General features: G+C 71.7%; 50 protein-coding genes and 2 pseudogenes (2 of these 52 cut by a window edge). 28 read left to right on the top strand and 24 right to left on the bottom strand.

From position 1 onward, the window contains the following. The 7 genes from IE244_RS27275 to IE244_RS27245 form a co-directional block, all read left to right on the top strand. Positions 1-339: the 3' portion of a Gfo/Idh/MocA family protein gene (locus IE244_RS27275; RefSeq protein WP_191876221.1), read on the top strand. It extends 735 nt beyond the left edge of the window; 339 of the gene's 1,074 nt are visible here — the last part of the coding sequence; its start codon lies off the left edge, out of view; the stop codon is at positions 337-339. 24 nt (positions 340-363) lie between these two features. Then, positions 364-1,344, top strand: coding sequence for an SDR family NAD(P)-dependent oxidoreductase (locus IE244_RS27270; protein ID WP_229854353.1), 981 nt, complete (start codon positions 364-366; stop codon positions 1,342-1,344). Further along, positions 1,341-2,480 (top strand): DegT/DnrJ/EryC1/StrS family aminotransferase, encoded by a 1,140-nt coding sequence (locus IE244_RS27265; protein WP_229854352.1) that lies wholly within the window; start codon positions 1,341-1,343, stop codon positions 2,478-2,480. The genes IE244_RS27270 and IE244_RS27265 overlap by 4 nt, the downstream gene beginning before the upstream one ends. Continuing rightward, on the top strand, positions 2,477-3,166 hold the full coding sequence (locus tag IE244_RS27260) for an acetyltransferase (RefSeq protein WP_191876219.1): 690 nt from the start codon (positions 2,477-2,479) through the stop codon (positions 3,164-3,166). The genes IE244_RS27265 and IE244_RS27260 overlap by 4 nt, the downstream gene beginning before the upstream one ends. After that, on the top strand, positions 3,163-4,281 hold the full coding sequence (locus IE244_RS27255) for a DegT/DnrJ/EryC1/StrS family aminotransferase (RefSeq protein ID WP_191876218.1): 1,119 nt from the start codon (positions 3,163-3,165) through the stop codon (positions 4,279-4,281). Before IE244_RS27260 ends, IE244_RS27255 begins: the two co-directional genes overlap by 4 nt. Positions 4,282-4,351: 70 nt before the next feature. Next, positions 4,352-7,957, top strand: coding sequence for a DUF4082 domain-containing protein (locus tag IE244_RS27250; protein ID WP_191876217.1), 3,606 nt, complete (start codon positions 4,352-4,354; stop codon positions 7,955-7,957). Between the two features lie 77 nt (positions 7,958-8,034). Continuing rightward, positions 8,035-9,081, top strand: coding sequence for a glycosyltransferase family 2 protein (locus IE244_RS27245; protein WP_191876216.1), 1,047 nt, complete (start codon positions 8,035-8,037; stop codon positions 9,079-9,081). A 17-nt stretch (positions 9,082-9,098) separates the two neighbouring features. Here IE244_RS27245 and IE244_RS27240 read toward each other — a convergent pair whose 3' ends face one another. Beyond that, complete coding sequence (locus IE244_RS27240; RefSeq protein ID WP_191876215.1) at positions 9,099-9,764, bottom strand: hypothetical protein; 666 nt, start codon at positions 9,762-9,764, stop codon at positions 9,099-9,101. A gap of 119 nt (positions 9,765-9,883) precedes the next feature. Between IE244_RS27240 and IE244_RS27235 the strand changes: the two genes are divergently transcribed. Beyond that, entirely contained in the window at positions 9,884-11,851 is a 1,968-nt protein-coding gene (locus IE244_RS27235; RefSeq protein ID WP_229854351.1) for an O-antigen ligase family protein, read from the top strand. After that, positions 11,848-12,747 (top strand): glycosyltransferase family 2 protein, encoded by a 900-nt coding sequence (locus IE244_RS27230; RefSeq protein WP_191876213.1) that lies wholly within the window; start codon positions 11,848-11,850, stop codon positions 12,745-12,747. Before IE244_RS27235 ends, IE244_RS27230 begins: the two co-directional genes overlap by 4 nt. Before the next feature lie 9 nt (positions 12,748-12,756). Here IE244_RS27230 and IE244_RS27225 read toward each other — a convergent pair whose 3' ends face one another. From IE244_RS27225 to IE244_RS27170, 12 genes are all read right to left on the bottom strand, one after another. Beyond that, positions 12,757-13,548 (bottom strand): glycosyltransferase family 2 protein, encoded by a 792-nt coding sequence (locus IE244_RS27225; protein WP_191876212.1) that lies wholly within the window; start codon positions 13,546-13,548, stop codon positions 12,757-12,759. Between the two features lie 11 nt (positions 13,549-13,559). Beyond that, on the bottom strand, positions 13,560-14,519 hold the full coding sequence (locus tag IE244_RS27220; RefSeq protein WP_191876211.1) for a hypothetical protein: 960 nt from the start codon (positions 14,517-14,519) through the stop codon (positions 13,560-13,562). Further along, positions 14,516-16,003 (bottom strand): oligosaccharide flippase family protein, encoded by a 1,488-nt coding sequence (locus IE244_RS27215; RefSeq protein ID WP_191876210.1) that lies wholly within the window; start codon positions 16,001-16,003, stop codon positions 14,516-14,518. The genes IE244_RS27220 and IE244_RS27215 overlap by 4 nt, the downstream gene beginning before the upstream one ends. Further along, positions 15,966-16,811: a Wzz/FepE/Etk N-terminal domain-containing protein gene (locus IE244_RS27210; protein ID WP_191876209.1), complete on the bottom strand. Its 846-nt coding sequence runs from the start codon at positions 16,809-16,811 to the stop codon at positions 15,966-15,968. Before IE244_RS27210 ends, IE244_RS27215 begins: the two co-directional genes overlap by 38 nt. Positions 16,812-16,862: 51 nt before the next feature. Next, positions 16,863-17,984 (bottom strand): non-hydrolyzing UDP-N-acetylglucosamine 2-epimerase, encoded by a 1,122-nt coding sequence (gene wecB / locus IE244_RS27205; RefSeq protein WP_191876208.1) that lies wholly within the window; start codon positions 17,982-17,984, stop codon positions 16,863-16,865. 3 nt (positions 17,985-17,987) lie between these two features. Beyond that, complete coding sequence (locus tag IE244_RS27200; protein WP_191876207.1) at positions 17,988-19,247, bottom strand: nucleotide sugar dehydrogenase; 1,260 nt, start codon at positions 19,245-19,247, stop codon at positions 17,988-17,990. Beyond that, positions 19,247-20,017, bottom strand: a complete 771-nt coding sequence (locus IE244_RS27195; RefSeq protein ID WP_191876206.1) for a WecB/TagA/CpsF family glycosyltransferase — start codon at positions 20,015-20,017, stop codon at positions 19,247-19,249. Before IE244_RS27195 ends, IE244_RS27200 begins: the two co-directional genes overlap by 1 nt. Continuing rightward, complete coding sequence (locus IE244_RS27190) at positions 20,014-21,186, bottom strand: hypothetical protein (protein ID WP_191876205.1); 1,173 nt, start codon at positions 21,184-21,186, stop codon at positions 20,014-20,016. Before IE244_RS27190 ends, IE244_RS27195 begins: the two co-directional genes overlap by 4 nt. 261 nt (positions 21,187-21,447) lie before the next feature. Beyond that, positions 21,448-22,047 carry an acyltransferase gene (locus IE244_RS27185; RefSeq protein ID WP_191876204.1) on the bottom strand — a complete coding sequence of 200 codons (600 nt, stop codon included), beginning with the start codon at positions 22,045-22,047 and terminating at the stop codon, positions 21,448-21,450. Then, positions 22,044-22,937, bottom strand: a complete 894-nt coding sequence (gene rfbD, locus IE244_RS27180; protein WP_191876203.1) for a dTDP-4-dehydrorhamnose reductase — start codon at positions 22,935-22,937, stop codon at positions 22,044-22,046. Before rfbD ends, IE244_RS27185 begins: the two co-directional genes overlap by 4 nt. Before the next feature lie 84 nt (positions 22,938-23,021). Next, positions 23,022-24,035 (bottom strand): dTDP-glucose 4,6-dehydratase, encoded by a 1,014-nt coding sequence (gene rfbB, locus IE244_RS27175; protein WP_191876202.1) that lies wholly within the window; start codon positions 24,033-24,035, stop codon positions 23,022-23,024. After that, positions 24,032-25,099, bottom strand: a complete 1,068-nt coding sequence (locus IE244_RS27170; RefSeq protein WP_191876201.1) for a glucose-1-phosphate thymidylyltransferase — start codon at positions 25,097-25,099, stop codon at positions 24,032-24,034. Before IE244_RS27170 ends, rfbB begins: the two co-directional genes overlap by 4 nt. A gap of 617 nt (positions 25,100-25,716) precedes the next feature. Between IE244_RS27170 and IE244_RS27165 the strand changes: the two genes are divergently transcribed. Together IE244_RS27165 and IE244_RS27160 are read left to right on the top strand one after the other, a co-directional pair. Then, positions 25,717-26,142: a hypothetical protein gene (locus tag IE244_RS27165; RefSeq protein WP_191876200.1), complete on the top strand. Its 426-nt coding sequence runs from the start codon at positions 25,717-25,719 to the stop codon at positions 26,140-26,142. A gap of 84 nt (positions 26,143-26,226) precedes the next feature. After that, positions 26,227-27,414, top strand: coding sequence for a T6SS phospholipase effector Tle1-like catalytic domain-containing protein (locus IE244_RS27160; protein WP_191876199.1), 1,188 nt, complete (start codon positions 26,227-26,229; stop codon positions 27,412-27,414). Between the two features lie 186 nt (positions 27,415-27,600). On the opposite strand, the gene IE244_RS27155 is transcribed toward IE244_RS27160, so the two are convergent. Further along, positions 27,601-28,266, bottom strand: a complete 666-nt coding sequence (locus IE244_RS27155) for a GntR family transcriptional regulator (RefSeq protein WP_191876198.1) — start codon at positions 28,264-28,266, stop codon at positions 27,601-27,603. Between the two features lie 95 nt (positions 28,267-28,361). On the opposite strand from IE244_RS27155, the gene glyA reads away from it, so the two are divergent. The 6 genes from glyA to IE244_RS27125 all read left to right on the top strand — a co-directional run bounded on the left by glyA (position 28,362) and on the right by IE244_RS27125 (position 35,185). Beyond that, positions 28,362-29,666, top strand: coding sequence for a serine hydroxymethyltransferase (glyA, locus tag IE244_RS27150; RefSeq protein WP_308436292.1), 1,305 nt, complete (start codon positions 28,362-28,364; stop codon positions 29,664-29,666). Further along, the gene (locus IE244_RS27145) at positions 29,663-30,883 is read left to right on the top strand and encodes a sarcosine oxidase subunit beta family protein (protein WP_191876197.1); all 1,221 of its coding nucleotides are present in this window, start codon (positions 29,663-29,665) and stop codon (positions 30,881-30,883) included. Before glyA ends, IE244_RS27145 begins: the two co-directional genes overlap by 4 nt. A 10-nt stretch (positions 30,884-30,893) precedes the next feature. Next, positions 30,894-31,190, top strand: coding sequence for a sarcosine oxidase subunit delta (locus IE244_RS27140; RefSeq protein ID WP_191876196.1), 297 nt, complete (start codon positions 30,894-30,896; stop codon positions 31,188-31,190). Beyond that, on the top strand, positions 31,187-34,069 hold the full coding sequence (locus IE244_RS27135) for a sarcosine oxidase subunit alpha family protein (RefSeq protein ID WP_191876195.1): 2,883 nt from the start codon (positions 31,187-31,189) through the stop codon (positions 34,067-34,069). The genes IE244_RS27140 and IE244_RS27135 overlap by 4 nt, the downstream gene beginning before the upstream one ends. Beyond that, positions 34,062-34,670: a sarcosine oxidase subunit gamma gene (locus IE244_RS27130; RefSeq protein ID WP_229854350.1), complete on the top strand. Its 609-nt coding sequence runs from the start codon at positions 34,062-34,064 to the stop codon at positions 34,668-34,670. Before IE244_RS27135 ends, IE244_RS27130 begins: the two co-directional genes overlap by 8 nt. 140 nt (positions 34,671-34,810) lie before the next feature. Continuing rightward, positions 34,811-35,185 carry a VOC family protein gene (locus IE244_RS27125; protein ID WP_191876194.1) on the top strand — a complete coding sequence of 125 codons (375 nt, stop codon included), beginning with the start codon at positions 34,811-34,813 and terminating at the stop codon, positions 35,183-35,185. 18 nt (positions 35,186-35,203) lie between these two features. Here the strand turns inward: IE244_RS27125 and IE244_RS27120 are convergent, their stop codons facing one another. The 3 genes from IE244_RS27120 to IE244_RS27110 all read right to left on the bottom strand — a co-directional run bounded on the left by IE244_RS27120 (position 35,204) and on the right by IE244_RS27110 (position 40,418). Then, positions 35,204-36,412 (bottom strand): bifunctional class I SAM-dependent methyltransferase/NUDIX hydrolase, encoded by a 1,209-nt coding sequence (locus tag IE244_RS27120; protein ID WP_191876193.1) that lies wholly within the window; start codon positions 36,410-36,412, stop codon positions 35,204-35,206. A gap of 39 nt (positions 36,413-36,451) precedes the next feature. Continuing rightward, on the bottom strand, positions 36,452-38,434 hold the full coding sequence (locus IE244_RS27115; RefSeq protein WP_191876192.1) for an ATP-binding cassette domain-containing protein: 1,983 nt from the start codon (positions 38,432-38,434) through the stop codon (positions 36,452-36,454). Positions 38,435-38,837: 403 nt separating this feature from the next. Continuing rightward, positions 38,838-40,418 (bottom strand): FAD-dependent monooxygenase, encoded by a 1,581-nt coding sequence (locus tag IE244_RS27110; protein ID WP_373305778.1) that lies wholly within the window; start codon positions 40,416-40,418, stop codon positions 38,838-38,840. A gap of 80 nt (positions 40,419-40,498) precedes the next feature. Between IE244_RS27110 and IE244_RS27105 the strand changes: the two genes are divergently transcribed. Then, positions 40,499-41,230, top strand: coding sequence for a TetR/AcrR family transcriptional regulator (locus IE244_RS27105; protein ID WP_191876191.1), 732 nt, complete (start codon positions 40,499-40,501; stop codon positions 41,228-41,230). 23 nt (positions 41,231-41,253) lie between these two features. Here the strand turns inward: IE244_RS27105 and IE244_RS27100 are convergent, their stop codons facing one another. The 4 genes from IE244_RS27100 to IE244_RS27085 form a co-directional block, all read right to left on the bottom strand. Next, entirely contained in the window at positions 41,254-42,438 is a 1,185-nt protein-coding gene (locus IE244_RS27100) for a cytochrome P450 (protein ID WP_191876190.1), read from the bottom strand. 44 nt (positions 42,439-42,482) lie between these two features. After that, complete coding sequence (locus IE244_RS27095) at positions 42,483-43,838, bottom strand: NAD(P)/FAD-dependent oxidoreductase (protein ID WP_191876189.1); 1,356 nt, start codon at positions 43,836-43,838, stop codon at positions 42,483-42,485. After that, positions 43,828-44,037, bottom strand: coding sequence for a ferredoxin (locus tag IE244_RS27090; protein ID WP_191876188.1), 210 nt, complete (start codon positions 44,035-44,037; stop codon positions 43,828-43,830). Before IE244_RS27090 ends, IE244_RS27095 begins: the two co-directional genes overlap by 11 nt. Before the next feature lie 263 nt (positions 44,038-44,300). Next, positions 44,301-45,263: an AraC family transcriptional regulator gene (locus IE244_RS27085; RefSeq protein ID WP_191876187.1), complete on the bottom strand. Its 963-nt coding sequence runs from the start codon at positions 45,261-45,263 to the stop codon at positions 44,301-44,303. Positions 45,264-45,345: 82 nt separating this feature from the next. Here IE244_RS27085 and IE244_RS27080 point away from each other — a divergent pair, with 82 nt between their 5' ends. Then, complete coding sequence (locus tag IE244_RS27080) at positions 45,346-46,176, top strand: NAD(P)H-binding protein (RefSeq protein WP_191876186.1); 831 nt, start codon at positions 45,346-45,348, stop codon at positions 46,174-46,176. A 76-nt stretch (positions 46,177-46,252) separates the two neighbouring features. Here the strand turns inward: IE244_RS27080 and IE244_RS27075 are convergent. Continuing rightward, a pseudogene (locus IE244_RS27075) lies at positions 46,253-46,702 on the bottom strand (SRPBCC family protein); the annotation flags it as partial. Positions 46,703-46,748: 46 nt separating this feature from the next. Between IE244_RS27075 and IE244_RS27070 the strand changes: the two are divergent. From IE244_RS27070 to IE244_RS27060, 3 genes are all read left to right on the top strand, one after another. Continuing rightward, positions 46,749-47,357, top strand: a complete 609-nt coding sequence (locus tag IE244_RS27070) for a TetR/AcrR family transcriptional regulator (RefSeq protein ID WP_229854349.1) — start codon at positions 46,749-46,751, stop codon at positions 47,355-47,357. Positions 47,358-47,542: 185 nt separating this feature from the next. Then, positions 47,543-50,365 (top strand): SpoIIE family protein phosphatase, encoded by a 2,823-nt coding sequence (locus IE244_RS27065; protein WP_191876183.1) that lies wholly within the window; start codon positions 47,543-47,545, stop codon positions 50,363-50,365. 209 nt (positions 50,366-50,574) lie between these two features. Further along, the gene (locus tag IE244_RS27060) at positions 50,575-51,714 is read left to right on the top strand and encodes an ABC transporter substrate-binding protein (RefSeq protein WP_373305777.1); all 1,140 of its coding nucleotides are present in this window, start codon (positions 50,575-50,577) and stop codon (positions 51,712-51,714) included. A gap of 36 nt (positions 51,715-51,750) precedes the next feature. On the opposite strand, the gene IE244_RS27055 is transcribed toward IE244_RS27060, so the two are convergent. Further along, positions 51,751-52,572 (bottom strand): NAD(P)H-binding protein, encoded by an 822-nt coding sequence (locus tag IE244_RS27055; protein WP_191876182.1) that lies wholly within the window; start codon positions 52,570-52,572, stop codon positions 51,751-51,753. A gap of 88 nt (positions 52,573-52,660) precedes the next feature. Between IE244_RS27055 and IE244_RS27050 the strand changes: the two genes are divergently transcribed. The 6 genes and pseudogenes from IE244_RS27050 to IE244_RS27025 all read left to right on the top strand — a co-directional run bounded on the left by IE244_RS27050 (position 52,661) and on the right by IE244_RS27025 (position 57,039). Continuing rightward, positions 52,661-53,083 (top strand): winged helix-turn-helix transcriptional regulator, encoded by a 423-nt coding sequence (locus tag IE244_RS27050; RefSeq protein WP_191876181.1) that lies wholly within the window; start codon positions 52,661-52,663, stop codon positions 53,081-53,083. A gap of 232 nt (positions 53,084-53,315) precedes the next feature. Continuing rightward, positions 53,316-54,314, top strand: a complete 999-nt coding sequence (locus IE244_RS27045; RefSeq protein WP_191876180.1) for a L,D-transpeptidase — start codon at positions 53,316-53,318, stop codon at positions 54,312-54,314. Between the two features lie 58 nt (positions 54,315-54,372). Then, positions 54,373-54,879: a SigE family RNA polymerase sigma factor gene (locus IE244_RS27040; protein WP_191876179.1), complete on the top strand. Its 507-nt coding sequence runs from the start codon at positions 54,373-54,375 to the stop codon at positions 54,877-54,879. Next, a complete protein-coding gene (locus IE244_RS27035) occupies positions 54,872-55,579 on the top strand; it encodes a L,D-transpeptidase (RefSeq protein ID WP_191876178.1) in 708 nt (235 codons plus the stop codon). Before IE244_RS27040 ends, IE244_RS27035 begins: the two co-directional genes overlap by 8 nt. Before the next feature lie 24 nt (positions 55,580-55,603). Beyond that, positions 55,604-55,816, top strand: a pseudogene (locus IE244_RS27030) (nuclear transport factor 2 family protein); the annotation flags it as partial. Between the two features lie 56 nt (positions 55,817-55,872). Then, a complete protein-coding gene (locus IE244_RS27025; RefSeq protein ID WP_191876177.1) occupies positions 55,873-57,039 on the top strand; it encodes a WD40 repeat domain-containing protein in 1,167 nt (388 codons plus the stop codon). 18 nt (positions 57,040-57,057) lie between these two features. Here IE244_RS27025 and IE244_RS27020 read toward each other — a convergent pair whose 3' ends face one another. Continuing rightward, positions 57,058-57,531: the 3' portion of a helix-turn-helix domain-containing protein gene (locus IE244_RS27020; RefSeq protein ID WP_191876176.1), read on the bottom strand. It continues 2,163 nt past the right edge of the window; the window shows 474 of its 2,637 coding nt (coding positions 2,164-2,637); its start codon lies beyond the right edge, outside the window; it ends in the stop codon at positions 57,058-57,060.

Here is a 57,531-nt window from a genome sequence, read left to right as displayed (position 1 = left end):
GGCGGCGCCAAACGCACCCTGGTCTGGGACGACCTCAACCCCCTGCAGCGTGTGGCGATCTACGACCGGGGCGTGGACCTGGCCTCCCCCCAGGAGATCGGCGCGGACGAACGCCGGGACATGCTCGTCTCGTACCGCTCCGGAGACATGGTCGCGCCCGCCATCGGCGAGAAGGAGGCGCTGCGCAGCATGGTCGACGAGTTCGCCGACGCGATCAGGGGACGCCGGGCGCCGCTGACCGACGGCCGGGCGGGCCTGCGCGTGCTGGACGTGCTTGAGGCGGCCTCCCGGAGCCTTGAGTTCCGGGGCGCGGTCGTCGGCCTGCGGGCCGGGCGTTGACAGCCGTAATCCATGGAGAGGGAAGTGCAGTTGAGCAGCGTACGAGGCAAGAAGATCCTGGTCACCGGGGGAGCGGGCACCATCGGCTCCCACCTGGTCGACCTCCTGGCCGAGGGCGGCGCCCGCGAGATCGTCGTACTCGACAACCTCGTGCGCGGACGGCGCGCCAACCTCGCCCAGGCCCTGTCCGGCGGTGCCGTGGAGATCGTCGAGGGTGACGTCCGCGACGCCGGCACGGTACGGAAGGCCACCGAGGGCGCCGACCTGGTGTTCCATCTCGCCGCGATCCGTATCACCCAGTGCGCGGAGGAGCCGCGGCTCGCCAACGAGGTCCTGGTCGACGGCACCTTCAACGTCCTGGAGGCGGCGGCCGAGGAGGGCGTGGCCAAGGTGATCGCCTCGTCCTCGGCGTCCGTGTACGGCATGGCGGAGGACTTCCCGACGACCGAGCGCCACCACCCCTACAACAACGACACGTTCTACGGCGCCGCGAAGGCCTTCAACGAGGGCATGCTGCGCAGCTTCCACGCCATGTACGGCCTGGACTACGTGGCGCTGCGCTACTTCAACGTCTACGGCCCGCGGATGGACATCCACGGCCTCTACACCGAGGTGCTCATCCGCTGGATGGAGCGCGTCGAGGCGGGCGAGCCGCCGCTCATCCTCGGCGACGGCACGCAGACCATGGACTTCGTCGACGTACGCGACATCGCCAGGGCCAACGTCCTGGCCGCCGAGTCGGACGTCACCGACGAGGTGTTCAACATCGCCAGCGGCACCGAGACCTCGCTGAAGGAGCTCGCCGAGGGCCTGCTGGAGGCGATGGGGGCCTCCGGCCTGGAACCGGTGCACGGGCCCGCCCGCGCGGTGAACGGGGTGACCCGCCGCCTCGCGGACACCTCGCGGGCCGCCGAACGGCTCGGGTTCACGGCGGACATAGACCTGCGCACGGGGCTGCGCGACCTGGTGCGGTGGTGGCGCGCGGAGCGGGAGGCGGCCAAGTGAGCACCGACCGCGTCCCGGTGATGATCCCCTGGCTCGGCGAGGAGGAGGCTCGGGCCGCCTCCGAGGCGGTGCTGTCCGGGTGGGTCGCCCAGGGTCCCCGAGTCGCCGCGTTCGAGCGGGCCTTCGCGGAGCGGGTGGGCGCCGAGCACGGCATAGCCGTCAGCTCCTGCACCACCGCCCTGCACCTGTCGCTCGTCGCGCTCGGCCTCGGGCCCGGCGACGAGGTCGTGGCGCCCTCACTGTCGTTCATCGCCACCGCCAACGCCGTCCGGTACGTCGGCGCGGAGCCGGTGTTCGCCGACGTCGACCTCGCCACCGGCAACCTGACCGCCGCCACCGTGGACGCGGTCCGCACCCCGCGCACCCGGGCCGTCCTGGCCGTCCACCAGGGCGGCGTACCGGCCGACGTACCGGCCCTGCGCGCCGCCTGCGCCGACTGGGACCTGCCCCTGGTCGAGGACGCGGCCTGCGCCGTCGGCTCGACCGTCGGTGGCAAGCCGGTGGGGCACGGCGCGTTGCTCGCCACCTGGTCCTTCCATCCCCGCAAGCTCGTCACCACGGGCGAGGGCGGCATGATCACCACGGACGACGCCGCGTGGGCGGCCCGCCTGCGCCGGCTGCGCGAGCACGGCATGAACGCCTCGGCGGCGGACCGTCACGCGAGCAACAAGCCGTTCCTGGAAAGCTACCTGGAGGTCGGCTTCAACTACCGGATGACCGACATCCAGGCCGCGGTCGGCCTGGTCCAGCTCGGCCGACTCGACGCGATGATCGCGCGCCGCCGCGAACTGGCCGCCCGCTACGACGCGTTGCTGCACGACATCCCCGGCCTCACCCCCGTACGCGACCCCGCGCACGGGCAGAGCAACTTCCAGTCCTACTGGGTGCTGCTGGACGAGGGCTTCCCCGCCGGCCGGGACGACCTGCTCGCCGCGCTCGCCGAGGCCGGCGTCTCCGCCCGCCGCGGGATCATGGCCGCGCACCTCGAACCCGCCTACGCCGGCCACCCCCGGGCGCCGCTGCCGGCCACCGAACGGATCACCCGCGACTCGCTGATCCTGCCGCTGTTCCACACGATGACCGAGGCCCAGCAGGACCGTGTCGTCGCGGCGCTGCGCGAACAGGTCCGAAGATGAGCGGGCTGCTGATCGTCGGCGCGGGCGGCTTCGCCCGGGAGACCGCACAGGCCGTACGGGCCGCGGCCGACCTGGAGCTGCTCGGGCACCTGGACGACAACCCCGCGCTGCACGGTACCGAGGTGGACGGCGTGCCCGTGCTCGGCGGTGGTGACCTGGTCCACGACCTGCCCGACGCCCGGGTCGTGATCTGCGTGGGCAATCCCGCGGACTACGCGGCCCGGGCCCGTCTGGTCCGCCGGTTCGGCCTGCCCACGGACCGCTACGCCACGGTGATCCACCCGACGGCGGCCATGTCGGCGACCTCGCGGGTCGGGCCCGGCTCGGTCCTGCTCGCCCAGTGCGTCCTGAGCGCCGCCGTCCGGGTCGGCGCACACGTCGCCGTGATGCCACAGGCCGTCCTCACCCACGACGACGTGGTGGAGGACTACGTCACGATCGCGGCCGGCGTTCGCCTGGGCGGGGGAGTACGGCTGGAGCGGGGCGCCTATGTGGGCTCCGGGGCCCTGGTCCGGGAGGGTACGACGGTCGGCGCCTGGTCGCTGACCGGTATGGGGAGCACCGTGCTCGGCGACGTTCCGCCCGGTGAGGTCTGGGTGGGCAGCCCGGCCCGGCGACTGCGCGAGGCGGCCGCTCCCGCGCTTGCCGAGCTCGCGACGCGAACAATGGGGGGACCCGTCCGATGAACCAGATTCCGCTTGTCGACCTCAAGGCGGCCCACGCGGAGGTCGCCGAGGAGGTACGCGCCGGATTCGACCGCGTCCTGGCCGACACCGCGTTCATCGGAGGTGACGAGGTCCGTCACTTCGAGCGGGCGTACGCGGACTTCGGTGGCGTCGCGCACTGCGTGGGCGTCGCCAACGGCACCGACGCCGTCGAACTCGCCCTGCGCGCGACCGGGATCGGGCCCGGCGACGAGGTCGTGGTGCCCGCCAACACCTTCATCGCCACCGTGGGCGCGGTCGCCAGGACCGGAGCGCGACCGGTCCTGGCGGACTGTCTGCCCGACAGCGGTCTGCTCGACCCCCGGGCCGCGCTGGACATGGTCGGTCCGGCGACCCGCGCTGTCGTACCCGTGCACCTGTACGGGCAGATGGCCGACGTGACGGCACTGGCCGGCCAACTGCCCGACCGCGTACGGATCGTCGAGGACGCCGCGCAGTGCCAGGGCGCGACCCGCGACGGCCGGGCGCCGGGCAGCGGCGGGATCGCGGCGACCAGCTTCTACCCGGGCAAGAACCTCGGCGCCTACGGCGACGCGGGCGCGGTGCTGACCGACGACGGGGAACTGGCCGGTATGGTGCGGGCGATCGCCAACCACGGCGGCGTCGCCAAGTACCGCCACGACGTCCCCGGGTTCAACAGCCGTCTCGACGGGCTGCAGGCCGTCGTCCTGCGGGCCAAGCTGGCGCGGCTCGCGGACGGCAACGCCGCCCGGCGGTCGGCCGCGGCGCGCTATCACGCCCTGCTCGCCGACCTGGCGGCCACCGGCCGCGTCGCGCTCCCGACGACGACGCCCGGCAACGTCCACGTCTGGCACCTGTACGTCGTCCAGGTCACCGGCGCGGACCGTGACGACATCGTCGGCAAGCTCAACGCCGAGGGCATCGGCGCGGGGGTGCACTATCCCACCCCGGTCCACCTCACGCCGGCCTACCGCCACCTCGGCCACCGCCGGGGCGACTTCCCGAACGCGGAGAAGGCGGCGGAGCGGATCCTCTCCCTTCCGCTGTTCCCGCAGATCACCCCCGACCAGCAGCAACGGGTCGTGGACGCGCTCACCGACGCGCTCCGAGGCTGACCGGTCCCCGCTTCACCGCTCCACCACGACCTCACGGGTCGATCCCGCACAGCACCGCTGAGAGGTACACATGAACACATGGAGGAGACGGATCCGGGGCATCCGCCTCGCCGTCGTGGCGGCATTGATATGGGCGGTGCTCCCCCAGGCTCTGCCCGCCCAGGCGGCATCCGATCCGTGCGGAGCGGGCTCGAACCCGATCGTCTGCGAGAACTCCAAGCCGGGCAGCCCGAAGTCCGACTGGTTCTCGGCCAACGCCTACGGAGACATCAAGGGCTTCACCACCAAGGAGAGCGTCCAGGCCGGCGACACCGTCCAGTTCAAGATCCAGTCGAAGGTCCCGTACCACGTCGAGATCTACCGCCTGGGCTGGTACGGCGGCGACGGCGCCCGTGAGATGTCCAGCGCGGCCCAGGCAGCGGTGACCTACCCCGCCAACTACCTGACCAAGCCGGCCGGCTGCACCACCAAGAGCGGCACCGGCCTGGTGGACTGCGGTAACTGGCCCGTCACCGCCACCTGGACGGTGCCCGGCGACGCCGTGTCCGGCCTGTACATCGCGAACCTCACGCAGACCGACGGCGACGGCCTGATGCCGTACCCGTTCGTCGTCCGCAACGACTCCAGCACCTCCGACATCGTCGTACAGACCAGCGACCAGACCTGGCAGGCCTACAACGACTACGGCGGCCAGGACCTCTACGGCGGCACCGGACCCGCGCCGGACGGCCGCGCCTACGAGGTCAGCTACAACCGGCCCCTGGACATCGGCGGCGACAACGGCATCTACGGCTCCGAGTACATGATGCTGTCCTGGCTGGAACGCAACGGGTACGACGTCAGCTACACGTCCGGCGTGGACGTGTCCTCGGCGGGCGGCGCCACCCTGCTGAAGAAGCACAAGGTCTACATGTCCTCCGGCCACGACGAGTACTGGACCCAGAGCCAGTACTCCAACGTCCTGGCGGCCCGCAAGGCCGGGGTGCGGGAGGCCTTCTTCAGCGGCAACGAGGTCTTCTGGAAGACGCGGCTCGCGCCGAGCATCGACGGCACCAGCACGGCGAACCGCACCCTGGTCTGCTACAAGATGACCAAGATGGCCCAGAACAACGGCATCGCCGACCCCAGCGGCACCTGGACCGGCACCTGGATGGACCCGGCCAGCACCGACTACGGGCAGGCCTACCAGCCGCCGAACATCCTCACCGGATCCATGTTCCAGGTGAACGGCTACCGCAGCGACGCGATCACCGTCCCCGGCACGTACGGCAGGAACCGGCTGTGGCGCAACACCTCCGTCGCGAACCTCACCTCGGGCCAGACCGCCACCTTCCCGACGGGCACACTCGGCTACGAGTGGGACAGCGACATCGACAACAGCACCAGACCCGCCGGGGCGATCGACCTGTCGTCCACGACGGTGGACATCGCCGACGGCAAGCTCCGCATGGACTGGGGCAACGTGTACGGCAACGGCACGGCGACCCACAACCTCGTCGAGTTCCGCGACCAGGACTCCGGGGCGCTGGTGTTCGGTTCGGGAACCGTGCAGTGGTCGTGGGGCCTGACCGACATCCCGACGTACAACCCCGAGGACACGGTGGTCACCGAGGACGCCCGCATGCAGCAGGCGACCGTGAACATCCTCGCCGACATGGGCGTCAAGCCGCTGACCCTGCAGAGCAACCTCGTCACCGCGACGGCCTCCACCGACACCACCGGTCCGGCGGTCACCGTGCGGAGCCCGGAGTCCGGGATCACCGTCCCGGCGCTCAAGCCGGTCACCGTCACCGGCACCGCCACCGACTCCGGCGGGGGCGTGGTGGCCCGTGTGGAGGTCTCCACGGACGGCGGAACCACCTGGAAGGCCGCCAAGGGCCTGGCGTCCTGGAGCTACAGCTGGACCCCCACCAACCCGGGCCCGGCGTCCATCAAGGTCCGCGCGGTCGACGACAGCGTCAACATCGGCGCCGTCACCACCGTCCCGGTGACCGTCGGCCCGCAGTCCTGCCCCTGCACCATCTGGCCGGCCTCGGCCGTCCCCGGCACCGTCAACGCGGGCGACGGCAGCGCGGTGGAACTCGGCGTCAAGTTCCGTACCACGGTGGCCGGTTCGATCACCGCCGTCCGCTTCTACAAGTCGCCCGCGAACACCGGAACCCACACCGGCAGCCTGTGGACCGCCTCCGGCACCCGCCTGGCCACCGGCACCTTCAGCGGCGAGACCGCCTCCGGCTGGCAGCAGCTGAACTTCGCCACCCCGGTGAGCGTCAAGGCCAACACCACCTACGTCGCCTCCTACTTCGCCCCCAACGGCGGGTACTCCTACGACGGCGGGGCCTTCTCCGGCAGCGACGCCGGACTGGCACCGCTCACGGCACTGAAGTCCGGCACCGACGGCGGCAACGGCGTCTACCACTACGGCTCGACCAGCGCCTTCCCGTCCTCGCAGTCCTCGGGCAGCAACTACTGGGTCGACGTGGTACTGGACACCTCCACGGCCAGCACGACCCCGCCCACCGTCACCTCGACCTCCCCGACGTCCGGGGCGACCGGTGTGGCGATCACGGCACCGGTGTCGACGGTCTTCAGCTCGGCCGTCGACACCGACAGCCTGACGTACACCCTGAAGGGCCCGGACGGTACCACCGTGCCGGGCAGCACCACGCTCCCCGCGTCGAACAAGGTCACCTTCACCCCGTCGACGGAGCTGGAGCTGCACACCACGTACACCGCCTCCGTCCAGGCCTCCGACCTGTGGGGCAACGCCATGGCGGACCCGGTGACCTGGTCCTTCACCACCAGCGCCACCCCACCCGCGGTCACCTGCCCCTGCACGCTCTGGAACGCCTCCGCCGTGCCGGCCAGCACCGACATGAGCGGCGACACCAACTCCGTGGAGCTGGGCACCCGGTTCACCTCCTCGGCGAACGGCTGGGTCACCGGCGTCACCTTCTACAAGGGCACCGGCAACACCGGAACCCACACCGGCAGCCTGTGGGCCGACAACGGCACGCTGCTCGCCACCGGGACGTTCAGCGGTGAGACGGCCTCCGGCTGGCAGACGCTGACCTTCGCCACTCCGGTGGCCGTCACCGCGGGCACCCCGTACGTCGTCTCCTACCACGCGCCGCACGGCAACTACGCGGTGGACGGCGGCTACTTCGCGGCAGCCCACCAGTCCTATCCGCTCACCGCGACCGCCGACACCACCGCGCACCACAACGGGCTCTACCGGTACGGCGCCGACCCGGCCTTCCCCAACGGCTCCTACGGCTCCGCGAACTACTGGGTCGGCCCCGTCTTCACCGCCGACAACCCCAGCGCCTCGCCGGCGTCGGCCACCGCCGCCTCGGAGGTCACCCCGGCGTCGGTGACACACACCGCCGACGCGGCCGGCGCCCTGGTCATGGCCGTACAGGACAAGGCAGCGGTGTCGTCCGTCGACGCGAGCACGACCATCCTGCGCGGTTCCCAGGCCGCCCGGAAGCGCCACGTCACCGCCGTCACCTCCTACGACCGGGCCACCCACCAGGTGTCCGTCCACCTGTCGGCCCCGTTGCCGGACGGCACCCGCTTCAAGATCACGCTCACGGCCCGGGACGACCACCGGCACCCGGTGACCACCCGCAGCTGGACCCTGACCAGCAAGACCGTCCGCAAGAAGAAGAACTGACCGACCGGAACCCACCGGTGGTGGCCTTCCGCCGAGCCCGGCGCAGGGCCACCACCGGGGATTGGCCTCCTGCATCGATGAGCACCGTCAGCGTTGTGATCCCCTGCTACAAGTACGGCCACTTCCTCGCCGACTGCGTCAGCAGCGTCCTGGACGAGCAGGACGGCGTCGACGTCCGGGTACTCGTCATCGACGACGCCTCCCCCGACGACTCGGCGGAGATCGCGCACAAACTGGCCGCCTCCGACCCGCGGATCGAAGTCCGTGTCCATCAAACCAACAAGGGCCACATCGCCACCTACAACGAGGGCCTGCTGGAATGGGCCGACGGTGACTACGTCGCCCTGCTGTCCGCCGACGACCGGCTGGTCCCGGGCGCGCTGGTCCGCGCCGCCGCGCTGCTGGACGCCCATCCCGAGGCCGGCTTCGCCTACGGGCGCCCGCTGCGTTTCCGGCACGGCGGCCCGCTGCCGAAGGCCCGCACACAGAGCACCGGCTCGGTCGTCTACCCCGGGCAGTGGTGGCTGGAGCGCCGCTTTCGCGAGGGCACCGGCTGCATCACCTCGCCGGAAGTCGTCGTCCGCACCAGCCTGCAGCGCACCGTCGGGGGCTACGACCCGGCCCTTCCCCACGCCGGTGACATCGAGATGTGGATGCGGCTCGCCGCACACGCCGACGTCGGCTACCTGCGCGGTGCCGACCAGGCCTACTACCGGGTCCACGGCAAGAACATGTCCACGACCGACTTCGGCGGCCAGCTGGACGACCTGCGCCAGCGCCTCGTGGCCTTCGACTCCGTGCTCGTCAAATGCGCCGACCGGCTGCCCCACGCCGACCGCCTGGCCGACGAGGTCCACACCCGCCTCGCCCGCTTCGCGCTGCGCCGGGCGTACCGGGCCTACGACCGGGGGCGCACCGCGGCCGTCCCGGTCGACGCATGCGTGGCGTTCGCCGAGGAGTGCCTGCCGGGATACCGGGCGCTGCCCGAGTACCGCGCGCTGCGCCTGCGCAGGCGGATCGGTCCGAAGGCCATGCCCTACCTGCAGCCACTGGTGTGGTCGGCCGTGGCCGAGCGCGGTCGGGAGTGGCTGTGGTGGGAGTCGTGGAAGCGCCGCGGCATCTGATGCGCGAGCAGTCCGGCTCAGTGGGCCGCGGGAAGCGGCCCGGAGGAGTGCCGACGGCGGCCCGGAGGGGTCTTCCCGCGGCGCATGGCGTACCGGTCGAGCCACAACGCGCCGAGCACGCCCCCGGCGGCGCCCAGCAGGGCCGTGCCCGCCAGGCCCCTGCTCCTGTCACCCCGCACCTCGGCGGCGCTCGGGGAGGTCAGGACGGAGGCGGTGATCCGCGCCCCGGCCGGGACCCCCTGCGCCGTCTGGAGCGCTTCGACGTGTCGGGTGTAGACGTCGATGACGCGGCGGACCGCCGTCACGGCGGCGTCGGCACCGGAGGCCTGCGACTGCACCTGCAGGGAGGGGATCAGATAGCGGGGCGTCGCGCTGGTGCCGCTGTTGCGCGGGACGAGGTGGTAGGTCCCCTGAACGCCCGCGGCACGCAGCTCCGCGGCTCCGGCGGGGGACTGCAGCTGCTGGACGACCGCGTAGGAGACCACGGCGAGCGGCGGCTGCAGATTGGTGAGCTGATTGGGCTGGTTCCGCGTCACCGGCGGCTTGAGGACGACCACCGCCGAGCCGACGTACCGGGCGGCCGGGCGCACCACGTGGTACGCCCCGGCGACCGTCAGCAGCAGTGCGACCACCACCACGTACCAGCGGCGGAGCAGCGCGTCGGCGACGTTCCCGGGCGACATGTGGGTTCCTTCCGTCGCCCCCGATACTGGCAGGGCGCGCGGCGGGACGCCACCGAATGGAGGGATGGTTCGTGAGTCTCGGTGAGATAGGGGCCATTCTGCGCAGACGTTGGTATTTCATGGTGCCCTTCACCCTGCTCAGCCTGCTCGGCGGCGCCTATCTGTACGTGACCGTCCCCGTCTCCTACCAGTCGCAGAGCTCGGTCGCGCTGCTGGACTCCTCGGCCGTCGCCCGGCTGGCCCCCACGTTCGGCAACCCCCTCTCGAACGCGGGTGGTTCGCTGATCGTCACGGCCGACGTGCTGATCAGGACGCTCGAATCGAGCGACGCGGCCAGGGAGTTGAGCGCCCGGGGCGTCACGGACCCGTACACGGCCGGCTTCGCGCCGGCGAGCGACAGCCCGCTGCTCGTGCTCAGCGTCACCGGAACGGACCGGGCGAAGGTGCTCAGGGAGACCAACGCCCTGACCACCTTCGCCGGCGAGCAGCTGACCGCCCTGCAGGAGGCCGCCAAGGTCCCGCCCGCGTACCTGGTGCAGACGGCGCCGATCGTGCTCCCGCAGACCCCGGTGGCGAAGTCGAAGAGCCGCTACCAGGACATCGCGGCCGTCGTCATCCTGGGCGTCGTCAGCGCGTTCCTGCTGTCGATCCTCATGGAGGGTGTCGCGGTGGTGCGCCGGCGGCGGCACGCCGCTCCCCGGCCGAAACAGGCCCACGCTCCCCAGCGGGTACGCGCGGGCCCGCTGAACCGCCGGGTCGACGCCACCGCGATCCTCACCGTCTACCTCGTCCTGGCGTTCTTCGTCCCGTCGAACCTGGCCCTGCCCGCGCTCGGCGGCGTCGGCACCCCGGCCAACGTCTTCGCCCTGCTCGGACTGCTGTGGTACCTCGCCACCTGGCTGGGCGGCCGTATCCTTCCCGCGCCGGGCACCAGGCCCACACGGGTCGTGATGTGTGTACTCGGACTGGCCGTCCTGGCGGCGTACACGGCGGACGCGAGCCGTGAGAGCTCGCACGAGGAGGTGCTCGGGGCCGACCGCGGGCTCATCGGCTTCCTGGTGTGGGTGTCCCTGGTCGTCCTGACGTCGGCGGGCGTGCAGGACCGCGGCCGGCTGGACGTGCTGATGCGCCGGGTGGTGGTCATGGGATCCGTCGTCGCCGCGATCGGCTTCTACGACTTCTTCGCGGCCACCAACATCGCCGACTCCCTCCACGTCCCCGGACTCCAGACCAGCGTGGCCCAGGTGAACGTGATGGACCGCGGCGCCTTCACCCGGCCCCGGGCCACCACGGCCCAGCCGCTGGAGTTCGCCGGCATGCTCGCGATCCTCCTGCCCTTCGCGATCCAGCAGGCCCTGGACCCGGTACGCCGCCACCTCCATGTGCTGCGCCGCTGGAGCCCGGTGCTGCTCATGGGCGGTGCGCTGCCCCTGACGGTGTCGCGGACCTCGATCATCGGCCTCCTGCTGGTGGCCCTGGTGATGGTGCCGCGCTGGAAGCCGGCCCGGCGCTGGGCCGCGATCGGCGTGATGACGGCGTCCGTGGCCGTCTTCAAGGTGCTCATCCCCGGGCTGATCGGCACGATCACCGGCCTGTTCGCGTCGTTCCTGTCCAACTCCGACAGCAGCACGCAGGCCCGCACGGTCAAGTACAGCGCGATCGTGCCCTATCTGAGGGAGCACCCGCTGTTCGGACGGGGCTTCGGCACCTTCACGCCGGACCTGTACTTCTTCACGGACAACCAGTACATGCTGGTCCTGGCCGAGATGGGTGTGCTCGGGCTCGTCGCCCTGCTGACCCTCTTCGTCACCGGCGTCCACCACGGCGGCGCCATCCGCCGGCTGGCCCGCACCGAGTCCGACCGCGAACTGGGGCAGGCGTTCTTCGCCTCGTCGGTCGTGGCCCTGGTCATCAGCGCCACCTTCGACTCGCTGAGCTTCCCGATGTTCGCCGGCATGTTCTTCCTGATGCTGGGGGCGGGGGGCAGCTATCTGGGCTTCCTCCGGCGCGAGGCCACGGCCGCCGCCGTCCCGGCCCCCCGCCGCGCCTCCGGCGCGCACCTTCCCCGACCAGTGGAGTCCCGTTGAACCGAGTCGCCGTCATCGTCGTCACCTGGAACAGTGCCTCGGTGCTGCCCGGGTTCCTCGCCGCGCTCCCGGTCGGCATGGCCGGCCTCGACTGGCGGCTCGTCGTCGCCGACAACGACTCCGCCGACGACACCGTCGAGGTCCTCGGGACCCTGGCCCCCGACGCCACGGTCGTCCAGACCGGCCGCAACGCCGGGTACGCCGCCGGGATCAACGCGGCGCTGACCGCCGCCGGCCCGTACGACGCCGTGGTGATCTGCAACCCCGACATCCGGATGCGGCGCGGCTGTGCCAGACGGCTCCTCGACAGCCTCGGCGACGGCGTCGGGATCGCCGTGCCCCTGCTGTACGAAGAGGGCCGGGCCACGCCCCATTACTCGCTGCGCCGCGAGTCGAGCGTGTCCCGCGCACTCGGCGAGGCCGTCATCGGCAACCGCAGGGCCGGGCGCTTCCCGCGCCTGAGTGAACTCGTCACCGACCCCGTCGCGTATCAACGCCCCACGCGCGCGGACTGGGCGACCGGCGCGCTCATGGCCGTCTCCGCGGACTGCCTGGCCGCCTGCGGTCCGTGGGACGAGTCCTTCTTCCTCTATTCGGAGGAGACCGAGTACTGCCTGCGGGCGCGGGATCTGGGCTATGCCACGCAACTGGAGCCGACGGCAGAGGCGGTGCACCTGGGCGGCGACTCCCAGGTCTCGCCCCGGCTCTGGACACTGCTGACACTCAACCGCGTGCGGCTGTACGGGCGGCGTCACGGCAGTGTCGCGACGGCGTGCTTCAGGGGAGCCGTGTTCCTGCGGGAGGCGTCGCGGGCCGCGCTCGGCAGGAGGGCCAGCCGCGCGGCGGCGGCGGCCCTGTCCAGGCCGGGCGCGCTGCGGGTCACGCCCGGGCCGTGAGGCGGGAGCTCAGCCGGACCAGGTCGTGTAGAAGCTGCCGGGGTTCACCAGGTACCGCACGGTGGCGTGCGGTACGTGGCGCACGCTGTGGCCGCGGCTGTACCGGTGGACCAGCTCCCAGTCCTCCCGCGGCAGCACGTCCGGCGTCCGCCGCAGACGGCTGAAGCGCAGTGCCCCGTCACGCCGTGCGACGAACGCGTTGGTGTCCAGGAAGGACTCCCGAGCGGCCCGGCGGCGGTCGAACGGCACGGACAGGATGTCCCGCTCGGTCCCGTCCGGCAGGACCCGGCGCAGCGCGGTGTAGACGGCGTCGGGTCCGTCCGGGGCCTCCAGGACGGCCAACGCCCGCTCCAGGTGGTCGGGTTCCCACAGGTTGTCGTCGTCCAGGAACGCCACGTAACGCGACCGGGTGAGGCGGATGCCCACATTGCGCACGACGCCGGCCACGCCCGTGTTGCGCGCCAGCGACACGGCGAACAGCCGTGGATCGTCCGGGAGTTCGGGGAGCCCGGCACCGTCGTCCACGACCATGACGACCTGGTCGTGAACGCGCTGGGCCAGGGCCGAACGTACGGCCGCCCGCAGCTGGTCGGGGCGGCGATGGGTGGCGATGACCGTGGCGACCAGGGCGTCGGGCACCGGGCCGGCGGCAGCCGCGAGGCGGCGGGTCTCGGCGGTCTCCAAGCGGCGCAGCCGCAGCGCGGAGGGCGCGAGCAGGACCTTGTTGCGCAGCTCGAAGAGGACGAGCCAGCCGAAGGTGCGCTTGAGGAGTTCCCAGGGGGCACGGGCGATGCGTCGCATGTTCCTCTTCCTCAGCCGGCCGGCTCGGGGGCGATCGGGGTGCCGTCGGAGAACCGGTTGCCGCGCCAGACGTTGCCGGAACCGCCGGAGTTCCAGGCGGTGACGGCCCCGTAGCCGCCGGAGTTGCGGTGGTACCGGGTGGAGAAGACGTTGTTCGTCACCCTGATCCCGGTGGCCCCGTCACCACCCCCGTAGAGGGCGTACGCGCCCCCGGCCAGCAGGTTGTCGTCGATGACGGTGTCCGAGACGTGCCCGGTGTCGGCGAACAGGCCGACGGCGGCGGACGCCCCACGGTCGACGGCCACGGAGTTGAGCAGGGTGTTGTGCCGGATGACCAGCTTCCCCTTGCCGCCGCCGCCACTGATGACCGCGTCGGTGTGCTGCCACTCGCCGCCGTTGTTGCGGAAGGGGACCAGGTCGTGGACGTAGTTGTCGTGGAGGTGGCCCTGGCCCATGGAGAGGGCGTTGCCGAAGACGGAGATGTCGCACCAGCCGACCTCGACGGAGCTGGTGCCCATGTTGGAGACGGCGTAGTCCACGCCGCCGTTGTCCGGGCCCTTGCCGGGGACGGCCGTGATGGTGGTGTGCAGGACCCGCAGGCCGCTGTGGCCGGGACGCAGGTTGACCCCCCACCAGTTGGCGGAGGTGATCCTGCTGTCGATGATGGTCACGTCGTTCGCGTAGATGTCGAGTGAACCGGTGATGTCCCAGCCCCTGATGACCGTGCCGTCGGTCCTGACGCTGATGTCGCCCGTGGAGTGCGGTGCGAGGGGGATGCGGGGGCCTGTGGTGCCGGCGTCGGGGAAACCGCCCTCCCCGGGACGCGCGGGGGAAGCGTGCGGCGTGCTGGGCGAGGGGACCGCAGTGCTGGGGGAGGGGCCCGGCGCGGCCGGGGAGGAGCCGGCGCCCCCGGTGCAGCCGGCGGTCAGCACGAGGGCCAGCGCGGCGAGCAGGCGGCAGGGCCTCGTCATACCGTCTCCGGTGTCCGGGAGCCGAGCAGGAAGCGGCGGCTGGGCAGGACGCACACCAGGTAGCAGGCCAGGGCCGCCGTGCCGGTGGCGAACAGGACCAGGGTGCCGTCGCCGAGGAGCCGCTTCGCGGCGAGGATCACCAGGGCCATCACGGCTCCCCCGAAGAAGGGCCAGGCGCATGCCCTGGCGATGGGGGAGAGGCCGATGCCGGCCCGGCCGAGGGCGTAGAGGAAGGCGGGGACGACGAGACCGGCGGCGATGAGGACATGGGCCTGGGAGACGCCGACGATGCCGCCCCCGCGCGCCCCGACGACGAGGGCGGGGACGAGGGCGACGACCCACAGTGCCTGGGTGAGGACGAGGGCGCGGCGCTGCTCGGTGGCGACGAGACAGTCGTAGGCGAGTTCGCAGCCGATGCGGATCAGGCCGAGGGCCATCAGCCACGGCAGCGCATCGGCGGCGGGCAGCCACTTGCTCCCGTACACGAGGTGCACGACCGGGGCGGCGAGGCCGCCGAGCAGCACGCACAGGGGCACGGTGCCGGTGACCAGCACCCCCAGGGCGCGGCTGAAGCCCTGGGCCAGGGCGCGCGGGGAGCCGGCGAGACGGGAGAAGCCGGCGAACGAGACGCGTCGGGCCGCCTCGGAGATGATGCGCACCGGCCAGCCGGACATGTTGAACGCCAGGACGTAGAAGCCCAGGGCGACCTGACCGAGGGAGGAGCCGACGACCATGGTGTCCACGTTGACGACGGCGAGGGCGAGCAGGCTCGCGCCGGCCAGCGGGAGTCCGAACCTCAGCAGCGCGCGGGCCTGTTCGGGGTCCCAGCCGAACCGCAGGGTGCCGGGGGCGAACAGGGCGCAGCCGATCAGGGCGGCGATGTTGCCCGCGACCGCGCCGCAGGCGAAGCTCATCGCGCCCCAGCCGGCGAAAGCCAGCACCAGGGTCACGGAGGTGCTCAGGACGAAGTTGAGCGCGTCGACGGCCATCCGCTTGCCCTGGGCGAAGTCCCGGGTCAGGAACCCGGCAGGCACCTGTGCCACCCCGTCTATCACCAGGCACAGGCACATCACCCGCAGTACGGCCGAGGCCTCGGGCGAGTCGAGCAGCCCGGCCACCGTCGGCGCCGCGACGAAGAGGGCGGCGTAGAGCAGGCCGCTGGACGCGGTGGCCAGCGTCAGCACGGTCGGCGCGAAGCGGCGGGGATCGCCGTCCCAGCGCACGATGGCCAGGCTGACGCCCAGTTCGTTCGCGGAGAGCAGGACCAGGAGCACGGTCTGGGCGATGCCGTAGACGCCCCACTCGGCGGGTCCGAGGGCGAAGCGCGCCAGCAGGATGCCGGTGGCGAAGTTGCCGAGGCGCATGACCATCGTGTTGATCAGGCTCCAGCGGGCCGCGTCGCGGACCTTCCGGCCGAGGGAGACGGGAGCGGGGGTGTCGCCCGGTTCAGCGGTCTCGCTGTCCGGTGTGCGAACGCTGTCCATGAGTCGACTCCTCGTCGAGCGGCTCGGCGGCGGGCGCCACGGCCATGGCGGGCCGTCCGGCGCGCGGCTCCGCGGCGGACCTGTTCTCGGCGGACCGCGACCAGGCGGGCGGCTGCCGGAGGGCGATCGTCTGGTCCGCGGCCGGTTCCCCGGCCGCCGCGTGGGGACCGGCGGCCGCCGAAGCGGTGTCCTTCGGTTGCGCCGGTGTGTGCGGGCGGCGGCGCGCCTCCACGTAGAAGGCGGCGACCAGGCTCAGGACCAGGCCCAGGCAGCCGGCCATGACCAGGTACTCGGTGCGGGTCTTGGTCTGTGCCGCCGGGGTCTGCGGGGCCACGATGGTCGTCATGCGGATCATGGCCTTCGGGGCGACCGACTGCTGTTTCTGGAACTGCCCCAGCCGTTGTTCGGCATACGCGGTCAGGATGCGGTCCGAGGTCAGCACGGCGGCCTTGTCGGTGCCGGTGACCGTGAGCCACATGAGCGGCCCCTGGGCGTTGTCGGCGAGCTTGGCCTCGAACGTCCCGCTCGCGCCACGGGACTTGAGCTCCCGGACGGAGACGTCGGAGTTGAGGTTGCGGGCCAGGCTGTCGGCCATCCCGGTGAGCGAGGTCTGGGTGCTCAGGAAGGGGTTCCCGTCGTAGGCCACGGTGGCCTTCTGCGAGTTCAGAAGGACCACCGTGCTCTGTGACTGGTAGGTCACCGGCACCAGCAGGGCCACGGCGACGGTGAGGGCGGCGGTCAGCAGCAGTCCGGGCAGCAGGACGTACCAGCGCCTGCGCATGACCCGGACGATCTCAGCGAGATCCATGGCGGTCCCCCCTCGCGACCCGACGTTCGACGAGCATATGTGGCAAGCGGATCATATGGGGGGCGTTCGGCCGTGGTCGGTGGGCCTCGGCCGGGTGCTCGCGGCGGCGCCCGCCAGGAGCACGTCGGCGATGCGCTCACTCGCGCGACCGTCCCACAGCTCGGGCCGGCGCGGTGCGGGCGGGTCGTCCAGCACCCGGTTCACGGTGGACACGATGCGCGCCGGATCCCGGCCGGCCAGTACGTTCGTGCCCTGCTCGACGGTGATGGGCCGCTCGGTGTTGTCCCGCAGGGTCACGCACGGCACGCCCAGCGCGGTGGTCTCCTCCTGGATGCCGCCGGAATCGGTCAGCACCACACGGGCGGAGTCCTGCAGGGCGATGAAGTCCAGGTACCCGGCGGGCGGCACGAGGCGGATGCCGCCGGGGACCCCGACGTCGCCCAGCCGGCCGGCCGCGCGCGGGTGCACGGGCAGCAGGAGCGGGCAGCGGCCGGCGATCTCCCCGAGGGCCTTCAGGAGCGCGGCGAGGATCTCGGGGTCGTCCACGTTGGCGGGGCGATGCAGCGTGACCAGACCGTACTCGCCTCTGGTCAGGCCGTACCGGTCGAGGATGCCGGAGGCCTTGGCCCGGTCCAGGTTGGCCAGCAGTGTGTCGATCATGACGTTGCCGACGAGGTGGATCTGGTCGTCCCGGTACCCCTCCGCGCGCAGGTTCTCGGCGGCGTCGGGCGAGGGGGCCAGCAGGAAGTCGCTGACCCGGTCGGTGACGACGCGGTTGACCTCCTCCGGCATGCTCCAGTCGCGGCTGCGCAGACCTGCCTCGACATGGGCCAGCAGCGGTCCGGCCTTCGCGGTGACCAGGGCGCAGGCCACGGTGGAGTTGATGTCACCGACCACGACGACGAGATCCGGGGACACTTCGCCGAGAAGCGGCTCGAACGCTGTCATCACGCGTCCGGTCTGCTCGGCGTGCGTGCCCGAGCCGACCCCGAGGAAGCGGTCGGGCGGCCGGATGCCGAGGTCCGCGAAGAACACGTCGTTCATGGCCGGGTCGTAGTGCTGGCCGGTGTGGACGAGGAGCACCTCGGCGCCCCGGCGTTCCAGTGCGTCCATGACCGGTTTGATCTTCATGTAGTTGGGGCGCGCCCCGGCGACACAGAGGACTCGCGGCATGGTTCAGAGCACCTCGATCGTGGGTCCGGCCGGCAGCCGCCGACGGCAGTCGAGGACGAAGGGAGCGTGCTCGGCGACGAGTTCGTAGTCGAAGCTGTCGTGGTCGGTGAGGAGCACCACCACATCGGCGGCGCTCAGTTCCTCCGGCACCGGTTCGACCCGTACCAGCCGGGTGTCCACCGGCAGGCTCTCGACGACATGCGGGTCGGCCGCCCTGACCTGGGCGCCCATGTCCAGCAGGAGTTGGGAGATGCGCAGGGCGGGGGACTCGCGGGCGTCGCCGGTGTTCCTTTTGTACGCCAGTCCGAGCAGCAGGATCCGCGAGCCGTTCACGGAACGGCGTCTTTCGTTGAACAGGTCACTGATGCGGCGCGCCACGTACTCGGGCATGTGGTTGTTGATGTCGTTGGCCAGTTCCACGAAGCGGAAGCTCTGGCCGAGTTCGCGCTGCACCCTCCAGGAGAGGTACGAGGGGTCGATGGGCAGGCAGTGGCCGCCGACGCCCGGTCCCGGTGTGAACCTCATGAAGCCGAAGGGCTTGGTGGCGGCGGCGTCGATGGCCTGCCAGACGTCGATGTCCAGGTGGTGGGCGAACATCGCGATCTCGTTGACCAGCGCGATGTTCACATGGCGGAAGGTGTTCTCCAGCAGCTTGGCGAGTTCGGCCTCCTTGGGCGAGCTCACCGGCACCGTGGTGTCGACGAGCTGTGCGTAGAAGTCCTGAACGGCCTTGCGTGACGCCTCGTTGACGCCGGAGACGACCTTCGGGGTCTGCTGGAATCCCCAGACGGCGTTTCCCGGGTCGATCCGCTCCGGGCTGTAGCCGAGGTGGAAGTCCGTGCCCGCGGTGAGACCGGAGCCCTCTTCGAGGATCGGGGCGAACAGCTCCTGGGTGGTGCCGGGATAGGTGGTCGACTCCAGGACGACGGTGGCCCCGGGGCGCAGGTAGCGGGCGAGGGTGACCGCGGATTCCTTGATGTAACGCAGGTCGGGGGTGCCCTCGTGCAACGGGGTGGGGACGGTGACCACGGCGACGTCGAAGCCGCCGCAGTCGCGGGCGGACTCGCTCGGCCGGTAGGAACCGTCGTCCAGTGCGGCGCGGATCCGTTCGCAGGCGACGTCCTCGACGAAGGACTCGCCTGCGGCAAGGCTCTTGATCCGCCGGGAGTCGACGTCGAAGCCGATCACCTCGTGTCCGACCTCGGCGGCGCGGATGGCCAGCGGCAGGCCGACGTATCCCTGTCCGACCACGACGACGCGCATCAGTGACTCCTGTTCGCGGAAGCGGGCGGCGGGGTGAGCCGGATGAACTCGCGCGCCGTCATGAGGACGAAGGCAGCGTTGGTGGTGAGATAGCGCCGGCCCAGGCGGCGCGGTTCCTGCAGCGCGCGGTAGAGCCATTCGAGTCCCCACCGCTGCCAGGATGCGGGGGCCCGTTTGGTGACGCCGGCCAGGATGTCGAAGGAGCCGCCGACCCCGTGTACGACGCGGGCGCCGGTCCGTGTGCCGTAGGCGGCGGTGAAGATCTCCTTCTTTGGTGAGGTCATGCCAAGAAACAGCAGCTGGGCGCCGCTTCGTGCGATCGCGCCCGCTATGGCTTCCTGCTGTGCGTCCTCGAAGTAGCCGTTGCGGCTGCCGGCCACCTTCAGCCGGGGGAAGCGCTCGGCCACCCGGCGCAGCATCTGCTCCAGTACCTCCTGCCTGGCGCCGAGGAAGTACACGGGCATGCCGGCCGATTCCGCCTCGGCCAGCAGCCGCAGGAACAGGTCGATGCCGGCCACCCGTTCCGGAAGCGGGGCGCGTAACACCCGGCCCGCCCAGACCACCGCCTGTCCGTCGGCGAGGACGAGATCGCAGCCGGCCACGGCCTGTGCGAGGCGGTGGTCGCGCCGCATGTTCACCAGCTTCGCGGCGTTGACCACACCGATCTCAAGCTGTCTGCCGTCCCGCACCGCCGCGAGGCAGCGTTGCACGGTCTCGTCCATGGTCAGCGCGTCCAGCTCGACCCCGAAGAGAGACTGACGCCCGCTCATCCGCGGCCCCCCTGCCAGGCGTAGAGCATCCAGCCGAACTCGTACGGCCGGCATTCGCGGTCCACGGACACCGGGCGGTACAGCCGGTCCAGGGCCTTCAGCCGGAGGTTCGGAGCCACGCGGGTGCCGAGTCCCCGCACGGCGCGTACGGCCTTCTTCGGGTCGCCCCGGTACACCTTGCGCCAGGTGGCGCCGAGTGCGTCGAGGATCAGCGGCTCCCGGCCCGCCGGACGGGCGGCCAGTTCGGGCACGTCCGTCATCCAGCGCAGGCCCTTGCGGATCGACGCGCCGAAGTCGGTGCCGCCGGCGTCGGCGAGATCGAACAGAGCGGTCGGCGCCATCGCGTGCTGGTGGACGCTGTAGACCGGGTAGCCCTCCACGACACCGCCGGTGCGCGCGTCGTAGTGCCACCACCACTGCCCGCCGTCGCCCTGCAGCTCGCAGATGCGCGCCGCACAGGCCTCGGCCGCGGCCAGCGCCTCCGGATCGCCGCCCGCGTCGCCGCAGGCGTGTGCGCGGGCCAGGGCCTGGAGCGGGTAGGTCTGGTCGGCGAAGCAGCTCACGTGCTCGCGGTACCAGGGCAGCAGGCCGGGTCCGGTGGCGTGCGGGAACAGCGGGCTGTTTCCGACACGGGCCCGCAGCAGACGGTCGCGTGCCGTGGTGAAACGTCTCTCCACATCGACCGTGCTCCGGGCCGCCGCGAGGGCGGACAGCACCCACGCCGCCTCGACGGTGTACTGCGGCCGGCCGTCGTCGTCCAGGGCTTCGACCCGGGCGACGGCGTCGGACAGCTTGGGGTGCCCGGTCTCGGCGGCGGCCCAGGCGATGAGCGCGGCGTCGCCGAGGCTGGTCACCGCGGGCAGCGACTCCACCAGCAGACCCGTGAACTCCTGGGCGGTACGCCCGCCGAGCACCGCGCGCTGGCGGTCCTCGGGCAGGTACCGCACCCCGAGGGCGGTGATGGCCGCGTACCGGGTGCTGGTCCCGCGCCGCTCCAGGGCCCAGGAACCGTCGGGCGCCCTCCGCCCGGCCATGGTGAAGGTGAAGGCCTCTCCGCCGGGGAGGAGCATCGACGGGAGCCCCGACTCGGCGACCGCGAGCAGTCGTTGGGCGAGGGCGAACAGCTGCGGCTCCTCACGACCGAGCGCCGCCAGACGTGTGATGGTCATGGTGCGGACACACCAACCCCCCTGTGGGTCCTCATTTGCGCAGACTTGTGATCGCCACGGCACGGGTGGCCGGGCGACGGAAGGAAGACGTCGGACGTCAGGCGTCGGAGCGGTCGTCGCTCCGCGTTTCAGGCACAGCTGTCCCCACCCGGTAACCCCCCTGGGCACTGGTTCGTGCGCTCATTGTGCTTGGTCTCCACAGTTCGCACACATGTTATGCAGGTAAGTGTTCGAAGATTTGCGTTTTGCGGGAAACACGCGTCATGCGCGTTCGGTGAGTTCGCCGTCCTTCTCGTCGTACAGCGCGCCCGTCTCGGGACACTCCCACCCGGCGGGTTCGCCTTCCCGCTCGACGAGCCGAACGCCGGCCCTGCCGACCCAGCCGATCCGGCGCGCCGGAACGCCCGCCACGAGCGCGAAGTCCGGCACGTCCCGGGTCACCACGGCGCCCGCCGCGACCAGCGCCCAACGGCCGACGCGCACCGGCGCCACACACACGGAACGAGCCCCGAGCGACGCCCCCTCGTCCACCACCACGGCCACCGCCTCCCAGTCACCTCCGCGCTTGAGCCGGCCCCGCGGGTCCACCGACCGGGGGAAGTAGTCGTTGGTGAGCACCGCCGCCGGGCCGACGAACACTCCGTCAGCGAGCACCGCCGGCTCATAGACCAACGCGTAGTTCTGGAGCTTCACGTTGTCGCCGATCCGCACGCCCGGTCCGACGTACGCTCCCCGGCCCACGATGCACCCGCTGCCCAGCCGGGCGTCCTCGCGTATCTGGGCCAGGTCCCACACCGTCGTCCCGTCACCGACGGCGGCCGTCTCGTCGACCTGCGCGGTCGGCTGGATCCTGGAGTTCACCTGGATAAACCTTTCTTCTCGTCGATCAGAGCCGGAAACGCCGTCTGCAGCGCCTCACGCCACCCGCGGATCGGTCGCATCCCCGCCTGACGCCAGCGGTCGTGCCCGAGGACGCTGTACGCGGGGCGGGGAGCGGGCCGTGCGAAGGCGGCGCTGGTGGTCGGCCGCACCCGTGCGGGGTCCGCGCCGAGCAGCCGGAAGATCTCCCGGGCCAGACCGCACCAGGTCGTCTCGCCGCCGCTGGTGCCGTGGTAGACACCAGCGGGCGCGGTGCCGGCGAGGGCGGCCCGCCCGAGCCCTACCAGCCGGTCCGCGAGGTCCACCGTCCAGGTGGGCTGGCCGCGCTGGTCGTCGACCACGTCGACGGTGTCCCGCACCGATTCGAGCCCGATCATCGTGTCGATGAAGTTCCCGCCGCCCGCCCCGTACAGCCAGGCCGTGCGCACCACATACCCCGCCTGGGGGAGCGCCGCGAGCACGGCCCTTTCCCCGGCCAGCTTGGTGCGTCCGTACGCGGTGCGCGGTGCCGTCGGGGCGTCCTCGGCGTACGGGCCGGCGGTGTCGCCCGCGAACACGTAGTCCGTCGAGACCTGGATCAGCCCGGCGCCCGTCCTCGCGCACGCCTCGGCGAGGTGGCGGGGCCCGTCGCCGTTGACCCGCAGAGCCTCCGGCTCGCGCGCCTCGGCGTCGTCCACGGCCGTCCAGGCGGCGCAGTTGACCACGATCCGGGGCCGGTGCGCGTCGAACGCGTCGCGTACCGCGTCGGCGTGGGTGATGTCGAGGCTGCCCCGGGCCAGGCCGACGGCCCGCTCCCCGTCCCGGCGCAGCCGTGCCTGCACGTCCTGGCCGAGCATTCCGGTGGCGCCGGTGATGAGCCAAGTGGTGGTCATGGTTACCTGTTCGTCGTCGGAAGGTGACCGGGGGAGGGGCACGCGTTTCCTCCCGGCCGTCCCCGCCGGGAGGAGGACGCGGCACTAGACCGTCGATCGCCCCTTCAGCGGCTCCCACCACGCGCGGTTCTCGCGATACCAGCCGACCGTCTCCGCAAGGCCGGTGGCGAAGTCCCTGCGAGGCTCGTAGCCCAGCTCCGCACGCAGCTTGCCGCAGTCCACCGAGTAGCGGCGGTCGTGTCCCTTGCGGTCGGCGACGTACTCGACACTGGTGTCCCAGTCCGCGCCGCAGGCGTCGAGCAGCAGAGCGGTCAGCTCCTTGTTGGACAACTCGGTGCCCCCGCCGATGTTGTAGACCTCGCCGGCGCGCCCCCTGCCGCGCACCAGCTCGATGCCCTGGACGTGGTCGTCGATGTGCAGCCAGTCGCGGACGTTGCCGCCGTCGCCGTACAGCGGGACCTTCTCGCCGTCCAGCAGGTTCGTGATGAACAGGGGGATGACCTTCTCGGGGAACTGGTGGTGCCCGTAGTTGTTGGAGCAGCGGGTCACCCGCACATCGAGACCGTGGGTGCGGTGGTGGGCGAGGGCGATCAGGTCGCTGGAGGCCTTCGAGGCGGCGTACGGCGAGTTGGGCAGCAGCGGGTCCGTCTCCGGCCAGGAACCGGAGTCGATGGAGCCGTACACCTCGTCGGTGGAGACGTGCACGAACCTCTGCGGTCTCTTGTGGCGCAGCGCCGCGTCCAGCAGTGTCTGGGTGCCCAGGACGTTGGTCCGGACGAACTCGGCGGCGCCCAGGATCGAGCGGTCCACATGCGACTCGGCGGCGAAGTGGACCACCTGGTCGTGTGCGGCGAGAAGCTCGTCGACCAGCGCGACGTCACAGATGTCGCCCTTGACGAAGGCGAACTGCGGGTGATCGCCCACCTCGGCGAGGTTGGCCGGGTTGCCGGCGTAGGTGAGCTTGTCCAGCACCGTGACCGCCACATCCCCGGGGCCGGCCGGCCCGAGGAGCGTGCGGACGTAATGGGAGCCGATGAAACCGGCGCCACCGGTCACCAGGATGCGGGTCGGGCGCGCGGGAGCGGAGGAGGCCGTCATGAGGAGATCTGCACCTTGCTGTGGTCGCCGAGGACGAAACGGTGAGCGGCGGGCGTGCGGGTCGCCGGAGTGACCTCGACGCTGCGGCCGATGAGGGAGGCCTCCACCCGCCGGACACCGCTCAGCGACGAGTCGCGCAGCACGATCGAGTACTCGATCTCACTGTCCTCGATGCGGCAGTCGTCGGATATCGAGGTGAAGGGGCCGACGTACGAGTCGGTGATGACGGTGTTCGCGCCGACGACCGCCGGGCCCACGATCCGGCTGCCGGTCACCTTGGCCCCGGGTTCGACGCGCACCCGGCCGATGATCTCGCTGGCGTCGTCGACCGTGCCGTCGATCCGGCGCTCCAGGCTCTCCAGTACCGAGCGGTTGACCTCCAGCATGTCGGTGACGTTCCCGGTGTCCTTCCAGTACCCGGAGATCGTGGTGGAGCGCACATCACGTCCGGCGTCGATCAGCCACTGGAGGGCGTGCGTGATCTCCAACTCGCCGCGCCAGGACGGTTCGATCGAGCGCACGGCCTCATGGATCGCCGGGCTGAACAGATACACACCCACCAGCGCCAGTTCGCTCTTGGGGCGCCTGGGCTTCTCCTCCAGTCCGATGACCTGGCCCGCCGCGTTCAGCTCGGCCACGCCGAACGCGGTCGGGTTCGGCACCTTCGTCAGCAGGATCTGTGCCTCCGGCCGCTCGTCGCGGAAGGCGTCCACCAGATCGGTGATGCCACCGACGACGAAGTTGTCGCCGAGGTACATCACGAAGTCGTCCTCGCCCAGGAACTCACGGGCGATCAGCACCGCGTGGGCCAGCCCCAGCGGTGCCGCCTGCGGGATGTAGGTGACATCGACGCCGAACGCGGAACCGTCGCCGACCGCCTCGCGGATCTCCTCGGCGGTGTCTCCGACGATGATCCCGACCTGGGTGATGCCCGCCTCGGCGATCGCCTCCAGGCCGTAGAACAGCACCGGCTTGTTCGCGACCGGTACGAGTTGCTTCGCCGATGTATGCGTTATGGGGCGCAATCGGGTACCTGAGCCACCAGACAACAAAAGTGCCTTCATGCGCATCACCCTACTGACGCCGGACTTGCCGACGGAGGGATTCCGCACACCCGAGGGCCCGCCGGGAACGGCCGGGGCGCCGCGCGGAGGGGGCTGCCGGGCCGGCCCGGGCGGGTGGCAGCACCCTCGGCGGGCGGTCGACGGAGCCGGGCGGATCGGCGCCTTTTCTCACGTTCTTTCCCGTCCAAAAAAGGCGAAGATTCCTGTTCAACTTTTAGAGGCGTTTAAATTCGGAGAGGTGCCTGGCGCTCCGTCATCAGGGCGCCATAAAACGGGAGTTGTCTGGTGGCGAATTTCCTTCTGTCCTATTTGACGGATCAACTTGTCTCCGGTGGACGCCTGGCTTGACGAGAGAGAAGATTGCCGTAGAAGGCCGAGGTCTGCCGGGTCCTCGCCGATTATCCGGAGTCGATTATCCGGAAGACGAGGGAGAGGGAGATCAGTTATGCCGATGTTGCTGATCAAGAGAGAATACAAGATCGTCGGAGCGAGGACACCCTGGAGACGCACTACCGCCCACCCCACGGCCCTGAGCTCCGCCAGCCCCCGCCCTTCGCCGCAAAGGCCGCGGAAGCCCGGATGTGGGCGACAGCGGTGAGTCCGTCAGCGTCGACGCGATGAAGCAGACGGTGAACTACCACCAGCTGACTGCGGGAATGGCCTACCCGACCTTCTACCGCAACCTTTTCCTGGACCTGCGCAAGGCCATGGCCGATGCGGTCGTGCATGCCCGGGGCGCCCAGAAAGGGCTGTGGCCGAAGGACGTGACGACAACCGGAGCAAAGCACGTCGATCTGGACTCGCTGACCGGTGATTCGGTGCTGATGCCCAAGCTTTTCCGCCGGCTGGCCGACTACCTCATCCTCAATGACGGGAGTTCCTCGCTGGCCGGCTTCCGGGCGTACCTGGAGCAGCGCGACGACCGGCTGTTCATCATCTCCACCGGACAGTCGACGGGATTCGGCACCGTCGTCGACGTCTCCAACGGCAACACCGTGAAGCTCACCACCCCTCCGGAAGACCTCGTCTTCGACGAGAAGTAGCCGCTCGGTCGCGAGTACGGACAGGGTGCGCCCCGGGCGCCGGGCGCACCCGGGGGAGGAACACACACACCAGGAGGGATGGTCATGACCAAGCGTCTGGTCGTCTGCTGCGACGGCACATGGAACTTCGCCGACCAGCCGAGCAAGACCAACGTCACCAAGATCGCCCTGTCCGTACACCAGGGATCCGCCGGCGGGAAGGACCAGCGCGTCTACTACCACAGCGGGGTCGGTACCTCCCGCTGGGAGCGTCTGCGGGGCGGCGCGTTCGGGGCGGGACTGTCCCGGAACGTCATCGACGCGTACCGCTTCCTCGTCGAGACGTACGAGCCCGACGACGAGCTGTTCCTGTTCGGCTTCAGCCGCGGGGCGTTCACCGCCCGCAGCCTGGCGGGTCTGGTGCGCAACTGCGGCATCCTGCGCCGGGACCACGCCGACCTGATCCCGCAGGCCTGGGCCCTGTACCGCGACCGGATCGAGAAGCCGAGGGGCGTGGCCTCCACGCTGTTCCGCCGCACGTACGCGCACGAGACCGAAATCCACTTCATCGGCGTCTGGGACACGGTGGGTGCGCTGGGTGTACCGGTGCCGGGCCTTCGATGGCTCCAGCCGGTCGTGAAGCGGTTCAACCGCCGCTGGGCCTTCCACGACACCGACCTGAGCAGCTGGGTCAAGGCCGCCTTCCAGGCGCTGGCCATCGACGAACAGCGCTCGGCGTTCCAGCCGACACTGTGGCACCAGCTGCCCGGCGCCGCCGACGGGGGCCAGGTGCTGAAGCAGGTCTGGTTCGCCGGGGTGCACTGCGATGTCGGCGGCGGCTACAAGGAGGCGGGACTGTCCGACATCACCCTGCAGTGGATGGTCGGCCAAGCCCGCAGATACGGGCTGAAGTTCAACGCCGAGGCGCTCAGCGCCGTCGGGCCGAGCGAGATGAAGGCGGGAGAGAGCAGCGACTTCCGTGTGGAGCCGGACGCCCTGGGCATGCTGCACTCCTCGCGCACGAAACTGTGGCGACTGGCAAGGCCGCTGCACCGGCCCGTCGGACGCGCGGCGGACGAGGACGGCCGACTCGACGGAAACGAGTTCCTGTCCGTGCCGGCCAAGAACCGTTACGACATCGACAGCGACTACCGGCCCCCTGAGCTGGAGCGGTACCTCGCCGATCAGCAGCGTGTCCGACTGGAGCCGGTGCTCATGCCGGGCACCGGAGCGCGTCACCGGGAAGGAGACCGCGGAAGGTGGCCCCAGGAGGAGCCGGTGACCCCCGGCTGAGCCCCTTCGGGTCAAGATCGCACGCTGCGTCCGCCACGTGGTCGCCCAGCTCCCCGGGGGCGACGCCGCCCCGCACCTGTGCTCCTCGCGGGCGCGGCGGAGCCGGCTGCGCCGCGACGGTCTCCGGGGCGCCGTGCCGCGCTGACGCCCGGCCGGCGACTCCGTGGGCCCGGCCGGACGGGTGTCTCAGATGGCCTCGCGAACGGCCCGTTCGAAGCCCTCGACATGGCTGCGGGCGAGCTCCGCCGCCCTGTCCGGGTCGCCGCCCACGATCGCCTCGATCAGCGGTCCGTGCTCCTCGACGTGGCCGGCCATGTCGGACAGCCGGTCGACGAACAGGCACCAGATACGGGTGGCCAGGTTGTCGTGGCGGACGAGGGTGTCCTCCAGGTACGGGTTGTGCGTGGCGGCGTAGATCGCGCGATGGACCTGCAGGTCCAGGCGCATGAGCTCGGCGGCCTCGTGCGCACGGACATCCCCGCCCGCCAGCTCTCGCCGCAGGAGCGTCAGGGCCGCACGGTCCGTTGCCGTGGCGCGCCGGGCGGCCTGGGCGGCGGCCAGGGGCTCCAGCTCCTGCCGCACCTCGGAGATGTGGGCCAGGTCGGTGATGTTGACATCGGTGGCGAAGGTCCCGCGTCGCGGGTAGGTGGTGATCAGGCGCTCGTACTGGAGCCGCTTGAGCGCCTCGCGCACCGGTGTCCGTCCGACGCCGAGGGACTGGCCCAGCTGCTCCTCGTTGATCGGTGCGCCGGGGCGGATCTCCAGCATGACCAGCCGGTCGCGGATGGCGCGGTAGGCGCGTTCGGCGAGGGACAGCTCCTCGCTTCCCGGCTCGGTCGCCCAGTGCTGCATCGATGTCCCCTTGACCTGTCCAGCGAGCTCCCATACCTTAGCGCAGAGGCTAATATATCAGTTGCCCATTAGTTGGCTGTCAGGATGGTGCACAGATGGCAACGAATCCGTCGATCAGCACGTTCGCCTCCCCGCTCTCCCTCCCGCTCGGCATGCTCGACCCGGACGTCGCCGCCGCCGTGGACGCCGAGCTGCGCCGCCAGCAGTCGACCCTCGAGATGATCGCCTCGGAGAACTTCGCCCCGGCCGCCGTGATGGAGGCGCAGGGCTCGGTGCTGACCAACAAGTACGCCGAGGGCTACCCGGGCCGCCGCTACTACGGCGGCTGCGAACACGTCGACGTCGTCGAGCAGTTGGCCGTGGCCCGGGTGAAGGAACTGTTCGGTGCCGAGGCCGCGAACGTCCAGCCGCACTCCGGCGCCCAGGCCAACGCGGCCGCGATGTTCGCCCTGCTGGAGCCCGGCGACACGATCCTGGGCCTGGATCTGGCTCACGGCGGGCACCTCACCCACGGCATGCGCATCAACTACTCCGGCAAGCTGTACAACGTCGTGCCCTACCACGTGCGCGAGTCCGACATGCGCATCGACATGGACGAGGTCGAGCAGCTCGCTCTCGCCCACCGGCCCAGGATGATCGTCGCCGGCTGGTCCGCCTACTCCCGGCGGCTGGACTTCGCCGCGTTCCGCCGGATCGCCGACGCGGTGGGCGCGTACCTGCTGGTCGACATGGCACACTTCGCCGGCCTGGTGGCCGCGGGCCTGCACCCCAGCCCGGTGCCGTACGCCGACGTCGTGACGACCACCACACACAAGACCCTCGGCGGCCCGCGCGGCGGCGTGATCCTCAGCCGCGCCGGCCTCGCGAAGAAGATCAACTCCGCGGTCTTCCCGGGCCAGCAGGGCGGCCCGCTGGAGCACGTCATCGCGGCGAAGGCGGTGGCCTTCAAGGTGGCGGCGGGCGAGGAGTTCAAGGAGCGCCAGCGGCGCACCCTGGACGGCGCCCGCATCCTCGCCGGACGGCTGCTCGCCGACGACGTGGCCGAGGCCGGGATCACGGTGCTGACCGGCGGCACCGAAGTCCACCTGGTCCTCGTCGACCTGCGTGGCTCCGCGCTCGACGGACGGCAGGCCGAGGACCGGCTGCACCGCATCGGCATCACCGTCAACCGCAACGCGGTGCCCTTCGACCCCCGCCCGCCGATGGTGTCGTCAGGACTGCGGATCGGCACCCCGGCCCTGGCCACCCGCGGCTTCGGCGAGGCGGAGTTCCGGGAGGTCGCCGACATCATCGCCGAGGCGCTGAAGGGCGAACAGCCCGACGACGAACTGCGCGCCCGGGTCGGGAAACTCGCCGCCGCCTTCCCCCTCTACCCCCACCTGAACGGAGACGCGGCATGACCACCAAGCCGCTGCCGGAGCACCCGGACTTCCTGTGGCGCAACCCCGAGCCGCGCTCCTCGTACGACGTCGTCATCGTCGGCGCGGGAGGCCACGGCCTGGCCACCGCCTACTACCTCGCCAAGAACCATGGCATCACCAGCGTCGCCGTCCTGGAGAAGGGCTGGCTGGCCGGCGGCAACATGGCCCGCAACACCACGATCATCCGCTCCAACTACCTCTGGGACGAGAGCGCGGCGATCTACGAGCACGCGCTCAAACTGTGGGAGGGGCTCCCGGCGGAACTGGACTACGACTTCCTGTTCAGCCAGCGCGGCGTCCTCAACCTCGCGCACACCCTCCAGGACGTGCGCGAGGGCATGCGCCGCGTGGGTGCCAACGTCCTCAACGGAGTCGACGCCCAGTGGCTGGGGCCGGACGAGGTCGCCGAGGTCTGCCCCATCCTCAACGTCTCGCCCCGCACCCGGTATCCGGTCCTCGGCGGCACCTTCCAGCCGCGGGCCGGCATCGCCAAGCACGACCACGTCGCCTGGGCGCTGGCCCGCCGGGCCGACGAGCTGGGCGTGGACCTGATCCAGGGCTGCGAGGTCACCGGCTTCCTCAAGGACGGCGACCGGGTGGTGGGCGTCGAGACCAACCGCGGCCGCATCCTCACCGGCCGGATCGGCCTCGCGGCGGCCGGGCACAGCAGCCTGCTGGCCCAGCGGGCCGGCTTCCGGCTGCCCGTGCAGTCGCATCCGCTGCAGGCCCTGGTCTCCGAACTGCACGAGCCGGTGCACCCGACCGTGGTCATGTCCAACCACGTGCACGTGTACGTCTCCCAGGCGCACAAGGGCGAACTGGTGATGGGCGCGGGCGTCGACGCGTACAACGGCTACGGTCAACGTGGCTCCTTCCACGTGATCGAGCAGCAGATGGCCGCCGCCGTCGAACTGTTCCCGGTCTTCGCCCGCGCGCATGTGCTGCGGACCTGGGGTGGCATCGTCGACGTCACCCCGGACGCCTCCCCGATCATCGGCCGCACCCCCGTCGAGAACCTCTACGTCAACTGCGGCTGGGGCACCGGCGGGTTCAAGGCCACCCCAGCCGCCGGCTGGACCTTCGCGCACACCATCGCCACCGGCGAGCCGCACCCGCTGAACGCCCCCTTCGCCCTCGAACGCTTCACGACGGGCGCGTTGATCGACGAACACGGCGCGGCAGCCGTGGCCCACTGAGGAGAACAGCGTGTTGCTGATCAGCTGCCCATGGTGCGGTCCCCGTGACGAGACCGAGTACCACTACGGGGGACAGGCCCACGTCCCCCACCCCGAGAACCCCGAGAGCCTCACCGACGAGCAGTGGGCCGAGTACGTCTTCTACCGAGACAACCCCAGGGGTCCCTTCGCCGAGCGATGGGTGCACAGCACCGGCTGCCGCCGCTGGTTCAACGTCCTGCGCGACACCGTGACCTACGAGGTGCTTGCCGTCTACCGGCTCGACGAGCCCCGCCCCGAACTGCCCCAGGCCGGAGGGAACCGATGACCGACCAGCACTTCCGGCTCCGCCGAGGGGGCCGCATCGACCGCGGCACCGAACTGCGCTTCACCGTCGACGGACGCGAGCTGACCGGGCACCCCGGAGACACCGTCGCCTCGGCCATGCTGGCCAACGGCATCACCCAAGTCGCCCCGTCGCTCTACCGCGGCCGTCCGCGCGGCATCGTCGCCGCAGGAGCCGAGGAACCCAACGCCCTGCTGCAGCTCGCCGGCCCGTGCTCGGAGGGCATGCTCCCGGCCACCACCGTGGAACTGTACGACGGCCTGTCCGCCACGACGCTGTCCGGCATGGGCCGACTCGACCCGACCCCCGACCCCGCCCGCTACGACAAGAAGTACGTCCACACCGACGTCCTGGTCGTCGGCGCCGGACCGGCCGGACTGGCCGCCGCCACCGCTGCCGCGGGCTCCGGTGCCCGCGTGATCCTCGTCGACGACCAGCCCGAGCCCGGTGGTTCGCTGCTCTCCGGGCGCGCCGAGCGGGTCGGCGCACAGAGCGCTCCGGAGTGGGTCGCCGAGGTGCGCGCGGCACTCGACGCCGCCCCCGAGGTCGTCGTCCTGCAACGGACCACGGCGTTCGGGTCGTACGACGACAACTACCTGCTGGCCCTCCAGCGGCGCACCGACCACCTGGGAGCTGCCGCACCCGAGGGCGTCTCCCGCCAACGGCTGTGGCACATCCGCGCCCGCCAGGTCGTCCTCGCCACCGGCGCGCACGAGCGTCCCCTGGTCTTCGCCGGCAACGACCGGCCCGGCGTGATGCTCGCCGGAGCCGTGCGCTCGTACGTCAACCGTTACGCCGTGGTCCCGGGCTCGCGGGCCGTGGTCGGCACGACCAACGACAGTGCCTATGACACGGTCGCCGACCTCCACGCCGCCGGCATCGACATCGCCGCCGTCGTGGACGCGCGGCCCGAGCTCTCTCCCCGGGCCGCCGAAACCGCGCTCGCCACCGGCGTGCGGGTGCTGACGGGCAGCGCGGTGGTGGAGACCGCGGGCGACGGACGGCTGACCGGCGTCACCGTCCAGGCCCTCGACACCGACGGCCGGCTCACCGGTGCACCACAGCCGTTCGACTGCGACCTGCTCGCCGTCTCGGGCGGCTGGAGCCCCGTGGTGCACCTGCACAGCCAGCGCCAGGGCCGGCTGCGCTGGGACGAGGACCTGGTCGCCTTCGTCCCCGACGGCACCGTACGCGACCAGCAGGTCGCCGGCGCGGCCCGCGGGACGTACGACCTCGACGGCTGCCTGGGCGAAGGGGCACGGGCGGGTGCGCGGGCCGCGGCCGACGCCGGGTTCCCCGTCGCCGTACCGTCGCCCGGCGATGTCCGGCCCGCCGGCCCGACGCGTGCCCTGTGGATGGTCCCCGCCCCCGACGGCGAACCCGCCACCTGGGACACCCACTTCGTCGACCTCCAGCGCGACGTGACCGTCGCCGACGTCTGGCGCTCCACCGGCGCCGGCATGCGCGGCGTGGAGCACGTCAAGCGCTACACCTCGCTCGGCACGGCCAACGACCAGGGCAAGACGTCCGGCGTCAACGCGATCGGCGTGATCGCCGAGGCGCTCGGTGGCAGCGCGTCACCCGGCGAGATCGGCACCACGGCCTACCGGGCGCCGTACACGCCGATCGCCTTCGCGGCCCTCGCCGGGCGCGAGCGCGGCGAGCTGTTCGACCCGGAGCGCACCACCTCCCTCCACAGCTGGCACGTGGCCCACGGCGCCGAGTTCGAGGACGTCGGGCAGTGGAAGCGTCCCCGGTACTACCCGCGGCCCGGTGAGGACATGGACACGGCCGTGGCCCGCGAGTGCCGGGCGGCCCGAGAGGGCGTGGCGTTCATGGACGCCTCCACCCTCGGCAAGATCGAGATCTGGGGCGCGGACGCGGGCGAGTTCCTCAACCGCGTCTACACCAACGCCTTCAAGAAGCTGAAGCCCGGCACGGCCCGCTACGGGGTCATGTGCAAGCCGGACGGCATGATCTTCGACGACGGTGTCACCCTGCGCCTCGACGACAACCGCTACTTCATGACCACCACGACCGGCGGCGCCGCCGGCGTGCTGGACTGGCTGGAGGAGTGGCTGCAGACCGAATGGCCCGAACTCGACGTGCACTGCACCTCGGTGACCGAGCAGTGGGCGACGATCGCCGTCGTGGGCCCGCAGTCGCGCCAGGTCGTCGCCCAGCTCGCGCCCGACCTCGACCTGTCCGCCGAGGCGTTCCCCTTCATGGCCTTCCGCGAGACCACCCTGACCCGCGGCATCCCGGCCCGGGTCTGCCGGATCTCCTTCTCCGGTGAACTCGCCTACGAGATCAACGTCTCCGCCTGGTACGGCCTGGCCGTCTGGGAGCAGGTCCACGAGGCCGGACAGCCGTACGGCATCACCCCGTACGGCACCGAGACCATGCACGTCCTGCGGGCCGAGAAGGGGTACATCATCGTCGGCCAGGACACCGACGGCACCGTCACCCCGCAGGACGCGGGCATGTCCTGGGTGGTCTCACGACAGAAGGACTTCATCGGAAAGCGGTCCTTCGCCCGCGCCGACACCTCCCGCACCGACCGCAAGCAACTCGTCGGCCTGCTGCCGAGCGACCGCACGACCCGGCTGCCCGAGGGCACCCAACTCGTCGCGCCACAGGTGCCGGTCACCCCCGAGGCAGGGCCGGTGCCGATGCTCGGGCACGTCACCTCCAGCTACCACAGCCCGGCCCTCGGCCGCCCCTTCGCCCTCGCCCTCGTCGCCGACGGACGGGCGAGGATCGGCGAGACCCTGCTCGCTCCCGTGGGCGAGGGCCTCGTGCCCGTCGAGGTGACCGACTCCGTCCTGTACGACCCCGAAGGGACCAAGCGAGATGGCTGAGCCGACGTTCGACGCACGGGTGAGCCCCCTGGCACACCTGGCGGAGCGGATGCGCGCCGCCGCGGTCACCGGCGTCCGCGGCGTCACGCTGACCGAGTGGCCGTTCCTCACCATGGTGAACCTGCGCGTCGCCCCCGCTTCCGCGGCAGCCGACCGCATCGAGAAGGCCCTCGGGGCACGGCTCCCGCGGCGGTGCGGCCACACCACCTCGGCCGGCCCCCACACGGTCGTCTGGCTCGGCCCCGACGAATGGCTCGTACTGTCCCAGGCCGAACCGGCCACGGTGACCGCCGAGTTGCGGGAGGCACTCGACGGCGACCGGGGCTCCGTCGTGGACGTCTCCGCGAACCGCACCACGCTGGAGCTGAGCGGCCCGTCCGCCCGGCAGGTGCTGGAGAAGGGCTGTCCGCTGGACCTGCACCCCCGGGCCTTCGCCCCCGGCCGGGCGGTGTCCACCACGGTCGGCCCCGTCGCGGTGGTCCTCTGGCAGGTCGACGAGGCGCCGACGTACCGGCTGTTCCCACGCTCCTCGTTCGCCGACTACCTGGCCCGCTGGCTCATCGACGCGATGAGCGAGTACCGCGGCCCGGAGGTGCCCTGACGGCGCGCGGACGGCGCAGGTCTGCTGCCGTCGACCACAGCCACGCCCCTGACGACCTGGCATGCCCGCCGCCGCGGCGGGTACGACCCCTCCCGTACGGGAGTGTCGCGGATGCGGCCGGAGAGCGAGGGGTGTCGGAAGTGATTCGGAAGCTGCAGGCGATCGCGCTGGACTGCGCCGATGCGGTACGGCTCGCGGAGTTCTACGCGGAGCTGCTCGGCGGCCGCGTGGTCACGGACTCGGAGGATCCCGACTGGGTGGAGGTGCACGGGTTCGAGGGGACGCCGCTGGCCTGCCAGCGGGTGGACGGCTACCGACCGCCCGAATGGCCCGGCCAGCACTTCCCGCAGCAGCTGCACCTGGACTTCGACGTGGACGACCTCGACGGGGAGGAGAAGCGGGCGCTAGCCCTCGGCGCGACCGTGCTGGAGCGGACGGACCAGCTCCGCCCGGAGGCCAACTGGCGGGTCTACGCGGACCCGGCCGGCCATCCGTTCTGCCTCTGCCTCCACTGAGCCGTCGGCCCCACCGCGTCACCACGACCCGCCTCGCACCGGGGTCGCCGAAGGAGCCGTACGAGGGGCATAGGGGGTGAAATGCGCCGGGGGATGGTCGATCGGCAGGTCCGGACGCCATGCGGTGAGGATCTGGGCGCTGCACACGAACAGGCCGTCGGGCAGCCGGTCCAAGGGGTACCAGGCCCAGTCGCCGACGCTCTCGTCAGGCTGTATCGCCGGCCGGCCCCGCCAGGCGCTCACAAGGGCGCCTACGGTGACCCGCACGACGTGTTCGACGTGGTCGACGAGCGTGCCCAGGAGTGTGACGTCGTCGGGCCGGGCGATCAGACCGGTCTCCTCGGCGAGTTCCCGGATCACGGTTGTCTCCAGGGACTCCCCGGCCTCTACGGTTCCACCCGGCAGTTCGAGAGTGCCGCGACGGTGTCGGCCGAGCAGCACGCCCTCGTCGCCGAGGACGATGGCGCCGACGCCGATGGCCGCGTGGGGCTTGGGTGGCCGGGTGGTGCGGGGCCGGCTGAAGACGCGCGTCGGGCGGTCCGGGAGGCGGCGGGCGCGGATGAGCTGCTGGACGACGGGGTTGTCGCCGTCCAAGGGGCGCAGGAGGTCGATGGCCTCGACGCGGAAGCCGTGCTCGGTGAGCAGGTCCTCCCACAGCTGCGGTGCCAGGACCCACATCCGGGTGGGCAAGGGCGGATCGTCCCGCAGGATGATCGTCTGTTCACGTGGCGCGACGGTCGTGGACGGGCCGTTGCCGTGCAGGTCGGTATGCAGGAGCGAGAGGACCAGCGGTGCACCGGGGCGCAGGCCGTCGCGCAGCGCGGGCAGGACGCGGCGCGGGTCGGCGAAGGCGAGGCTGCCGATGGCGTACGCGGCGTCGAAGGGCTCGCCGGTGCGGAGGTGGTCGGCCACGTCGCCGTGCACGAACCGGACGCCGGGCGTGCCCGCATACGCACCGGTGGCGCGTTGGTGCTGGGTGAGGGACAGTTCGATCGCGGTGACCCGTGCACCGTGGGTCCGGGCCAGGTGAACGGCCTGATGGCCGGCGCCGGAGCCGATGTCCAGGACGCGTTTGCCGGTGATGTCACCGAGGATTTCCGCCCCCGGACCGACCCCCTTCCACGGAGCCCATTCCAGCCGTTCGGGAACGGGCGGCACGTACCCACGGTTCAGCTGACGTCGGCCGTAAACGGTCCATGCTTCGGCGTTGAGATCCTCTGCGGACATGGGGACTCCTGAGGGCAGAGCGGGGCCTTCCCGGCGGGGTCATGCCGGATCGGCGACGGCGGGGGAGTCGGGGCGGGGGACAATGGGGGCGTACTGCGTGGCCTGTGCGTCGAACATCGAGGCGTAGCGCCCTTGGGCGGCCATGAGCTCGTCGTGGCTGCCGTGCTCGACGAGCCGTCCGTGGTGCAGGACGTAGATGCGGTCGGCGTGGCGGACGCCGGACATGCGGTGGGTGACCAGGACGACGGCCCGGTTCGGGGCGGCGAGCCGGCGGATGCGTTCGAACGCGGCGATCTCGGCCTCCGGGTCGAGGGCGGAGGTGGGTTCGTCCACGATGAGCACGCCGGCGGCGTCCGAGGTGGAGCTGCGCCAGTGGGTTCGCGCGAGCCCGATCTTCTGCCACTCGCCGCCGGACAGTTCGCTGGCACCGCGGAACATCCGGGCCAGCAGACTCCGCAGGCCTTCGGGAAGTCTCGCGATGACCGGGCCGGCACCCGCGTAGTCGATGGACGGCTGAAGACGCTCGGGGCCGCCGTCCCGGGCGGGCCGGCCGATCCGGATGTTCAACGCCGCCGTCACGGGCCAGCGCTGGAAGTCCTGGGTGAGCAGTGAGACGCGGTCGAAGACCTGGGAGCGGTCCAGGGAGGCGACCTCGGCCTCGCCCCACCGCACGGTCCCGCTCTGCGGCAGCAGCAGGCCCGACAACAGCTTCATCAGCGTGCTCTTGCCGGAGCCGTTCTCGCCGACCACGGCGGTGACCGAGCCCATGGGCAGCGTGAGGGACACCCCGTCCAGAGCGGGAGCTTCGCGGTCCGGGTAGCGGTAGCTGACGCGGTCCAGGACGACCTGCTTCACCTGTGCGGGAACGGGATCGCCCCCGCTGGGAATGGTGCGCAGGGCCGCCTCGTCCAGGAACCGGGCGTGGTCGCGGACGTAGAGGGACTCCTCGTGCAGCTGGTTCACGTTCATCACCAGCGCGCCCAGGCTCGCGGAACCGGACCGGACGGCGATGACGGCGGTCCCGGCCACGGCCAGACTCATGCGCCCGCTCATGATCAGCAGGAACATGGCCGCGTATGTCGCCGCCATGGCGAGGCCGGACAGTGCCGCCGCCACCCACTCGGTGACGGCCTTGTCGGAGGCCAGCCGCTCCTGCTCGGCCTCGGCGCTCTCGGCCATCCGCTCGTAACGACTGAGCAGGAACGGCCCGACGGCGTGGATGCGCACTTCCTGCGCGGCGGTGCGCTCGGTGAGCAGGTTGCCGATGAGGCGGCTGGCCCGTACGTGCTCGATCCAGCTCATCACCGACACATACCGTTCCTGCGCCACCCGCATCGCACCCCAGCCGCGGGGCGCCGCGATCAGGATCAGCATCGGCAGCAGCACAGGGTGGAGGACGGTGAGCACGCCGGCCGTGGACACCAGCGAGATGGTCCCGTTCAGCGCGGCCACGCAGGCACCGATCATGCGGCGGGCGGAGCCGGCGCCGTACTGGGCGACGTCGATCAGCCGGCGGAACTCCGGGTCCTCGATGGCCTCCAGCTCCACCGACGCGGCGGCGGCCAGATACCGGGTCGTGGCGATCCGCTCGACCAGCGGCTCCAGCCGGCCCGCCCGCGAGGTGGACCATCCGGCCAGGCCCGAGTTGACCACGGCCGCTCCGGCGGCGGCCAGCAAGCCCGGCAGCACCGCGTGCAGCCGCTGGGCGGGGGTGCCCGAGCCGAGCAGCGCGTGCATGACGGCGTTGACCGCGAGCAGGCCGATCGCCGCCGTGACGCCCTGCCCGATCTCGCTGACCGCGACCGAGAGCAGAGCCCTGCGGTCGGCGTGCCACGCCATCCGCAAGGTCGCCCCGACCAGCCTCGGCATGGAGCGCAGAGCCGACATCATCGTCAGGTCGAGTCGGGCATGCTCGTGTTCGGACCAGCCGAAGTCGTAGCGCAAGGGGCCGCCGAAAAGCTCCTGTTCGGCGTCGGAGACCTCCGGCTCGGCCGTCTGCACGCGTCCGAAGAACCTCTTCACAGGGCGCCTCCTGGCCCGGGCCGGCCCAGTGCCCGGAGAACCGGCGTCGTCATCGTCCTCATCGGCGCACCGGCACAGCGGCCGGACGCCGGGTCGCGAGTCGGTTGTGGTGGTGTGCTGGCCGAAGTCAACGGGGTCCCCCTCGACACTCGTGCTGCTCGTTCGTATGGCTCAACGAATCAGCCAGAATTTCGAACACATGTGTTTCGGTCGTGCTCGTAACCCCGTGATTGAGCGCGCGCCGGAGCTTGCGGGGTGCACCGACCCTTGCCGCACAAGGACGGGGCCTGAAGCGGCGGTGGCCGAAACGCCGAGCGTGCCGCCGGCCCGCGGGTGAAACCGGCGAGACGGCGCGATGGGTGCGGCAGCCGACGGTCCGTGCCGATGCCGGCAGGGGGTCAGCTCACCGGTTCCGGCTCGATGAGGACGACGGCGCGCCCGCCCATCGGCGCAGGGCGGCTTCGAGGGCGGCGACGTCGGTGACGCCGCTGGTGTCGGAGGCCCAGGCGACCACCCCGTCCGGGCGTACCAGCACCCCGGCCGGCGTCCCGTGGGGGTCACCCACGCTGTTCACGCGCCCGGACCAGGCCGCGGCGAGGCGGGCGAACGCACCGTCGGGAGAGCGGTCGAGCAGCAGGAACTCGCCGCGGTGGCCGTGGTCGGCCAGGCGGGAGCCGTTCCTCAGTCGCAGGTCGGGGGCGAACCGGCCGACGAGCGGATGGTCGCCGTGCAGGTCGATGCGCTGCGTGACGCCGGAGATCTTCTTGACCGCGTAGGTCGTGCCCGCCCGGGTGTTCAGCAAGTCGGCGACGATCCCCCGGAGCGCGGCCGACTTGGCGTCCCCGCGCAGCACCCCGATCTGGGCCCGCGTCCAGTCCAGCACCCAGGCACCCGCGGGGCGACGCTCGTCGTCGTAGGTGTCGAGCAGCCCTTCGGGGGCCCACCCCGCGACCGCGGCGCCGAGCTTCCAGCCCAGGTTCATCGCGTCGCCGACCCCGAGATTGAGGCCCTGACCGCCGAACGGCGGGTGCACGTGCGCGGCGTCGCCGGCCAGGAACACCCGCCCCGACCGGTACGCCGCGGCCTGGCGGGCGTTGTCGGTCCAGCGGGTCGGGGCGGCGCGCAGGGCGGTCAGCGTCACGTCGGTGCCCGAGATCCGGCGCAGGCTCGCCTGGACCTCCTCAAGGGTGACCGGCGCCGTGGGGGTCCTCCCGCGCGAGCGAAGCCGGGTGTCGGGGAGACCGGCGGGCGGGCCGTCGAACTCCATGGTGGCCACCCGCCCGGGCTGCGGCCCATAGCGGTACGCCCCCTGGGACGACCACGTCCATCCCTCGGCGAGCTTCTCCGGGTCGGCGATGTCGACGACCGCCTGGTAGCCGGTGAGTTCGGGGTCGGTTCCGGGGAAGTCGATGCCCGCGAGCCGGCGCACGGTGCTGTGTCCGCCGTCGCACCCGACCAGCCATCCGGTGCACACCGGGCCGGCGGTGGTGCCGACACGTACGCCGTCGCCGGTGTCGTCGAGCGTGGTGACCTCCACGCCGCGACGTACCGGGACGCCGAGTCGCGAGACATGGTCGGCCAGCAGCGCCTCCAGCTGGGGCTGCGGCACCATACGCGCCCCGTCGGTGGCGGCGTGCGCGGCGAGGTCGGGATCGGACCAGTCCACGAGGCCGGGGTCGAGGACCATCCCCGCGAAATGCCCGGTGAATCGGGACTCGGGCCCTTGCCGGCCGGCACCGGGCGGTCGGTGTTCGGCCGTGCGAGCGTACGGCCCCACCCGGTCGAGTGTCTCTCGCTGCACCTGTTCCGCGGCGGGCAGGAGGCCGCGGCGGTCGAGTGCCTCCGCCGTCGGCACGTTGATCGACTGCGCCTTCATCGCCGTGTCCGGCTCGGCGCGCCGCTCGAGTATCTGCACCGTCGCCCCGGCGAGCGCCAGCTCCGCGGCGAGCACGAGCCCCACCGGCCCGGCTCCGACCACGGTCACGTCCACATCCTGGTTCCCGTTCCCTGTCACGAACACTGTTCTATGAACGAACAGTGTTCGTGTCAAGCTATGATGGTCCGGTGAACCCGAGAGAGCGACGCGCGGCACGCCACCAGCCGCCGAACCCCGAGGCCACGGCCACCCCGAGGTCACAGCGCCGCAAGGCCCCGATCACCGTGGAGCAGGTCGTCGACACCGCGCTGGGCGTCGTCGCCGCGGAGGGCTACGAGGCGCTGACCATGCGCCGGCTGGCTGGCGCGCTGGAGACCGGCCCCGCCTCGCTCTACGCCCACGTGGTCAACAAGGCCGACCTCGACGAGCTGCTCATCGGGCGGCTGTGCGCCGAGCTCGCCCTGCCCGAGCCCGACCCCACGACCTGGCGGGAGCAGATCCGCGGCGTATGCGCCCAGATACGCGACCAGTATCTGAAATACCCCGGGATCTCCCGCGCCGCGCTCGCCATGGCCCCCACCGACCGCGAGACCGTGCGCGTCAGCGAGGGGATGCTGGCGATTCTGCTCGCCGGCGGCGTCGCCCCGCAGGCCGCCGCCTGGGCCATCGACGCCCTCCTGCTGTACGTGGCCGCCTACTGCCTGGAGGTGTCGATCGCGCACCAGCGAGCGGCACACGAAGACGCTGTCTGGGTCGTCGACCGCGACGAACTGCTACGCCGGTTCACCTGCCTGCCCGCCGAGACCTTCCCCCACACCACCCGCCACGCCGCCGAGCTCACCGCCGGTGAGGGCCACGACCGGTTCGACTTCACCCTCACCCTGATGATCGAGGGCCTCGCACACCGCCCACCGGGCTGACCCCGTCGTCGCTGATCGAGACCTCACAGCTGGATGGGCAGGTGGCGGGGTCCGCGGAGCATGGCGTTCTGGCGGTAGGGCGGCGGGTCCTGGACCAGCTGAGCGGTGGCGAGGCGGGGGAGCAGCGCCCCGAGTGCGGTGTAGGCCTCGATACGGGCGAGGGGGGCGCCGAAGCACACATGGATACCGCTGCCGAACCCGAAGTGCTGGTTGTCCGCGCGGGTGGGGTCGAACCGGTCGGGATCGGGGAACCGCCTGGGGTCACGGTTGCCCGAGCCGAATACCAGGATGACCGACGTGCCCGCGGGGATGCGGGTGCCGGCGACCTCCATGTCGGCGTGCGGGATCCGCTCGCGCATGTGGACCGGTGGCTCGTAGCGCAGCAGTTCCTCCACCGCTCGCGGCAGCAGTTCGGGTTCGCGCCGCAGGCGGTCCTGCTGCTCGGGCTGGCGCAGGAGGGTGAGCACGCCGTTGGTGATGAGGTTGACCGTGGTCTCGTGTCCGGCGATGAGGAGCAGTACGGCGGTCTCCGCGAGTTCCTCCTGGGTCAGCCGCAGGGCGGGATCGAGCTCGTTGGCGAAGGCGGAGAGCATGTCGTCGCCCGGCTTGCCACGGCGCTGCTCGGCGAGGTTCACCAGGTAGCCGCCCATCTCGATGCGAGCCTGGTCGCCGGCCTTGTCGGTGTCGGTGGTGTCCTGGTCGGGCCTGACGTCGGCGGATGCGACGATCGCGTCGGACCACGCCCGGAAGAGCGGCTCGTCCTCGTGCGGTACGCCGAGCAGGCGGCAGATCACGGCGACGGGCAGCGGGTAGGCGAAGTCGTCGACGAGGTCGATCTGCCGGCCCGCCTCGAAGGTCTCCGTCAGCTCCTCGGTGATCCGGCCGATCTCGCCGCGCATGCTGTCGACCCGGCGGGGGCTGTGCGGCGGGCCGAACGGCCGCATGGTCAGCGTGCGCAGCCGGTGGTGCTCGGGGTCGTCGAGCCGCAGGAACGGCGGCTTGTGGGTCATTTCGCCACGGGTACGGGGATCGGCACTCATGCGTGGGTCGTGGAGCAGCGCGGCGATCTGGTGGTAGCCGCCGATCAGACAGTTGCCGCCGGCCTGCCACACGACGGGACCGGCCTCGCGCAGTTCGGCGTACAGCGGGTAGGGGTTGGGGCGACTGGCGTAGTCGGTGATCCGTGCCAGAAGGGTGTCGGAGTCCATGTCGGCTCCTCGTGGTGGGGCAGGACGTGAGCCGGGCGGTGGGGTCAGACCACCGTCAGCCGGCGGTCGGGCAGGTGACCGGTGAGGGCGACGGTCGGGCCGTGGGACAGTCCCGAGGGATCGGGTACGGCGGAGGGGATCGTGATGTCGGCCGCGATCGCGCGGTCCGCCGCGCCGGGCGGGGGCGGGAACGGAGCGGCCGTCTCGATCAGGTGCCGGTAGTAGTCGAGCGACTTGGCCATGTCGACGGTGACCGCGGCGGTGACCCGTCCCTGGTAGCCGTAGACCATCGCCAGCCGGCGCGCCTCCAGGGAACCCTGGGCGATGACGATGTGGTCGGAGTAGGTGGGCACACCGACCGACTTGATGTTGAGCCCGAACTGCGTCGACCAGAACGTCGGGATGCTCAGGTGCGGGCGCTGCAGCGCCCCTGGGCTGACCATGTTGTGGGCCGCCACCTCGGCCTGCTCGACCGCGTTGCCCCAGTGCTCCAGGGAGAGCATCTGGTAGCCGAACAGCGGGTGTGGGAAGCGGGAGACGTCGCCGGCCACGAAGATGTCGTCGGTGACGATCCCGTACATGGTGAAGGCGCGGCACCCGGCGTCGCAGGCGATCCCGCGCGGGCCCGCCGCCAGCCCGGAGTCGGCCAGCCACTCGACGTTGCGGAGGGCACCCAGCGCCACGACGCACACGTCGGCGTGGACGCGGCTGCCGTCGGACAGCTCCGCGCCGGTGAACGCGCCGTTCCCGGTCAGGGCGGTGACGGTCACGCCGGTGCGCAGGTCCACGCCGTGGTTGCGCTGCATCACGGCCGCGAGCTTCGACAGCGTGGCACCGAGCGCGCCCACCAGGGGTGCGGGGCCGCGTTCGGCGACCGTGACCTGCAGCCCCATCTCCCTGCAGGCCGAGGCGATCTCCGAGCCGGTGAAACCACCGCCGATCACCAGCACCCGCTCCGGTCCCGCGGCCAGCCGCTCGGCCAGCCCCGCGCCGTCCTCGCGGGTGCGCAGCGTGAACACCCCGTCCAGGGCGGCTTCGTCCGGGTCGGGCCAGGGACGCGCGCGGGTCCCGGTGGCGATGAGCAGCCGGTCGTACGGCAGGGATTCCCCGTCCTCCAGCAGCACCTGTTTCGCCAGCAGATCCACACCTGTCGCGCGTACGCCGAAGCGCCACTCGGCGTCCGGGTCCCGGCGCAGCGGCAGCTCGGTGGTGTACGCCGTCGCCTGGCCGAGAAGCACCTGCTTGGACAGCGGAGGCCGGTCGTACGGCGCATGGGGTTCGTCCCCGACCACGGTCAGCTCACCGGTGAAGCCCTCCTCGCGCAGCGCCTCCGCGGCCCTCAGCCCGGCCAGTGACGCGCCGACGACGACGATCCGGCCTTCTTTCAGGTCAGAGGGCACGGCTGGTCACCTCTTCCCCGAGGAGGATGGCCTGCACCGGGCACGCCGCCGCGGCCTCGCGAACCCGTGCGACCTGGTCGTCCGGTACGGCGGTGGCGTACAGCAGCCCTTCCTCCCCGTGCAGCGCGAACACCTCGGGTGCGTGGAACACGCACTGTGCGTAGCCCTGGCAACGCGTGAGGTCGACAACGGTCCGCATCGTCACCACTTCCTCCGTTGTCCCACCCCCCTCACCTCCAGCATGAGCCGGGTGCCGGAGGCTCGCACGGTGACCGCGCGAGGGGCCCCGCCGGTCAACCGTCACCTCCAGGGGGCGGTCGTGGCCGGAAGGCACGCTGATGAGGGCGAGGTGCGTGAACGCCCGCGGGAACGCGCACAGTTGCAGGCCCGACCGCTGATCTCCGTGGTGCGCAGGGTGAATTCCCCTGCCTGCGCGGGCAACTCCCTTGGTGCCCGGGCTCATCAGGGGAGATCGGGTACTCCCGGAACGGCCTGGCGGCGCCAGGCCGAGGGGCTGACGCCTCGGCTGCGCTTGAACGCCACGCTGAAGGCGAAGGGATCGTCGTAACCCACTTCGCGGGCGACCGCGGCGACGGTCGCCTCGGTGTTGCGCAGCCGGTCAGCACCCAGGGTCATCCGCCAGCCGGTGAGGTAGGTGAGCGGGGGTTCACCGACCAGTGTGGTGAAGCGAGCGGCGAAGGCGGCGCGGGACATGCCGACCCGGGCGGCCAACCCGGCGACCGTCCAGCGATGGCCGGGAGCCTCGTGCAGCAGGCGCAGCGCGGTGCCGATCGCGGGATCGGACAGTGCCTGGTACCAGCCGGGCGCTCTGTCCGGGTCCGCACACCAGGCGCGCAGGGCCAGGACGAGCACGAGGTCCAGCGCCCGGTCGAGGACGGCGTCCTGCCCCGGTTCGTCGCGGGCCGCCTCGGTGGCGAGGAGATCGAGCGCCGCCCGGGTCGCGGGGCCGCAGGGCACGACTGCCAGGGGCGGGAGCATGCCCAGCAGGCGATCGCCCAGGTCGCCGCGGATCTCGTACGCGCCCCGGAGCATGATCGTGGCCCCGGGCAAACCGTCGCCGTAGGTACGGGGGCCCAGGCTCCGGACACTGCCCGGCGCTTCCTGGCTGCCGTCCACGAAGTGCTTGCTCCGTCCGCGGATCACCACCTGAGGCGGGGTGGAGGGGGCGTCGGCGATCGTGTGGCGGCCCGGCCCGGTGATCAGGGCGATGTCACCCGCACCGAGGCGTACCGGGGCGGTGTCCACATCGTCGAGCCGGACGCAGGCGTGGCCGGCGAGCGTGGTCACGACCGTGAGCGGTGGAGCGTCGGCGAAGGTCAGCGACCACGGAGGACGCCGGATCAGCTGCCTGACCAACGCGTTCCTGGCACGGGCCCGGTGCAGCAGATCGCTCAGGACGTCCACACCCTCACGTTAGACGATCACAAAGGTGGTTTCGACGTTCTCCCATGGAACGTCCACACGCCCTCGGGGTTGTCTGGACGGCATGAAGAACATCCTGATTCTCGGTGGCACCGGCAAGACCGGCAGCCGCATCGCCCGGCAGCTGAAGGCAGCCGGACGGCCCGTGCGCACGGCGTCCCGCACGGGCGGCGACATCCGCTTCGACCTGGACGACCCGGCGACTTGGGAGGCCGCGCTCGACGGGGCCGGTGCCGCCTATCTCGTGGAGCCCGACCTTCGGCCGGCCACGGACCGTCAGGCGCGCGTCCCACGCTTCGTGACCGAGGCGGTGACCGCGGGCGTACGGCGGTTGGTGCTGCTGTCAGCCCCGCGCGCCGGCGAGAAGGGTCACCCGCTGCACGCCGTCGAGCAGGCCGTGCGCGGCTCCGGCGTCGACTGGGCGATCCTGCGCCCGAACTGGTTCTCGCAGAACTTCAGCGAGGGCCCCTGGCGGCCCGGCGTCCTTGCCGGAAGCCTGGCTCTGCCCACCGGTGACGGGCGTACGCCGTTCCTCGACGCCGAGGACATCGCCGAGGTCGCCGCAGCCGCGCTGACCGAAGACCGGCACAGCGGCCGGATCTACGAGCTGACGGGGCCACGGGCGATCAGCTTCGGTGAGGCGGCGCACCTCATCGCCAGGGCTACCGGGCGCAGGATCCAGCACGTCGACGTCGATCCGGACACCTTCGTCCGGCGCCAGGTCGCGGCGGGCGCCTCACCGGACGTCGCGCGCCTGTTCGCCGACATCCTCATGGCCATCGGCCGTGGCTCGGGCGCCGCGCTCTGCGACGGTGTGCAACGAGCCCTCGGCCGACCGCCCCGGCCTTTCGAGGACTTCGTCACCGAGGCGGCCGCCGCGGGCCACTGGACCTGAAGTTCCCCGGGCGCCGGCCCACGCCGGCGCTGAGCGGGGGAACGGCCCGAGACGCAGCGCGGTCAGGAGCCGGCAGCGACGCGTGGCGAGCCAGCTCGGTGGCCAGGCGTTGCATGACCGTGCGGTTGGCGCGCTGCATCGTGGCCCGGACGAGGGGTGCCAGCAGGCGTTCGGAAAGAGGGGCGCGTGTCCAGGCGTATGTGAACGAGACGAGGCTCCCCCCGGTTCGCGTCGGGCTGATGGTGTACGTGCCGTGGGCCTGGCGTCGGCCGGCCGCGCTGACGTTGTGTTCGACGAGGCGCCGTGGCGCATCCGCCTCGACCACCTCGATGGTGACGTCGGTCTTCGTGCCGGCCAGCGTGGCGGTGACCGTGGCGCACGATCCGATACCGCGGCCGGGGCCGCTGTAGCGCCAGTCGGTCAGGTAGTGGTCGGTGAACCGCTCGTGGTGAGCCATGACATCGAGGAAGTCGTAGACCTGCTCGGGCGTCTGCGGTACGTCGATCGACACGGTGACAGACTTCATGTACCACACGGTACAGACCTCATGTACCAATTGGTACACTCCTGTTGTGGTGAACACGGACGACTCCCGTCCCAAGGGCGCGATCGCCCCCGGCAGGGACGGAGACCGGCGCGCGCAACTGGTGGAGGCGGCCGTCGATCACGTGGCGGCGCACGGCATCGCGGATCTGAGCCTGCGCCGCCTGGGTGCCGCGATCGGGGTCAGTCACCGCATGCTGATCCACTACTTCGGCTCCAAGGAGCAGCTGCTGGTCGAGATCGTCCGGACGTCGGAGCGGCGTCAGCGCGATCTGTTGTCCCGGCTCCGGCTGGAGCCCGGTCTCTCGCCCGCCGATGTCGCGCGGCTGCTGTGGCGGCAGCTGACAGATCCTCGACTGGCCGGTCAGGAGCGGCTCTTCTTCGAAATCTGCGGGCACGCGCTGCGGGGCCGCCCCGAGGCGGTCCCGGTCCTCGACGGGCTCGTGACGGACTGGCTGGAGCCGCTCGTCGCCGCCGAGACGGCGGTGGGGGCGGATCCCGCCACGGCACGGAACCGTGCCAGGCTGGGTCTCGCCACCGTCCGCGGTCTGCTGCTCGACCTGCTCGCCACCGGCGACCGCGTCGGTGTCGACGCGGCGATGGAGGAGTTCCTCCGGCTGTACTACGACACGGACTGACGCGGCCGCCGGCCATGCGGATCGCAGGCGCGCGGCAGCAGGCGGTCGGCAACGACCTCTGCCGGCCGTCCGGGCCGGGAACCCGCGTCGCGGCGCATGCCGGCCGCGATCGCAACCACCTGGGTGCGGGCCGGCCGGGCCAGGCCGCATAGAGGTCGGCCGCCCAGAAACGATAAAAAGGAAATATGAGCGGAGCTTCGGGTCAAAAAGGGCGTGATGTGCCCGATGCGTCCGGAAGGACTCATCGACCCGATCGCCCCCGTCAGGTCGGAGAGGAGCGGCGGTCGGGCTCGCTGCTGAGCGTGCACAGCCTCGCCGGGCAGGTCTTCCTCCTGCAGCTGGCGGTCGTGATGCTGCTCGTCGCCGCCACCCTGGTGGCCCTCGTGGCGCAGGCGCGGCGCGACGTCATGGCGGACGCCCGGCAGCGGACGCTCACCACGGCGCAGACGTTCGCGAACGCCCCGGGGACCGCGGCGGCGCTGAAAAGCGCCCACCCGAGCGCCGTACTGCAGCCGCATGCCGAGGCTGCCCGGAAAGCCGCAGGCGTCGACGCCATCATCGTGTACGGGCTGAACGGGATCACCCTCACCCACAGCGACCCGCACCAGATCGGGAAACACGTCATCGGTCCTTACGCGCAGGCGGCGACCGGCAAGCCGTTCACGCGTACGTTCAAGGGGTCCCTGGGGCTCTCCGTGATCTCGGCGGTCCCCGTCAGGGGGCCCGACGGCTCCGTCGTCGCCATCGTCTCCGTGCCCGTCACGGTCGAGGCGGTGCGGCACCGGGTGAACCAGCAGGTGCCGGTCCTCTTCGGCGGCGCCGTCGCCGCGCTCGCCGTCGCGGCAGGCGGATCGGGCCTGGTCAGCCGACGGCTGCGGCGCCAGACCCATGGCCTCGGGGCGACCGAGATGACCCGTATGTACGAGCACCACGACGCGGTGCTGCACGCGGTGCGGGAAGGAGTGCTGATCGTCGGCGGTGACGGCCGGCTGCTGCTGGCCAACGACGAGGCACGGCGCCTGCTGAACCTGCCGACGGACGCGGAGGGGCGCCAGATCACCGAGCTCGGGCTGGAGGAGGACCTCGCCGGGCTGCTGGCCTCCGACCGGCCGGCCACCGACGAGGTGCACCTGGCGGCCGAGCGGCTGCTCGCCGTCAACAAGCGGCTCACCGCACCTCACGGACCCGCCGGCAGCGTGGTGACACTCCGGGACACCACCGAGCTGCAGGCCCTCTCCGGCCGCGCCGAGGTGGCGCGCGAACGCTTGAAGCTGCTCTACGACGCCGGGCTGCGGATCGGCACCACCCTGGATGTGCGGCGCACGGCCGAGGAAATGGCCGAAGTGGCGGTGCCCCGGTTCGCCGACGTCGTCACCGTCGAACTGCTGGAGCCGGTCCTGCGCGGGGAGGAGTCCGCCGGCGCGGGCGCCGCGCTCACCGAGTTGCGCCGCAGCGCCGTCGCCGGCCTGGCCTCGGACGATCTCCTGCACCCCGTCGGCGAGCTGATCCGGTTCGTCCCGGACCACCCCGTCGCCGTGGCGATGGCCGAGGACCGGCCGGTGCTGACCGCGGGCCTGAGCGCCTCCGACGGCTGGCGGGCCCAGCACCCCGGACGGGCCCGGCGGATCCTCGACCACGGCATCCACTCCCTGCTCGTGGTCCCCTTGCGAGCCCGGGGCGTGGTGCTGGGAGCGGTGGAGTTCTGGCGCGTGAAGGACTCCCCGCCGTTCGAGGAAGAGGACACGGCCTTCGCCGAGGAACTGGCCGCCCGGGCGGCGGTGTGCATCGACAACGCCCGCCGCTACACCCGCGAACACACCATGGCCGTCACCCTGCAGCACAGCCTGCTGCCCCGCGGGCTGCCCGAGCAGTCCGCCCTCGACGTGGCCTACCGCTACCTGCCGGCCCAGGCCGGGGTGGGCGGCGACTGGTTCGACGTGATCCCGCTGTCCGGCACCCGGGTGGCGCTGGTCGTGGGCGACGTCGTCGGTCACGGGCTGCACGCCGCGGCGACCATGGGCCGGCTGCGCACCGCCGTACACAACTTCGCCGGCCTGGACATGCCCGTGGACGAGCTGCTGGGCCGGCTGGACGAGTTGGTGGCCCAGATCGACGCCGAGGAGGCCGCCGACGCGGACGACGGACAGGCGATGATCACCGGGGCGACCTGCCAGTACGCCGTCTACGACCCCACGTCCGGGCAGCTGGTGCTCGCCACGGCCGGTCATCCGGGACCGGCGGTGGTCCGGCCCGACGGCACCGTCGACTTCCCCCGGCTGCCCGTCTCGCCGCCACTGGGGCTCGGCGCAGGCCTGCCGGTCGAGACCGCCGAGCTCACGGTGCCCGAGGGGTCCCGGCTGGTGCTCTACACCGACGGACTGATCGAGGACCGCACCCGAGACCTGGACGCCGGTCTGGAGGCCCTGCGCGATGTTCTGGCGGGACACGAACGCACCCCGGAGGCGACCTGCGCGGCGGTGATGGAAGCCATGCTGTCCGACCGGCCCAGGGATGACATCGCGTTGCTGGTGGCCCGCACGTGCCGACTCGGACCAGCGCAGATCGCCGAGTGGGACGTGCCCCGCGACCCGGCGGCGGTGGCCCCGGTGCGCTCCGCCTGCGCCCGCCGGCTGACGGAGTGGGGCCTGGAGCAGGCGGCCTTCACCGCCGAACTCATCCTCAGCGAACTGATCACCAACGCCATCCGCTACGGCTCCGAGCCCATCGCCGTCCGGCTGCTGCGCACGGTGCCGACCAGCGGCCCCGCCGCAGGAACCCTGATCTTCGAGGTCTCCGACGGCAGCAGCACCTCACCCCGGCTGCGCCGGGCGAGAGTCACCGACGAGGGAGGCCGCGGACTCTTCCTCGTCGCCCGGTTCGCCGAACGCTGGGGAACCCGTTACACCTCCACCGGCAAGGTCATCTGGGCGGAACAGTCCCTCGGCGCCCGGCCGGAGTCGGAACTCGGCGAGATCCTGCTGGGCCAATGGGACGACACGGCACTGTGAGGAGGACACGGCGGCACCGAGCCGCCGGGGCGGCCGAGTACCCTGGCCTCTACGGCCACTTCGCCGGCACGTGGGCCCGTGGCCCGCGAGAGCCACCGGAACCCAGACCGGCCACGGCGGCCCCGGGCACTCCTCCGGTGGCGAGAGGCGCCCTGTGACAGCCACACGTCCCCCGGCGACGACCTCGACCACCACGCCCTGGAGCAGCCGTGACCACACCCCGTGCCCGAGCAGCGGCCGCCCTCGGCTGCTTCGCTCTCGTGGCACTGGGCCTGAGCGCCTGCGACCACACACCGGCCGCCAAGCTCGCGAAGCCGGCGCTGGCCACCTCCGCCGAGAACGCGGGCGGCATGCGCGCGTTGATCGCCGCGGCGAAACGCGAGGGCACGCTCCGAGCGATCGCGCTACCGCGTGACTGGGCCAACTACGGCGGCCTGATCGACGGCTTCGAGAAGAAGTACGGCGTCAGGGTCACGGTCGACAATCCGCTGGGCCACAGCGAGGACGAGATCGACGCACTGCAGCAGCGGGGACACCGGCCGACGGCCCCCGACGTGATCGACGTGGGGGACACGTTCGCGCGCAACGCGGCGGCGCGGAACCTGCTCGCGCCGTACAAGGTCGCCGCCTACGACTCGATCCCCGACAACCAGAAGGACGCGAAGGCCCTCTGGTCCAACAACTACGGGGGCTACATCTCCATCGGCTGCGACGCCAACCGGGTCAAACCCTGCCCGGAGACCTTCGCCGACCTGCTGAAACCCGCGTACAGGGGCCAGGTCGCACTCGAAGGCGACCCGCGCCGGTCTGCCACCGCCTTCGCCAGCGTCTACGCGGCCGCGCTGGCGAACAACGGTTCGTTCGCGGACGTCCAGCCCGGCCTCGACTTCTTCGCCAGGCTCGACACGCGCGGCAACCTCAACCCGCTCCCCTCCAGCCTGGCCACGGTCGAGGACGGCCGGACCCCCATCAGCATCAACTGGGACTACATCAACCTGCACTACGCCGACCAGCTGCGCGGCAGGGGAGTGAACTGGCAGGTCGCGATCCCCTTCGACGGCAGCTTCGCCCAGTACTTCGCGCTGGCGATCAACAAGAACGCCCCGCACCCGGCGGCCGCCCGCCTGTGGCAGGAGTACCTCTTCAGCCCGCAGGGCCAGAACCTGCGGCTGCGCGGCTACGCCCGCCCGGTGCTCATGGACGTCATGCGGCAGGACGGCACCCTCGACAAGGCCGCCGCCGCACGGCTGCCGACGGTCGAGGGCACGCCGCAGTTCCCGACGGACGCGCAACTGGAGAAGGCGAGGAAGACCGTCGCCCAGGGCTGGGCGCAGGCCGTCCCCGGCTGACCTTCCAGCAGTCAGCTGAGCGCGTGGCGCCCGCCGTTAGACGTACGCCTGCGCTCTCGCGGCGGCCGCGGCCGCGGCGGCCGCGGCCAGGGGGTCGCGGGCCGGGCGGCCGAGGAGCTCCGCGAGGTCGGGGGCGGTACCGTGCAGGAAGCCGTGCCGGACAGCCGTGGCGATCGAGGCGAGCATCGGCGGCTGGAACGGCAGCAGTCCCGGGGTCTCCTCAAGGAGTCGGCGCCGGTACTCGCCCAGGCTGACGGTGCGGTGCGGGACCCCGAGCCGGTCGGCCACCTGCCCCGCCGTGACCGGCGTGCCGACGAGGTCGTAGACGCGTCCGCCGTGGCGTGCCGGATCTGCCGCAACGATCGCCGCGGCCTCGGCGAGGTCCTCGCGCGCGACCGCGGCCAGGGCACCGTCGCCGAACGCGGACTCCACCCCGTTGCCGGCCCACCTCAGCAGACCGCCGAAGAGTTCGGCGTACAGGCCGTTGCGCAGGATCGTCCACGGCAGTCCACTCGCCCGTACGAGGCGTTCGGTGGCGCGGTGGGCGAGCGCGAAACCGAGATGGTCGCCGGCGCCGGTCAGGCTCGTGTAGACGACGTGCCGGACGCCGTCGCGGACGGCGGCGTCCAGGACCGCCGCGTGCCGGCCGACGACCTGGTCGTCCTCGGCGTAACCGGCGGAGATCAGCACCAGAGTCGACACATCGGCAAGGTCGAGGCTCGCGGGGTCGTCGAAGTCGAGACGCCGCGTCCCCTCGTCCGGGGTGCGGCTGCCGCCCGCCGCGACGACGCCGCGGGCGCGCAGCGCCGCAAGAGTGGCCGTGCCGAGGTTCCCGTTCGCTCCGGTCACCAAGATCATGTAAATCGCCGTCTTCCGTCGGTGGTTCTCATCGGTAACTACGCTTGATCCTTGACCGCACGCCCACCGGCCACAAGAAGGCAGTTTGATGTCACTCACGCACACCGGGGTAACCACCACCCCCGCCGACCTCGACCCCTGCGGACGTGCGGACCACCCCGACTGCGGCATCCGCGACGTCCTGGACCGCATCGGGGACAAGTGGTCGGTGCTCGTGATCGTCGAGCTCGCGAGCGGACCGCGCCGGTTCCGCGAACTGCAGCGCGCCGTCGACGGCATCTCCCAGCGCATGCTCACCCTCACCGTGCGCAGGCTCGAACGCGACGGCCTCGTCCTGCGCACCGTCTACCCGACCGTCCCGGCCCAGGTCGACTACCGCCTGACCACGACCGGGGCCGGCCTGACCCACCTGGTCAAGGCACTCGCCGACTGGTCCCTCGCCCACCGCCCCGTCATCGCCGAGGCACGACGCGCGTACGACCGGACCCACCCCGACCACGACATCCGCTGACGCGACGACCGGACGGCACGTCCCACCCAACTGACCCACCCCCCACGCGGATGCCCCGGCCGACCGCCTGCACGGCGCACCGCCCTCGGCCCCGCCGAAGTCAGCACCCGCTTCCCGCACCCTGCGAAGACCCGGCCTTCACCGGTCCCGGAAAAGTTTCGATCCCATGCAACCCGGTGCCGAGCCCCGTGCGTATAGGAGGCGATACCGCACTTCACATGGGGGGGATCTCATGCATTTGGACCGTTCGGCCGGTCGGACCGCCGGCCGTCTCGGCGCCGCCGTCGTGGCCTCTGTCGCTCTGCTGTCGGCCGTCGGCTGCTCGACGGACGCGAGTACCGGCGTCCGTGAGGCCGGCGGCGCACCGGATGCCCGGGCCTCCGCGGCGGCGGCCGCGAGGGCCAAGGGCGGGGGCGAGGTGTCCGAGGGGCGCCCGGCTCCGTCCATGCCGGAGCCCGCCGTGCTCGCGCAGGCGCGGGTGAACATAGCCGACGGGCAGACGGTCGGTGTGGGCATGCCGATATCGGTCACCTTCCCCCGGCCGGTCCCGGCCGCCGAGCGCAAGGCCGTGGAGAACTGGCTGCGTGTACAGACCTCGTCCGGCGCGACCGGCGCGTGGAGCTGGGTGAAGGACCAGAACCTCCTGGACGGGCAGCGTGTCGACTTCCGCCCCCGCCGCACCTACTGGCAGCCCGGCACCACGGTCACCCTCCGCCGCGGTTCGCACGGCGTCAGCCACTTCACCATCGGCCGGTCGCTGGTCGCCACGGTCGACGTGAGCGCGCACGAGATGACCGTCCGCACCGGCGGCACCACGCAGCGGATCCCGGTCACCACCGGGCGGCCGGGGCTGGACACCTGGAAGGGGACCATGGTCGTCATGGACAAACAGTCCGAAGTGCTCATGGACTCCCACACCGTGGGCCTTGGTGCCGAGTACCGCGGCAACTACTTCTGGGCCGTGCACCTGACGACCTCCGGGACGTACGTGCACCAGAACCCGCGGGCGAACACCGAGGCCGGACACCGTAACGTCACCCACGGCTGTGTGGGTCTCGCCACCGACGGCACCGCCAAGCGCTTCTACGACCAGGTACGGGTCGGCGACGTCGTCACGGTCACCGGGTCGAACAAGGACACCGTCGCCGCCGGGAACGGCTACGGCGACTGGAACCTGACGTGGAAGCAGTGGCTCGCGCACAGCGCCGCCGGAGAGACCACGACCGCATGACCCCGCCCGCACCGGCCGTACACGACGCGACCCGCGCCGTCAGAGAGAGCACGACAAGGTGACCGAGGACGAGTTCGACCTCTTTTACACGGCTGCCTACCCGCGTCTGGTCGGCCAGCTGTACGCCCTGACCGGGGACTACGCCGAGGCCCAGGACGTGGTGCAGGAGGCGTTCGTACGCGCCTGGGACCGGCGTTCGTCGGTCCTGACCGGCGACCAGGCTCCCGAGGCGTGGATCCGCACGGTGGCACACCGTCTGGCGATGAGCCGCTGGCGGCGGGCGCGCCGCTGGTGGGAGCTGGTGCGGAGCGAGTCCGCGCCGCGGCCGGTGCCCGAACCGAGCCCCGACCACGTGGCGTTGGTCGCCGGCCTGCGGCGCCTGCCCGAAGCCCAGCGGACCGCGATCGTGCTGCATCACCTGTGCGATCTGAGCGTGGAGCAGATAGCCGCCGAGACCGGCGTGGCGGCCGGCAGCGTCAAGGCACGTCTGTCGCGCGGCCGTTCGGCCCTCGCCGCTCACCTGGTGAGCGAGGAACCCCACCCGACGGAGGAAGTCCGTGTCTGATCAGCCGCCACCGCATCCCCTGACCGAGGCGGAGCTGTCCGCCCGGCTCCGTGGCCTGGCCGCGTGCGGCGCGGCACCAGCCCCCGCCACGGGAGCACAGGTGAGGAGCCGGGCGGCACGCCGCCGCCGGGGCCGACGCGTTCTGCTCTCCACCGGCGCGCTGGCGGCAGCGGCCGTCGTCACGGCCACCTCCGGCGCCCTCGGCTCCTCGCCCAGCAAGCCGGCGACGCCGCCCGCGACGTCCGTGCCCCACCCGTCCCCGGCGCCCGTCCAGCGGGTGACGGTCGACCTGGAAGCCCACACGCTGACCATCGCGGGCAGGACGTTCCCCATCAGCGCGCCGCAGGAGAACTGCCCGATCGGCGAGAAGACGGTCACGGTCACCGCCAAGTACCCCACCCTCGCAATGCGCCCCGACCCGATGACCAGGTATGCGGACATCAGGCAGTGGGCGGTCACCTTCACCGACCGCAGTCACCACCAGCGGCTGCTGATGTGGGCGCTGGACCCCGCCGCCGGTCTCGCCAGCATCGGCGACAACGCTCCCCCCGGCTCCATCGCCCTGGCGCCCAAAACCGGGAAGTGGGTGTACGACGCCATCAAGCCCGGCGCGCGTGTGGAGATCAAGGGCAGGCAGGCCAAGAGCGCGGACCCGGACTCCAGGTGCACCGACCGCGAACCGATCACCGGCAAACGCTGACGCCGAACCGCCGGCACGCCGCCCGGACACGTCGAAGTGCACGAGGAGCTGTACGACGGCAGCAAGTACGCCGACCGGCACACCTGCTTCCTCACCAGGACCGACGGCACGACCGTCACCATGGAGGTCTACCTCTTCGCCGGCCTCACCCCCGACGGCCGTTTCCACCGCATCGAGGAAACCACCTTGTTGCTCCAGGGCAGCGACGCCGACCGCGACCTCGGGAGCGCCCGCTGACGACTCCGGCCGACCCGTACCCCAGCTCGTCAGAGTTGACGGAGAGTTATCGTTCCATGATTCCCAACCTGCCCTCGCACAGCCGCCGTCGCCTGAGGCACCAGGAGCCCGTCCACCACGGAGCCCGCGCAGCGCTGCCGCACCTCGGCGAGGTGGCAGCGGCCTTGCCGGAAGGGGTGCTGGGGGAGGGGTGGGAGCCCTTGCAGGACGGGCGCGTTCTCCTCGGGGCCGACGGCACGCCCTGGGGCCGGCTGGCCGTGTTCTCCGATTCCGCGCCCAGCTTGCACGGGGGCGTCAACGCGCTGGCGGTCGTCTCCCGCCCCGGCCGGCCGGCGCTTGTGGCCGGAGCCGGCGACAGGGGCGTGGTGTGGCTGTGGGGCGTGGCCGACGGCCGACTCCGCCCTGGCTCGCCACCCGGACATGCCGACCGTGTCAGGTCGCTGACGGCTCTGCCGCTGCCCGAGGGCCGCGTCCTCGTGGCCAGCGGGGACGACACCGGGACGATCGCCCTGTGGGACCCGGCCACCGGGGAGCCGGTCCGTGCACCGGTCGGCAACTGGCTCGGCGCGGTCAGCGGGATGTGTGCCGCGGCCGTACCGGACGGCCGGACCCTGCTCGTCACCGCTACTCCCCGAGGCGCGGTCCGGTTGCGGGACCCGTCGACGGGTGAGCCGGTCGCGCGTCTCCACTCCCAGGGCCGTCCGATCGGATCGATCGCCGCCATCCAGATATCCGCCGGGCATACGTTGATCGCTGCCTCGGACACGCAGGGCGACGTCCACCTGTGGGATCCGGCCGTCGAGGATCCCCAGGCACCGGGCGCGGCCGTACCGCTGAGCAACCGGGCACTCGACGACCATGGTCACCGTGTGGCACTCGTAGCGGCTGTGCCCCTGCACGACCGTACGCTGCTGGCCACCGGAGACCGCAACGGCGTGATCATGCTGTGGGACCCCGCAACCGGTTGCCCCGTCGGCGACGGCCTGCCCGCGGACAGCCCCGGCAGCCCGCTGACGGCCATGACCGCCACCAGGCTCCATGGCCGGCGCACTGTCCTGCTCACCGGCAGCAAGCAGGGGCGGAGCCTGCGCGTGTGGGAGCCGGAGACCGGCTTGGTGCAGCATCTATCCCTGGGCAGGGCGGTCACCTGCCTGGCCGCTACCGGCTCCGGAGCGATCGTGGGACACGACTCCGGAGTCTTCAGGCTCTCGATCGCCGGGTAGAACACCATGCCGCTCACCTCAGCCGGCACCCGCCTGTCGCGCCCGGGAGGCGGTGTCGTCCAGCATTCTGCGGGTGAGGGCGGCGCGATTGGAGACACCGAGCTTGCGATAGACCTGTCTCAGGTGGGTCTCCACGGTCCGGACACTGAGGAACAGTGTGGTGGCGATGCCGGCGTTGGTCATGCCGGTGCTGGCGAGGTCGGCGATCTCACGTTCGCGCGCGGTCAGCGCGGGCAGTGCGTCGGTCACCCCCGTGCGGTCGGCCAGCCGGGACCGCAGACGGCTCACGTCACCGATCAGGCGGGCGGAGCCGCACTGGTCGGCGAGGACCGCGGCACCGGCGAGCCAGTCGGCCACCCCCTGCGTCCGTCCGGTGTGCAGGGAGAGCTCGGCCGCCGCGAGGAGGGTCGCGCAGGCCTCGATGCGTTCACCGCTGAGGGAGAAGTCGGAGAACGCCTCCACCGCCTTCTCCAGAGCCGCCTCGGTTTCCCC

The organism is Streptomyces filipinensis (assembly GCF_014649495.1).
Lineage (GTDB): Bacteria > Actinomycetota > Actinomycetes > Streptomycetales > Streptomycetaceae > Streptomyces > Streptomyces filipinensis.
This window is presented reverse-complemented; position numbering and strand designations above follow the sequence as displayed.

What these genes read in the sequence shown, in the direction of transcription:
- IE244_RS27260 (WP_191876219.1), top strand. Translation starts at nt 2,477, where the DNA reads ATGAGCGGGCTGCTGATCGTCGGCGCGGGCGGCTTCGCCCGGGAGACC.
- IE244_RS27255 (WP_191876218.1), top strand. Translation starts at nt 3,163, where the DNA reads ATGAACCAGATTCCGCTTGTCGACCTCAAGGCGGCCCACGCGGAGGTC.
- IE244_RS27250 (WP_191876217.1), top strand. Translation starts at nt 4,352, where the DNA reads ATGAACACATGGAGGAGACGGATCCGGGGCATCCGCCTCGCCGTCGTG.
- IE244_RS27245 (WP_191876216.1), top strand. Translation starts at nt 8,035, where the DNA reads ATGAGCACCGTCAGCGTTGTGATCCCCTGCTACAAGTACGGCCACTTC.
- IE244_RS27240 (WP_191876215.1), bottom strand. Translation starts at nt 9,764, where the DNA reads ATGTCGCCCGGGAACGTCGCCGACGCGCTGCTCCGCCGCTGGTACGTG.
- IE244_RS27235 (WP_229854351.1), top strand. Translation starts at nt 9,884, where the DNA reads ATGGTGCCCTTCACCCTGCTCAGCCTGCTCGGCGGCGCCTATCTGTAC.
- IE244_RS27225 (WP_191876212.1), bottom strand. Translation starts at nt 13,548, where the DNA reads ATGCGACGCATCGCCCGTGCCCCCTGGGAACTCCTCAAGCGCACCTTC.
- IE244_RS27220 (WP_191876211.1), bottom strand. Translation starts at nt 14,519, where the DNA reads ATGACGAGGCCCTGCCGCCTGCTCGCCGCGCTGGCCCTCGTGCTGACC.
- IE244_RS27215 (WP_191876210.1), bottom strand. Translation starts at nt 16,003, where the DNA reads ATGGACAGCGTTCGCACACCGGACAGCGAGACCGCTGAACCGGGCGAC.
- IE244_RS27210 (WP_191876209.1), bottom strand. Translation starts at nt 16,811, where the DNA reads ATGGATCTCGCTGAGATCGTCCGGGTCATGCGCAGGCGCTGGTACGTC.
- wecB (WP_191876208.1), bottom strand. Translation starts at nt 17,984, where the DNA reads ATGCCGCGAGTCCTCTGTGTCGCCGGGGCGCGCCCCAACTACATGAAG.
- IE244_RS27200 (WP_191876207.1), bottom strand. Translation starts at nt 19,247, where the DNA reads ATGCGCGTCGTCGTGGTCGGACAGGGATACGTCGGCCTGCCGCTGGCC.
- IE244_RS27195 (WP_191876206.1), bottom strand. Translation starts at nt 20,017, where the DNA reads ATGAGCGGGCGTCAGTCTCTCTTCGGGGTCGAGCTGGACGCGCTGACC.
- IE244_RS27190 (WP_191876205.1), bottom strand. Translation starts at nt 21,186, where the DNA reads ATGACCATCACACGTCTGGCGGCGCTCGGTCGTGAGGAGCCGCAGCTG.
- rfbD (WP_191876203.1), bottom strand. Translation starts at nt 22,937, where the DNA reads ATGACCACCACTTGGCTCATCACCGGCGCCACCGGAATGCTCGGCCAG.
- rfbB (WP_191876202.1), bottom strand. Translation starts at nt 24,035, where the DNA reads ATGACGGCCTCCTCCGCTCCCGCGCGCCCGACCCGCATCCTGGTGACC.
- IE244_RS27170 (WP_191876201.1), bottom strand. Translation starts at nt 25,099, where the DNA reads ATGAAGGCACTTTTGTTGTCTGGTGGCTCAGGTACCCGATTGCGCCCC.
- IE244_RS27165 (WP_191876200.1), top strand. Translation starts at nt 25,717, where the DNA reads ATGAAGCAGACGGTGAACTACCACCAGCTGACTGCGGGAATGGCCTAC.
- IE244_RS27160 (WP_191876199.1), top strand. Translation starts at nt 26,227, where the DNA reads ATGACCAAGCGTCTGGTCGTCTGCTGCGACGGCACATGGAACTTCGCC.
- IE244_RS27155 (WP_191876198.1), bottom strand. Translation starts at nt 28,266, where the DNA reads ATGCAGCACTGGGCGACCGAGCCGGGAAGCGAGGAGCTGTCCCTCGCC.
- glyA (WP_308436292.1), top strand. Translation starts at nt 28,362, where the DNA reads ATGGCAACGAATCCGTCGATCAGCACGTTCGCCTCCCCGCTCTCCCTC.
- IE244_RS27145 (WP_191876197.1), top strand. Translation starts at nt 29,663, where the DNA reads ATGACCACCAAGCCGCTGCCGGAGCACCCGGACTTCCTGTGGCGCAAC.
- IE244_RS27135 (WP_191876195.1), top strand. Translation starts at nt 31,187, where the DNA reads ATGACCGACCAGCACTTCCGGCTCCGCCGAGGGGGCCGCATCGACCGC.
- IE244_RS27130 (WP_229854350.1), top strand. Translation starts at nt 34,062, where the DNA reads ATGGCTGAGCCGACGTTCGACGCACGGGTGAGCCCCCTGGCACACCTG.
- IE244_RS27120 (WP_191876193.1), bottom strand. Translation starts at nt 36,412, where the DNA reads ATGTCCGCAGAGGATCTCAACGCCGAAGCATGGACCGTTTACGGCCGA.
- IE244_RS27100 (WP_191876190.1), bottom strand. Translation starts at nt 42,438, where the DNA reads ATGGACTCCGACACCCTTCTGGCACGGATCACCGACTACGCCAGTCGC.
- IE244_RS27090 (WP_191876188.1), bottom strand. Translation starts at nt 44,037, where the DNA reads ATGCGGACCGTTGTCGACCTCACGCGTTGCCAGGGCTACGCACAGTGC.
- IE244_RS27080 (WP_191876186.1), top strand. Translation starts at nt 45,346, where the DNA reads ATGAAGAACATCCTGATTCTCGGTGGCACCGGCAAGACCGGCAGCCGC.
- IE244_RS27065 (WP_191876183.1), top strand. Translation starts at nt 47,543, where the DNA reads ATGAGCGGAGCTTCGGGTCAAAAAGGGCGTGATGTGCCCGATGCGTCC.
- IE244_RS27055 (WP_191876182.1), bottom strand. Translation starts at nt 52,572, where the DNA reads ATGATCTTGGTGACCGGAGCGAACGGGAACCTCGGCACGGCCACTCTT.
- IE244_RS27050 (WP_191876181.1), top strand. Translation starts at nt 52,661, where the DNA reads ATGTCACTCACGCACACCGGGGTAACCACCACCCCCGCCGACCTCGAC.
- IE244_RS27045 (WP_191876180.1), top strand. Translation starts at nt 53,316, where the DNA reads ATGCATTTGGACCGTTCGGCCGGTCGGACCGCCGGCCGTCTCGGCGCC.
- IE244_RS27025 (WP_191876177.1), top strand. Translation starts at nt 55,873, where the DNA reads ATGATTCCCAACCTGCCCTCGCACAGCCGCCGTCGCCTGAGGCACCAG.